Genomic DNA, 57,009 nt, shown 5'->3' on the forward strand with positions numbered 1-57,009 from the left:
TAGTCGTGGGTCATGGTCCCGGCGCGGCCCTTCTTCATCGGCAGACCCGGCTGGGTGCGATCCAACGCCTGGATCTGCGACTTCTCATCGACGCTGAGCACCACGGCGTGGGCCGGTGGATCGACATAGAGGCCGACGATGTCGCGGACCTTGGCGGCGAACTTCGGATCCTTGGACAGCTTGAAGGTGCGGATGCGGTGCGGGGCCAGGCCGTGGGCCTTCCAGATGCGCTGGACCGACGTCAGCCCCACGCCGGCCACCTTGGCCATCAGCCGGCCGGTCCAGTGTGTCGTCTCGCCGGGCGGCTCGCCCAGCGTCAGGGCCACGACCCAGTCGGCCACATCCTCGGGCAGTCGAGGCGTGCCGGGCGGCCGGGTTTTGTCGCGCAGCAGGCCTTCGACACCTTCGTCCATAAAGCGGGCCTGCCAGCGCCAGACCGCCGTCTTGCTGACGCCGGCAATGCGCATGATCGCCGCCGTGCCCAGCCCGTCGGCCGTCCCCAGCACAATCCGGGCGCGCCACACATGCTTTTGCAGACTGTTGCGGTCATCGACGGTCGCCTGCAGGCGCTTACGATCGGTCGGGCTCAGATGCACGGTGACGCCTGTACGCATCCCGCAGACTCGCACGACGCCACGCCCCGGGGAATCCCACCTCAGACTCTTATGTCCCGATCATTCCACTAGGCCTGGAAGGCGGGGTACAACAAGAACAATCCCAATCCGGATTCCCGCGTCTGGTATCCAGGCGAGACCCTGTCAGTCGCGATCGGCCAGGGCGACGTGAACGTCACCGCCCTGCAGCTTGCCGTGATGACCTCGCGCATCGCGAACGGGGTGAAGGCGCTTCAACCACGGTTGATCAAATCGGTCGGCGGCGTGGACCGGCCGTCGGGGGCGGAAGTGCCTGATCTGGCCTTTGCGCGTGAGCATCTGGAAGTCGTGCGCCAAGGCATGGTGGCGGTGGCTAACGATCGCTCCGGCGGGGCTTATCGCCAGAGTCAGCTGGGCCTCGGCGACATCCAGATGGCGGGCAAGACGGGCACGGCCCAGGTGCGCAGCTATGACAATGTCGGCTCGCGATCCAGCAGCAGCGTTGGCTGGGCTCTGAAGGACCACAACCTCTTCGTCGCCTTCGCGCCGGTCGATCAGCCTCGGTACGCCATCGCGGTGATCGTCGAACACGGCGGTATGGCCGGATCGACGGCGGCCGCGCCGCGAGCCCGCGAGATCATGCGCACCGTGCTGCTGAAGGACCCGGAGATGCGCGAGCGGATCACCCGCCCGCCGCCGCCTGAGGCCACTGGCCCGCAACTGGACGAAGGCGCCATCGGCGCCGCGCCCGAGCCGGTCGGCGTGCCTGTGTCGCCTGGCCCGACTGCGGGTCCGCGCCCCTATCTGTCGGAGCCTCGCTGACGCGTACTTCAACGGCGGGGTGAACGGTCTGGCGTGCGACCTGCTGCCACAATTTGTCAGCAGCGCCCGGCCTATTGTCGCGCCGCCCCCTTGAAGGCAACGAAACCGGAACAGATGTGTTAGGCCGACGCGGGCGACCAAGAGGGCCGGTCTCGCAATGCTGGAGCACGTCCGATGAAAGCATCTGTGAGAGTCGTCCCCCCCGGGGCGGATGATCTGCGTCGCTACGGCACCATCCGCGCCGCTATGCCCGCACTGGCCGCAGATCTGTCGGCCGAGGATCTCGCCGCGCAGTCCATGCCCGACGCCAGTCCGGGCAAATGGCATCTGGCGCACACCAGCTGGTTCTTCGAGGCGATGATTCTGGCGGCCGAGCCGGGGTACGAACCCGTCGATCCGCGTCTGCAGCAACTGTTCAACTCCTACTACGAGAGCCTCGGACGGCGGGTCGAACGCCACGAGCGCGGCTTGATGACCCGGCCGTCGCGGGACGAGGTCCTGGCCTATCGCGCCGAGATCGACCGGCGCATGGCCGACCGGATCGGGCGGGGCTTTGGCGACCCGCTGGAAGCGTATCTGTTCGTTCTGGGCCTGCATCACGATCAGCAGCATCAGGAGCTGTTCTTGATGGACCTGCTGAACCTGATGTCGCGTTCGCCGCTCGATCCGGCAGCCTACGACGTCGAACCACGGCCAGGCGGGCCGCTGCAGCCGGGGCGGGGCGGTCAGACCCGGTTCGAGGGCGGGCTCGTCGACGTCGGCCACGACGGCCCGGGCTTCGCCTTCGACAACGAAGGACCGCGTCATCGCGTCTGGCTGGAGCCCTTCCTGCTGGATCATGACCTGGTCAACAACGGCCAGTGGCTGGCCTTCATGGCCGATGGCGGCTACCGGCGGCCCGAACTGTGGCTGGCCGACGGCTGGGCGGTGGTGAAGACCGAGGGCTGGGACGCGCCGCTCTACTGGCGTCAGGACGACGGCGAATGGACCGTCCTGGGTCTCGCCGGGCGCGCGCCGGTCGATCCCGAGGTTCCGGTGCGGCACATCAGCGCCTATGAGGCCGACGCCTTCGCCCACTGGACGGGCAAACGTCTGCCGACCGAGGCGGAGTGGGAAAGCGCGGTGGCGACCGCGCCGGACGTCTTCTCCAACCTCTTCGGCGAGGTGTGGCAGCACACCTCCAGCGCCTATTCACCCTATCCCGGCTTCAGGCCCACCGAGGGGACGGCGTCGGAGTACAACGGCAAATTCATGGCCAACCAGCGGGTTCTGCGCGGCGGCGCGTTCGCCACGCCGCCGGGGCACACGCGGGCCACATACCGCAACTTTTTCTATCCGCATCAAAGGTGGGCCTTCATGGGTTTGAGACTGGCGTTCGACGCCCCGGCGGGCGAACGCGCGCGCATCGAGGACCTGGAGACCGCACGGTTCCGGGCCGAACTGGTCGCCGGCCTCTCGCGCCCGGAAAAGTCGGTGTCGCCCAAGTGGTTCTACGATGCCGCCGGGTCGGAGCTGTTCGAGGACATCACCCGGCTGCCGGAATACTATCCGACGCGTCAGGAGGCGGCCCTGCTGCGCGAGATGGCGCCCGGTCTGACGGGGCATTTCGGCGACAACGCCGTCCTCGTCGAGTTCGGCTCCGGGGCCAGCGAGAAGACCCGCATCCTGCTCGATTCCGCGCCGACGCTGCAGGCCTATGTCCCTATCGACATCAGCCCTGACGCCCTGACCGCCGCCGCCGCCAGTATCGCCGAGGCCTATCCGCACATGGAGGTGGCGCCGATGGTCGGCGATTTCCTCAACCTCGCGCCCCTGCCGGAACTGGGGCGCGGCCGTCGGGTCGGCTTCTTCCCCGGCTCGACGATCGGCAATCTGGAGGAGGACCAGGCTGTGGCCTTCCTGGCCAACGCGCGCGATCGCCTCGGCCCGTCATCGCTGTTTATCCTCGGCGTCGATCTGGTCAAGGATCCGGCTGTTCTGGTCGCTGCCTATGACGACGCCCAGGGCGTGACGGCGGCCTTCAACAGGAACCTGCTGGTCCGCGCCAACCGCGAATTGGGCGCCGACTTCGATCTGGAAGGGTTCGAGCACGTCGCGGTCTGGAACCTCGAACGGTCCCGGATGGAGATGCATCTGCGCGCTGCACGGGACATGGAGGTCCGTATCGGCGGGGCGATGATCCAGTTCGTCGCTGGCGAGACCATCCATACCGAGAGCTCGCGCAAGTTCACCGAGGCCTCCGTGACGGCGATGGCCAAGGCTGCGGGCTGGCGGGTGGTGTCCTTCCAGAAGAGCCCTGATCCGTCCGTGGCCCTTGTTCTGCTCGCGGCCTGATACGCCGCCAGGGGGCGGTGCGCTGACGATACCCCGGACGACGTCGAACAGATTTTTCTGTTCGACGTCGAAATTCCGATCTGGCCAGTCGTGGCGGGCCTGCACCAGCTGCGAGCGCGCCCTGGTCCGGCGCGGGTGTAATGTTGGGGATCGCGGTTCGCGGACCGGGTGAGCGCGGATTTCGTCCGGTTCGTCCGTTTGGTCAGGTGGTTTCTCGTCCGGACGGACGGACAAAACCCGGAAGCGCATCGGCCGTGATCGCCGCATGGGCCCGGCAAACAAAAAGGGCGGCCGGTTTGCACCGGCCGCCCTGTTTGTTTCACCTTCGGCCCGACCTACTCGGCCTGGCCTTGAGTCTCGTCGAGATCGCCGGGACGACGCGAGCCGTGGGAGGCCTCGCCCCCCTTGCGGCCGGCCTGTGCGGCCAGGCTGCGGTCCTGTGAGAAGCTGCGCTTCTCGCTGGGGACGCTGGCTCCGCCCTTGCGGGCGATCTCGCGCTGCCGCTCGGGGTCCATCGAGGCGAAGCCTCGTTTGGAGACACCGGAGGGACGGGTGGGCTGTCCTTGGGCCATGTGAGGCTCCCTTTCGACTGTCATGCTTGCGCTCGCAGATGACAACCCCGAAGCCCGGCGCGGGTTCCGAAGGCTCGATATTTCAACAGTCTGCGAATCAGTCTGCGCCTGGTCTTTCGACCTCCCCGTCGTTGTCGCCGGGCTGTGGCGGCACCTCGTAGGGCGTGCCCGCCGGATCGATTTCCGGTTGCGGCGACGGCGTCATCGGCGGGGTGATCTCGGGCTGGGGGGTGGGGTCGGTCATGGTGTGATCTCGCGGCCCGGATTGGGCTTCACAGCAAGGAACCGCCGACCGTCGCCCGGGTTCAATCGACCTGATCACAAACCCGGCAGGAGTTCGCCATGACCGACATCAATCCGACCAACCTCAACGCCGAAGACATCCTCGACGACGCCGATGATCAACGCGTCCGCCTGGATCGCGCAGGCGATCGCTGGATGGCCGATGCCGAGGCGCGCACCTTTGCCCGTGAGCAGGGCCTGCGCCAGGCAGTTCGCTCGGATATCGAGACCGGCCGCAACTGGGCCCGCGAACGGACCGTCGTCGCCCGCACGAAGATCGAGCAAAAGCCGTTGAAGGCGACGGTCTACGCGCTCGGCGTCGGCGTGCTGATCGGCCTGTTGCTGCGCCGCTGAGGCGTCAGGCCGGACCGGTCGCCGGGCGGACCAGCGGCTTCCGGGCGACCGCCGCATCGGACACGAACGGATTGGTCCGACGCTCTTCGCCGAAGGTCGAGATCTCGCCGTGCCCAGGCACAAAGGTGACGTCGTCGCCGAGCGGCCACAGCTTCGTCACCACCGACCGGATCATGGCGTCCGGGTCGCTGCGCGGGAAGTCGGTGCGGCCGACCGAGCCCTTGAACAGGACGTCGCCGACCTGAGCGAATCGGGCCGCCCGATTGAAGAAGATCACATGCCCCGGCGTGTGGCCCGGGCAGTGGGCGACCTCCCAGGTCGTCGCGCCCAGCGTCACAGTGTCGCCGTCGCCTAGCCAGCGGGTCGGGGTGAAGGTCCGCGCATCAGGAATGCCCCAGCGCCGGCCGTGCTCGGGCAGGTCGGCGATCCAGAACTGATCCTCGGGATGCGGCCCGATAATCGGGGCCCCGGACTTCTCGGCCATCTCCGCCGCCCCCGCCGCGTGGTCGAGGTGGCCGTGGGTGATCCAGATCTGCTCCAGCGCCAGGCCGCGTCGGGCCACCTCGGCCATCACCGTATCGACCGAGCCGCCTGGATCGATCACTGCGGCCTTCATGGTCGCCGTGCACCAGACGGTGGTGCAGTTCTGCTGCAGCGGCGTTACCGGGGTCACGAACACGCCGACGGGGGAGGGAGGTGGGGTCATTCCACCGACATAGCGAGCCTGGGTGTCTGGTGAAACCGCCTCCGCGTTGACCTTTTGGGTCCATCTCGACATAAGGGCGGGCTTCGAGGCGCCGCTCCGGATGGGGCGGCCCTTTCTGCTTTTCCCCATCTTTGCGCGCGCCGATGCCCGGCGCCGCTCCAGAGCGTCAGATTCGTCCCATGCAAGTCGTCCAGAACACCACCGAAGGCCTAAGCCGCATCATCACCGTTACGGTGCCGGTCGCCGAACTGAACGCCAAGCTGGACGCCAAACTGGCCGAGATGGCCCCGAAGATGAAGCTGAAGGGCTTCCGTCCCGGCAAGGTGCCTGCGTCACACGTCAAGAAGACCTTCGGTCGCGACATGATGGGCGAGATCGTCAATGACGCCATCAACGAGTCGAGCCAGGCCGCCCTTGAAGAGATCAAGGTGCGCCCGGCCGCTCCCGCCGACATGAAACTGACCTCGGACATGGACAAGGTCCTGGCCGGTTCCGACGACCTGGCCTTCGAAATGGCCCTGGAAGTCATGCCCGACTTCACTCCGATCGATCCCAAGACCCTGAAGCTGGACCGTCCCGTCTACGAGGCCTCCGACGAGGATCTGGACGAGGCGCTGAAGGAACTGGCCGGCCAGGCCAAGTCCTACGAGGACAAGAAGGGCAAGACCGTGAAGGCCGCCGACGGCGACCAGGTCACCATAGACTACCTCGGCAAGCTTGACGGCGTGGCTTTCGACGGCGGGACCGCCGAAGACGCCGACCTGGTGATCGGTTCGAACCGCTTCATCCCCGGCTTCGAAGAGCAACTGAAGGGCGCCAAGGTCGGCGACGAGAAAACGATCGAAGTCACCTTCCCGGCCGACTATCAGGCGGCCAATCTGGCCGGCAAACTCGCCACCTTCGACATCAAGGTGAAAGCCATCAAGGCTGAGGTCGAAGCCACGGTCGATGAAGAGTTCGCCAAGCGCATTGGGCTGGAGTCGCTGGACAAGCTGAAGGATCTGCTGCGCCAGAACCTGAACCAGCAATACGCCGGGGCCGCCCGCTACAAGCTCAAGCGCGCCCTGCTGGACCAGCTGGACACTGCCCACTCCTTCGAGCTGCCGCCCAAGATGGTCGAGGCCGAGTTTGACGGCATCTGGCAGCAGGTCGAGGCCGATAAGGCCGCCGGCAACCTGCCGGAAGAGGACGCCAAGAAGTCCGACAAGAAGCTCAGGGAAGAGTACCACAAGATCGCCGAACGCCGCGTGCGTCTGGGTCTGGTGCTCGCCGAGATCGGCCGGGCCAACAATGTCGGCGTCACCGATCAGGAACTGAACAACGCCATCATGGCCGAGGCCCGCAACTACCGTGGCCAAGAGCGCCAGGTCCTGGACTTCTATCGCCAGAACCCGAACGCTGCCGCCCAGATGCGCGCCCCGATCTATGAGGAAAAGGTCGTCGACCTGATCTTCGACCAGGCCAAGGTGACAGACACCCCGATCACCAAGGAAGAGCTGCTCAAAGACGAAGACGAAGGCTAACGCTTGCCACTCGCCTGACGGGCGGTTAGCCTTGGCGTTTCGCGTTGGGGTAGTGGGTCGCCATGCTGGTTTCGGTTCTTTCGATCGCGCTTATGCTCGCCGGGGCGCAGGCTGCTTCCCCGGCCGCAGGCGTCCAGGCCGCCCCTCAGGACGAATCGACCACTCTGTCGACCATTGAGGTCGAGGGCCAACGCCGTACCGCCTACGATGCGGCCCGCGCCTTCACCAACGTGATTCTGGTCACGCCGCCCCGGCGCGGCATCGCCCGCTGGCGCACGACGGACCCGATCTGCCCCGGCGTCGTGAACATGCAGCGGGATGTGGCGCAGGCCTTGGTCGACCGGATCGCCGACCGGGTGATCGAATTGGGGCTTCAAGCGGGGGAGCCGGGCTGCAAGGCCAATATGATCATCGTCGGGGCCGACGACGGCGCCGCGATGGCCAGCAGCCTCATCGAGGCCCGCCCGAGGGCCTACATTACCGGCATCGCCGGAACCTCGCTGACCTATCGCGCTCTGAACATCTTCCGCACCTCCGACGCCCCTGTTCGCTGGTGGATGCTGACCGTGCCGCTCGACGCGCGGACCGGAGAAGTCACCGTTCGAACGCCAGATTCGGAAGACGCGCCGATCCGCCGCATCGACGGCGCGGGTCGCCTGCGCAGTCAGGACATCAACGCCATCTTCCAGGTCATGGTCGTCGTCGATGTGAACCGCATCGGCACGGTCAATGTCGGACAGCTCGGCGACTACATCGCCATGGTCGCCCTGGCCCAGGTCGACGCCCAGGCCGATGTGGCCGGGTTCGAGACCGTGCTGAACCTGTTCCAGGACCCGGCCGGCGTCTCCGGTCTGACGGACTGGGACCTGACCTATCTGCGCCAGCTCTACGCCGCCGATCTCAGTGTCCTGAGCGCCTCCGCACAGGTCGGCAGGATCGCGGGCGCCATGGCGCGGGCCGAGGAAGCGGACGATGCGACCGGCGACTGACGGGGCGACGATGACCCGACCAGCCTGATCGTCGCATCCGGGTGACCGTTTCGGTTCCCCCCGGCTTGTATCGCTTGCACCGGACCGCAATATGAGGACGGAACCGCGACCGACGTGAGTCGCGGGCCCCAGCATTCAGCGAGACCTCATGCGCGACCCGATCGACTACATCTCCTCGAACCTCGTCCCCATGGTGGTGGAGCAGTCCAGTAGAGGAGAGCGCGCTTTCGACATCTTCTCCCGCCTGCTGCGCGAACGGATCATCTTCCTGACCGGCCCGTTCGAGGACAGCATGGCCAGCCTGATCTGCGCCCAGCTGCTGTTCCTGGAATCGGAGAACCCGAAGAAGGAAATCAGCATGTACATCAACAGCCCCGGTGGTCAGGTGACCTCGGCGCTCGCGATCTATGACACCATGCAATACATCAAGTCGCCGGTCTCGACGGTGGTCATGGGGATGGCGGCCTCGGCCGGCTCCCTGATCCTGACGGCCGGCGAGGCGGGCCAGCGTATCGCCCTGCCGAACGCCCGCGTCATGGTCCACCAGCCGTCGGGCGGCTTCCGCGGCACGGCCTCGGACATCGAGCGCCACGCCGAGGACATCATCGCCACCAAGCGTCGCCTGAACGAAATCTACGTCCACCACACCGGCCGGACCTACGAGGAAGTCGAGCGCACCCTGGACCGCGACCACTTCATGACCGCCGAGGAGTCGAAGGCCTGGGGCATCGTCGACCACGTCTACGACAAGCGCAGCGAGGCCGAGGCGGACGGCATCAAGACCGTCTGACCCATTCGGACGAATGAGCGGGGAAGGGCGCGCCGGGATCGGCGCGCCCTTTTCGTTTGTGCTATCAGCGCCCGATGCAGCACACGCGCGATCTCAAAGGCGTCGTCCAGGTCGACGGCGAAGACTACGAATGGGAGGTCCGGCGCCAGCCGCAGCGGACCACCGGCAACAACTGGGACGGCATCGGTATCGCCCTGAAGCTCGTTGACGCCCAGCGCGAGGCCATCGTCATGTTTCCGATGGTGATGCGCGCCAACGGGACCCCGAACTTTGAGCGCCAGCGCATCAATCTGGAGAGCGTCAAGAACGCCATCGCCTCGGCGATCGCCGCCGGCTGGGACCCCACCTCGCGCGGCAAGGTCGTCGTCTTCGACGTCGACGCAGACGGCAACTAACGCCGGGCCGGTCGTCCCGTAAACACGCGGAAGCCCGGCTGTTCTGCGATCGCCAGCATCTCGGTGTCGCCCGAGGTATCGCCATAGGCGGCCGTCAGCTTCAGATTCGGCCCGAACGCCTCCTGCAGACGACGCACCTTTTCCTCGCCGCGGCAGTTGGGGCTCGAGAAGGCGCCGGTGATCCGGTCCTGGTCGTCGAAGGTCAGGTGAGTGCCCAGCAGGCCCTCTGCCCCCAGTCGCCGGGCGAACGGAGCCACGGTGATCTCCGGCGAGGCGGTCACGATCACGCGATGGGCGCCCTGCCGACCCCAGTCTTCCCAGACCCTCAGCGCGTCCGGTCGCATGAATTGGTCCCAGGCGTGATCGGCGAAGCGGGCGGCATCTGCTTCCAGCTCGGCGCGGGTGACCCCCTTGAGAAAGATCTTCACGGAGGCGGCCTTGATGGCACCCCGGTCGCGATCCCGTGCATAGGCCGCCGTGGCCCGGGCCATCTTGACCAGTCCCAGGGCCCAGCCGCCCGACCCGGCCCGCCAGCGCAGGAACTGGGTGAAGCTGTCGCGAACCGTCAGCGTGCCGTCGAAATCGAACGCGACGATGGGTCGCGAGCGATCCTCGGACTGGCGAAAGCCGCCCGTGGCGCCCATGTCACCCATTCGCCGTGATCTCCATCCAGCCCGAACAGTCCACGTCAGTCGCGCTTCGCCGGTCTTCGGCGGGGTTGTGGCGAGCGTGCGGATGGTTGATTGTCATTTTTTGAATATCTTCGCGTCCATAGTGGTGGAATCAACGCGAGGAAAGCGCGTCCGTCTCCCAGAGCGGCGCGAGAGTGAGAAGGGTCTATGACCAAAGCAGCCGGCACCGACGCCAAAAGTACGCTCTACTGCTCGTTCTGCGGCAAGAGCCAGCACGAGGTGCGCAAGCTCATCGCCGGACCCACCGTGTTCATCTGCGATGAATGCGTCGAGCTGTGCATGGATATCATCCGTGAAGAGCACAAAATTGGTTTCGTCAAATCCAAGGATGGCGTGCCCACGCCCAAGGAAATCCGCGAAGTCCTTGACGACTATGTGATCGGCCAGAGCCACGCCAAGAAGGTCCTCTCTGTCGCTGTCCACAACCACTACAAGCGCCTGAACCACGCGACGAAGAACAACGACGTCGAGCTGGCCAAGTCGAACATCATGCTGATCGGGCCGACCGGCTCAGGCAAGACGCTGCTGGCCCAGACCCTGGCCCGCATCATCGACGTGCCCTTCACCATGGCCGACGCCACGACCCTGACCGAGGCCGGTTATGTGGGTGAGGACGTCGAAAACATCATCCTGAAGCTGCTGCAGGCGTCGGACTACAACGTCGAGCGGGCTCAGCGCGGCATCGTCTACATCGACGAAATCGACAAGATTTCGCGCAAGTCCGACAACCCCTCGATCACCCGCGACGTCTCGGGCGAGGGCGTGCAGCAGGCCCTGCTGAAGATCATGGAAGGCACCGTCGCCTCCGTGCCTCCGCAAGGCGGCCGGAAACATCCGCAGCAGGAGTTCCTGCAGGTCGACACCGCCAACATCCTGTTCATAGTCGGCGGCGCCTTCGCCGGCCTGGAAAAGGTGATCTCTGCCCGCGGGGCAGGGGCCTCGATCGGCTTCGGTGCCAAGGTGTCGAACGTCGATGAACGCCGCACGGGCGACATCCTCAAGGGTGTCGAGCCGGACGATCTGATGCGTTTCGGCCTGATCCCGGAGTTCATTGGCCGTCTGCCCGTTCTGGCGACGCTGGAGGACCTCGACGAGGAAGCCCTCGTCACCATCCTGACCGAGCCGAAGAACGCCCTGGTCAAACAGTACAAGCGCCTGTTCGAGATGGAAAACGTGTCCCTGACCTTCACCGACGACGCGCTGAATGCGATCGCCAAGAAGGCCATCACCCGCAAGACCGGCGCCCGTGGCCTGCGTTCCATCCTGGAAGGCATCCTGCTGGAGACGATGTTCGAACTTCCGACCTTCGAAGGCGTCGAGGAAGTCGTCGTCAATGCCGAGGTCATCGAGGGCAAGGCCCAGCCTCTGCTCATCTACGCCGAGAAGAAAAAGGCCGCCGACGGCGCCGCATAAGGCGGGTTGCAGGCAAGAGAACAGGGGCGGGGCCTTCGCGGCTCCGCCCCTTTTTCATGTCCGGTCGGTCAGTTCGTCCGCGGCTTGGGATGGAGATTCGTCTCTTCCGCCGCCGTCTGGGCCCTGGCGCGGGTCTCATCGGTGACCGGACCGACATCGGCTCCGGTCGGGCTGGCCATGCTGGAATCTGCGGGCGCCATTGTTTCCGATGCGGCGCTGATGCTGGTCGCCGTGCTGGATGAGCGGGCTGGCGCGCCTGTCGATGCGTCCGACCCCGCGCTGTCGGCGGACATCGCGTCGGCGCTCGCGGCCGCGTCATCGGCGGCCGGCACGGTCTCGGTGTCGCGGTTGCAAGCGGCCAGCGCCAGCAGGGATGCGGCCGCAGCCAGAGTGATGATCCTGTGCAAGAAGGTCTCCCAATCTCGGTTAATGTTGCGTCCGCAACAGCTCCGGTTGGGTTCGGTTGCTGATCGTGAATGAGGCTGCGGCGCACAGGCCACAGGGGTCTGTGTGGTCTCAATGCCGCCGAACGCGCCTGCGGAGGTGGTCCGACCCCGGACGGCTCCGTGTGCGCAAGGTTCGTGCAGCTTGACTGGAGTTGCACGCGACTGTGCATCGTCCCGTGGCGACGCTTGAACCCCGGGGCCAAGGGGCCACATACTCACATGAACGCCGTCGGAATCGACGGGCCTCTCCAGGGTGTCGCTGCATATCGCGGGGCGTCAGGGGCGGGCGGACCGGAGATGATCGAAGGTCCTGGAGCGCATTATGTCCGAGAGTAAAATTCTGCCCGTCCTGCCTCTGCGGGACATCGTCGTCTTCCCCCATATGGTCGTGCCGCTCTTCGTAGGGCGCGAGAAATCCGTGCGGGCGCTCGACGAGATCATGAAGGGTGAAAAGCAGATCCTGCTGGCCACTCAGAAGAACAGCATCGATGACGATCCGTCGCCGGACGCCATCTATCCGGTTGGCGTGCTCGCCACCGTGCTGCAACTGCTGAAGCTGCCGGACGGCACCGTGAAGGTCCTCGTCGAGGGCAAGGGCCGCGCCCGCCTGACCCGTTTCACCGACCGCGAGGAGTATTTCGAGGCCGAGGCCGTCGAGATCGAGGACGACCTGGGTGAACCCGCTCAGGCCGAGGCCCTGTTGCGCGCCGTGGTCGAACAGTTCGAATCCTATGTGAAGCTGAACAAGAAGGTGCCGCCTGAGGCCCTCAGCTCCATCCCCCAGATCACCGATGCGTCCAAGCTGGCCGACAGCGTCGCCGCGCACCTGTCGGTCAAGATCGCCGACAAGCAGAGCCTGCTGGAAACCATCGCCGTGCCCGCCCGTCTGGAGAAGGTCTATGGCCTGATGGAGGGCGAGATTTCCGTCCTCCAGGTCGAGAAGAAGATCCGCTCGCGCGTGAAGCGCCAGATGGAGAAGACCCAGCGCGAATATTATCTGAACGAGCAGATGAAGGCGATCCAGCGCGAGCTGGGTGAGACCGACGATGCGCGCGACGAGATCATCGAACTGGAGAAGCGCATCCGTAAGACGCGCCTGTCCAAGGAAGCCCGCACCAAGGCCGAGGCCGAGGTCAAGAAGCTGCGCAACATGAGCCCGATGTCGGCCGAGTCGACCGTGGTCCGGAACTACCTCGACTGGCTGCTCGCGATTCCGTGGGGCAAGACCAAGCAGAAGGCCATCGACCTGAACAAGGCCGAGGCCATCCTCGAGGAGGACCACTACGGCCTCGAGAAGGTCAAGGAACGGATCATCGAGTATCTGGCGGTGCAGGCGCGCACCAACAGCCTCAAGGGCCCGATCCTGTGTCTTGTCGGCCCTCCGGGCGTCGGCAAGACCTCGCTGGCCAAGTCGATCGCCAAGGCGACGGGTCGTGAATACGTCCGCATGTCCCTGGGCGGGATGCGTGACGAGGCCGAGATCCGTGGTCACCGCCGGACCTATATCGGTTCGATGCCGGGCAAGATCATCCAGTCGATGAAGAAGGTGAAGACGACCAACGCCTTCATCCTGCTGGACGAGATCGACAAGCTGGGCGCCGACTGGCGGGGGGATCCGTCCTCGGCCCTGCTGGAGGTGCTGGATCCGGCGCAGAACAATGCGTTCGGCGACCACTATCTGGAGGTCGACTACGACCTGTCGAACATCATGTTCGTGACCACGGCCAACAGCCTGAACATGCCCCAGCCCCTGATCGACCGGATGGAGATCATCCGTGTCAGCGGCTACACCGAGGATGAGAAGGTCGAGATCGCCAAGCGTCACGTCCTGCCCAAGGTCACGTCCGACAACGGCCTGACGCCGGCGGAGTTTGTGGTGCCCGACGAACAGATCCGCGACCTGATCCGCTACTACACCCGGGAAGCCGGCGTGCGGTCGCTGGAGCGGGCTCTGGGCGGGCTGGCCCGCAAGGCCGTGCGCGAGATGTCCAAGGAAGGCACGACCACGATCACGGTCGATGCCGAGAAGCTGGCCAAATACGCGGGTGTTCAGAAGTTCCGCTATGGCGAGACGGACGAGGAGGATCAGGTCGGCATCGTCACGGGCCTGGCCTGGACCGAGTTCGGCGGCGAAATCCTGACCATCGAGGCGATCAAGATGCCGGGCCGCGGTCGCATGACCGTCACCGGCAACCTGAAGGAGGTGATGAAGGAATCGATCTCCGCCGCCGCCTCCTACGTCCGGGCGCGCTCGCTCAGCTTCGGCGTCAAGCCGCCGGTGTTCGAGAAGACCGACATCCACGTCCACGTGCCGGACGGCGCCACGCCCAAGGACGGCCCGTCCGCCGGTGTCGCCATGACCGTGGCCATGGTCTCGGTCCTGACCGGCGTGCCGATCCGCAAGGATATCGCCATGACGGGCGAGATTACCCTGCGTGGTCGCGTCACTGCCATCGGAGGCCTGAAGGAGAAGCTGCTCGCGGCCCTGCGCTCCGGCGTCAAGACCGTGCTGATCCCGCAGGAGAATGAGAAGGACCTCGCCGACGTGCCCGACAACGTGAAGGGCGCACTGGAGATCATCCCGATCTCGACGGCCGACGAGGCGCTGAAATGGGCCCTGACCGGCTCCCTGACCGCCGTCGAGTGGGACGAGGTGGCCGAGCCGCTGAACCCCGGTCCGACCCCGCCCCCGGCGGTCGATGGATCGACCGTCGTCAGCCATTGACCTGAACAGCCTCCCCGCCAACCGGCGGGGAGGTTTTTTCTTTGCCTGAAGCGGGTTGAACCCGAAGCGTTCGCCGGGCACTTAGACGTCGTGGAGGGCGGCTAGCTCAGCTGGTCAGAGCATCTCGTTTACACCGAGAGGGTCGGCGGTTCGAACCCGTCGCCGCCTACCAATTCCTTCGTCAGTTGACCGATCGTCGTTTTCGCCCTCTTCTCGCCGCGCGCTGTCAGGCGCGAGAGGGAAGGGGACTGACATGATCCATCTGATTGCAGCCTTGGCGCTGGTCGGCGCCGACGAACCGGCCACGCCGCTGCTCGATCCGTCATGCATGGCTGCCGTGGCCTGGGTCGTCGACCCCGAGGCCAAACCGATCCAGATCTTCGGTTGTCGAGAGTCTTCAGAGATTCCGGCGCCCGACGCCAATGATTGGGTCCACCATAACATCGCGGGCGGCGGCTACGTCTGGGCGAAGATGGGATCCGTCAATGCGGACTCCGTCTGGACTTTCCACGTTCAGTACAACGGAGGCGGCTCGGGTACGTTCGAGTACGTCGTCCACGGCGAGCCCGACATGAAAGGCATCATCCAGTCGCCCAAGGTCGAGGCCCTGCCGGGCGACTGAGCCCGATCAGAACCGGAAGCTGGCCCGCAGCAGCAGGGTGTAGCGGACGTAGTCCTCGATCATTTCGGCATCGGCGCTGATGGAAATCTTGCCCAGGTCGTTGCCGACGCTGAGGTGGAAGCCGGCGATCGGGCCGCCGCCTTCGATCGAGTCGGGCGTCAGGGTGAAGGCCGAGCCGCCCGAAGCGAAGCGGGCGATGGTCTCGCCCGGATCGACCGAGAAGTTCTGGCGCCAGCCGAGGCGGACCTCGGGGCGGATCCAGCCGTCCTCGCCGAAGCCGTAGCCGATGTTCACGGCAGCGACACCGGTGAACATGTGGCCGTTGCGGTCTTCGATATTCAGGTTGAAGCCGGGTTCGGCGCCCGCTTCTGTATGGGCGTCTTCGTTGAGCGAGAAATACTCGGCATAGGCTTCAGGCCGGATGCTGAGACGGCCGAAATTCTTCTCGTAGGAAGCGCCGCCGCCCAGCGACAGCGTGAAGCCGTTCCAGCTGGAGGTGTTGATGAGGTTGATGTTCTCGGTGACCAGCTGGCGCGTGGAATCGAAGGTGGCGTAGCCGCCCGCCGCCCGCGCCCAGGTGCTCCAGGCCTGGCCCTGGGCACGCCAGTAGAGACCGAGCTCGACCAGGTTGGCGGACAGGATTTCCTCGGCCTCGGCCTCGGGATCCTCGATGTCCGACGAGGTGAAGGCCAACGACACGCCGATGGCGCCCAGGCCCGTACCGCGCTCGATACCGCCCGCGACGCCGAAGCCCTCGGAGCGGAAGCCGTAGGTGTCGGTCTTGTCCTTGTCGGCGTAGAAATTGATTTCCTGCAGCCAGGCGCTGGTGTCGCCAGGCTCGACCGTGGCATTGCGGCCGCTCAGGGCGCGGGTGACGGCGTCCACGCCGGATGCCAGCGAAAGCAGCGGGCCGCCAGAATGGTCAGGCAGCAGCTGCTCGTACAGGTTGATGAAGCCTTCGCGGCCGGTCTGGGAGATGAAGGCGTCGCGCAGCGCGGTGCTGGAGCTCAACGCCCCGTAGAAGGAGTCGAAGATCTGGGCCTCGACCGGGATCAGATTCGCTTCGGCGGCCGTGCGGCGACGGGCATCGATGTAGACGTCGCCCGCGGCCACATCGGCGCCCGCGCTGACCACGTAAAGATAAGGCGAGTTCGCTTGCACGGCCGTCTGGTCGATCGTGCCGAGGATCAGGGTGTTGGCGTCGATGACGGTGAACCGCTGGGGCCCTGTGAGCAGCGAGTTGAACCGCACGCCCAGGCCGGCGCCGGTCGCCAGATTGGCCGTGCCGTTGACGCGGAAGCCGGCGTTGGTTGAGGTCGCGGGATCGACCGTGACGATCAGATCGCCCGCCGCGCCGACGTTCAGGCTGGTGACACTGGTGCGGGTCAACTGGCGCGCATCCAGCGTGCCGTTGGTCACATTAATGTCCAGACGGCCGTCGGTGTCGGTGATCGCGCCGGTCAGGATGCCGCCGCCCGTGATGTTCAGCCGGTCCGCGCCGGCGCCGAACGAGACGTCGCCGGTCATGAAGCCGTTTTCGAGGTTCAGGGTGTCGGCGCCCGAGCCGAAGCGAACGGCGCCGATCAACACGGGCTCGTTCGAATCCGTCACTCCGTCGCCGTCAGTGTCGGGATCGGTTGTCGAGGGCGTACTGGTCTCGCCGTACTGGCGATAGGTGACGCCCGTGGTGTTGGCGGAGACGTCGATCGCCGTCACCGTGCCGGTGAGCGCGGCGCCGGCCGTATTGGGAGCCAGCGCCGCCGTGATGGAGCCGGCGTTCTGAATCGAGGTCAGGGTGCCCGACTGGTCGCGGATCGCGTTGACGTTGGAAATGCCGCCGCCCGCCGTGGCCAGGATCGCGCCATTGTTGAACAGGACGGGCAGGTTGGCGCCGGCCGCGATGTTGACGCCCGTCGTCGGTGAGTTGGCCAGTTCGCTGGACACGCCCGCCGTGATCGTTCCGATATTGTCGAAGCGCGGGGTGGTGACGCCGGCGCCGATCGACACCGCAGTCGCGCCGCCGCCGCGGCCCAGGGCTGTGATGGAGCCTTCGTTGCGAACACCGCCGGCGATGGCGACGGTTTGCCCGCCCGCGGCGCCCAGCTGCATGGCCAGGCCGGTGATGTTGTTATAGACGCCGTCGCCGGTGATCACGCCTCGATTGATCAGGCCGTAGTTGGTGGTCGCGGTCGTTCCGGCGGCGCCCAGGGTAATGCCCCGCGTGGCGGATCCGACCGTCAGGGCCGCGGCGCCGCCGTAGCTGCTGATGACCGAGCTGTTCTCCGACAGGTCGGCGACGCCGTCGCCGTCCTCGTCGGTCGTAGTCGTGGTGCCCGCCACGTCCGGGATGAGGTCGGCGGGGCGCACATCCAACACGACGCCGCGGGCGACGTTGCCGCCGATGACGACGGCCGAACCGCCCTGAAGCAGGTCGTCGGCGTCGAGCAGGGCCAGGGCCGTGTCGCCGGGGCGGGTGGTGTAGCGATAGCCGGTCGCGGCCATGTCGCCCTGGAGTGTCAGGCGCCCGCCGATGTCGCCCTGGATGTTGACCGCGTTGACGCCCAGGCCCTGAGCCGTGACAGGACCGCCAAGATTGACCGCCCCGGAGACGTTGCCCGTCTGGGAATAGGCGATGGCGTTATCGCCCACGGCGCGCAGCGAGCCATAGGTGGTGACCGTGCCGGTCAGGGCACGTTCGATCGAGATAGCGCGCGAAATGGCGCCTTCGGCCAGAATCGCGCCGCTGCTCTCGACCAGGATGTTGCCGGTCAGGGCCGTGGCGCCGACCAGACGCAAACCGTAGCGGTTGGAACCGGCCGCGATCGGGCCGTCCAGATCGCCGTCGCTGTCCGTGTCGGTATAGGTGTCGATGTTGTCGGTAACCGTGATGGTCCCGCCGATGGTGATGTTCGCTGCGGTCGCGCCGGGCCCGACCAGGATCGCGGTCGATCCGTCGGCCGAGTTGGCCATCGTGATATTGGTGCCGCTGTCCAGATCGATGTTGTTGTTCGAATCGACCGTGATCGCCGCCCCGGTGTTCACGGCGATGGAGCCGCCGGTGGCGAGGCGGATGTCGTCGCGCGCCGTACCGGTGGCCAGCGAGGTGACGATGGGCGTCGTGCGGGCGGTCGAAATCACGACCTCGGCATGCGCTCCTGCGGCCGTCACAAGAGGGGCAAGCGCCACCGCGGTCGCAAGCAGTCTACGCATTCGAGAAATCACCCCAAGTGGACACGCGCACGGGCGTCGGGCGCCTTCTAACAGGGGCGTCGCGACCTGTCTCAAGTTTCGCGAATTTGAGGCGAATGCAAGGCCGAAAGCGATGTGTCGGGTGACCGGAGGTCACTGAAAGCGTTGCGTTGCGGCCTGAAAAGTGATATCATTTCTATATCAAACGGAGGGCGCAATGACCGATCAACGTACAATCTCGCTGGAGCGGCCCGCACAGACCGCCAACGGCATACTGATGCTGCTGGTCGGGCTGGGCCTGATCATTCTCGGGCCGGTCGCCGTGGCGCAAGGGCCTGAGACCCCCGTCTACGTCGTCGGCGGCATCGTGCTGGCGGTCATCGGACTGTTCCTGCTGTGCGGCCTTTATGCGCTGCAGCCGAACGAGGGCGCTGCCATCATGCTGTTCGGATCCTATCGCGGCACGGATCGGACCACCGGTCTGCGGTGGATTCTACCCTGGTACACACGCAAGAAGATTTCGCTCCGCGCCCGGAACGTCACCTCGGACAAGCTGAAGGTGAACGACAAGCGCGGCAGCCCGGTCGAAATCGCGGCCAATGTCGTGTGGCGCGTCGAGGATTCGGCCCAGGCTCTGTTCGACGTCGACGACTATCAGGCGTTCGTGAACATCCAGATCGACACCGGCCTTCGCGATATCGCGTCCCACTACGCCTATGACCACGGCGAGGAGCAGGACGGCGTCGAACAGGAGATGACCCTGCGCGCCGATGCCGAGGATGTCGCCGGACGGCTGCGCGACGAACTGGCAAATCGGGTCAAGGTGGCCGGCGTCGCCATCGACGAAGCTCGCCTGGCCCACCTGGCCTATGCGCCGGAGATCGCCGGAGCCATGCTGCGTCGCCAGCAGGCCGAGGCCATCCTGTCGGCGCGTCGCCTGATCGTCCGCGGCGCCGTCGGCATGGTCGAAAGCGCGCTCAAGGACCTGGGCGAGCGCGAGGTCGCGCATCTGGACGAGGACCGCAAGGCCGCCATGGTCTCCAACCTGCTGGTCGTGCTGTGCGCCGACCGCGAGGCCCAGCCCGTGGTCAACACCGGCACCCTCTACGGCTAGGGCGTGGCGAGGGTCCGCAAACCCTTCCTGATGCGCGCCTCCGCGGGCGTGATGACGGCGGTCGAACGGCTGGCGGCGGCGGAGCTGCGCTCCGTCAACGCCCAGCTGGAGATTCTCCTGCGCGAGGCCCTGGCCCGCAGGGGGATCTCCACCCCGCCGCCGGGCGAACCCGACGATCAGGCTTGAGCTTGACCGTCGGCGGGTCTACGGCCGCTTCATGGCCCGGCCCAAATCGTCCGCTCGCATCCCAAAGTCCCGGACGCGCGTTCAGCGCCAGCAGTCCCTGGAGCAAGACCCCATGAGCCTTACGGATCTCGACGTTCACGAAGGTGAGCTGCGGCTCATTCCCGGCTGGGATGAAGAGGTCGCCGAAACGCTCAGGGTGCTGAAGGCTTCCACCCAGGATCCGCGACCGCGCATGGTCGACACGACCATGCTCTATGCGCCGCGCTCCGGCGGGGTGAAACGCTACCTGCTGTCCAAGAAGGCCTGGCTGGAGGCGAACCGTCCGGGCGTGGCCCACTCGCTGGTCGTGCCGGGCGCCCAGCATAAGGCCGGCCGCGACGGCATCATCCAGCTGCACGCGACCAAGCTGCCGTTCGGCGACGGCTATCGCTGGCCCAGCTCGGTCAAGCGCTGGGGCGCCTGGGTCGCCTCGATGAAACCGTCGCTGATCGAGGCCGGCGATCCCTACACTCCGGGGCAGGGCGCCCTGGAGGCCGGTCAGCGCGCCGGCTGTCCGGTCGTCGGCTTCTGCCACTCCGATCCCGCGGGCCTCGCCGCCCTCCACTTCGGCGAATGGGCCAAGAAGCCGGTCGAGAAACGCTGGGCCCGCCTGTTCGGCCAGTTCGACCGCGTCATCTCGCCCAGCCGCTTCATCGCCCGCCGCCTGGAAGAAGCCGGCATCCGGGACATCGTCATCCGCCCCTTGGGGGTGGAGATCGACACCTTCCGTCCCGACCGTCGCGACCGCGACTGGCTGCTGAAGCGGCTGGGCCTGCCCGCCAGCGCCCGCCTGCTGTGCTTCGCCGGCCGCCCGGCGCGCGAGAAGAACATCGATGTCCTGATCGAGGCGGTGCAGAAGCTGGGCGACCCCTATCGCCTCGTCCTGGTCGGGGCGGGGCAGGGGATGCCCGCCGAAGACCGCGTCATCGCCCTGCCTTACGAGCGCGACCCGAAGGCCGTGGCCCGGATCATCGCCAGCTGCGACGCCTTCGTCCACGCCAACGACAAGGAGCCGTTCGGCCTGATCGTGCTGGAGGCCATGGCCTGCGGCCGCCCGGTCGTCGGCGTCAACGCCGGCGGCGTGGCCGAGACGGTCACCAATGACGTGGGCCAGCTGGCCCGCAGCGCCGATCCCGACGACTACGCCCAGGCCATCGAGGCCCTGTTCGCCCGCGACGTCGAGGCCATCGGCGCGGCGGCGCGGGTGCACACGGTCGAGACCTTCGCCTGGAACCGCGTCTTCGAAGGTCTGTGCATGACCTACGCCGAGGTCAGCGGACGGCCGGAGTTCGTGCAGCCGGGCGAGGAACTAGCGGTTCACTAGACGTCTCGCCGCACAACCGGGGCTTGACTTGGTCTCCAACTGCCCGCGTCGTGTGGGCTGAACAGTTGGGGGCTTTCATGGGTTTCGGAATCGCGGCGCTCGTCGTCGCCGCTGCATTGAGCGGCTCGACCGTCACTGATCAGGCCAGCGAGCCGCTCGCCGGCAGCCAGGACGGGTCCCGGCTCGACGACATCGTCGTCCTGGGCCGCCCGCTGCCGGAGGCGACGGTGGCCTTCATCGATGAGGTGGCACCGCCCGTCGAGGGCAGCGGCGCCGCAGCCTGGCGGCAGACCCTCTGTATCGGCGTCGGCAATTTTCAGCGCGACGCCGCCGAGCATGTCATTGAGCGCATTTCGGCGACCGCCGAAGGTCTCGGCGTTCGTCTTGGGCGACCCGGTTGCGAACCGCGTGTCTTCATCACCTTCACGGTCGACGCCAACGAAACGACCAGGGCGATGGTCGCCTCGCGGCGTCGCGAGTTCAGGTTGAACATGTCTGGCGCCAACCGGGGCTCGCGCGCTTTGGCGCGGTTCCAGAACACGGACGCGGCGGTGCGCTGGTGGCATGTCAGCATTCCGGTGGATATCGACACCGGCATAGCCGCCAACCGGGGGCCCGGAGACGCGCCGTTTGAGGCGTCGGGGGACCTCACGAGCCCAAACGACTTCGGCGACAACCGGCGCATCGTGACGGGCTCGCTTCTACGTAACGATCTCCGGGACGACCTCGCCCAGGTGATCATCGTCGTCGACGTGGACAAGATCGGGGCGGTCACGACCGACCAACTGGCCGCCTATCTGACGATGATCGCCGTGGTTCGGATCGACCCCGAAGCACAACCTCGCGGCTATGACACGATCCTCAACCTGTTCGATCAGCCGGAACGAGCGGCCGCCAGCCTCACTTCCTGGGATCTGGCCTTCCTGAGCGGCGTCTATGGTGCGGAACAGAGCCAGATCTCTGATGAGGGGAGGCTGGGCGCGGTCGCTGCCGCCATGGCCCACTCCGTGCGCGTCCAGCAGGCGACGCCCCGCGACTGATTGCGGTTTCGGCCGACCTGCCGGAGGGATTGGCGGTATCGGCGATGCGATCTGACCAAGGGCTAAAGCCGCATCGCCTAGTCGCCTGGAGAGCAGACTTCGGGAGCGGATGGAAACGATCTACTTGAGGGTGTGTTATGCTCGCATGTCTGGTAGACGGAGATAGTGCATGACCGATGTTCGGGACCTCAAATGATGGCCCAAACACGCCTGACCGTTACATGCTAACTGTGCATAATCGCACCAACATCGCTGCAGCCGCGAACGGTGCTGTCAGTCCAACGCTAAAACGTCTCCACTTATGACTGCCTAAACCGCTGTTGAAGATGATGTTTCGTGAAGCCGATTTCGTTCAAGCGCCACCGGTTTCCGGCAGATGTGATCCGCCATGCTGTCTGGCTGTACTTTCGTTTCAGCTTGAGTTTGCGGGACGTCGAGGAGCTCATGGCTCAGCGTGGGATCGACGTCAGCTACGAGACGATCCGCTGCTGGACGATCAAGTTCGGACCGTTGATCGCCCGACGTTTGAAAAAGCGGCGGTGGTCCCCGACGCTGCGCTGGCACCTGGACGAGATGGTCTGCCGGATCGGTGGAGAGCGGATGTATCTCTGGCGCGCGGTCGACGATGAAGGCGAGGTCCTCGACGTCCTGGTCCAGCGCAGGCGGGATAAAGACGCGGCGATGAAGCTGCTCAAGCGGCTATTGCACAATCAGCCGGTCGAACCCCAGACGATCACGACCGACGGCTTGGCCTCATACGGCGCAGCTCTGGATCAGCTGGACCTGAGGCATCTGCATCGACCGGGCCGGCTTCGGGAGAATAATCGGGCGGAGAATTCCCACCTCCCGATCCGACGACGGGAGCGGCAGCAGCAGCGGTTCAAATCCCAAGGCTCAGCCCAGAGATTCCTCACCACCCACGCGGCGATTTACAACACCTTCAACGTCCAACGCCATTTGATCAGCAGACCCACACTTCGCCGCTTCCGCGCCGACGCTGAATCAGGCAACGGCGGCCGCGGGCCACGGGGTAGGGGGCTTTCGACTTGGCAAAGTTAACCTGTCAACGCCCGCCAACGACCGCCTAGGGTCGGACCACGACATTGGCATCAGACTCGAAATCAGACATCCGGCCGCCATGCCCGAAATCGAACGCTTCGAACCGCCGCTTGGGGTGGTTAGCGGACATGAGCCTGGAACCGAACCGGGGGCGGCTCAGCGCCAGACCCGGTCATCCCGTAATCCCCTCTTTGCACCTAGGCACCATTCCACGAAACGGCGCCGCGAGTGCGAATGCGGCGCAGTCCCTCACCGAACGCCCAGGGCCAGCGCGTCCGGCCTGCGCGTGTCGGCGGCACCGAGGAACCGGTCGCCTTCGATCATGATCGACTGGGTGCTGCCCATCGTCATCGAGGGTCGAATCTCATGCCCGCGCGCCTCCAGCAGAGGCTCGATGTCCGGCGAGAATCCGCCCTCCAGTTCCAGTGGGCTGTCGCCCCCGCCCTGGTTCAGCCGCGGACGCATGGCTGCTTCGGCGATATTCAGCTGATGATCTATGACGTTGACGACCAGTTGCACCATCGTCGCGATGATGTAGCTGCCACCCGGCGTCCCTGTGACCAGCCAAGGCTTTTCGTCGTCGAAGACGATCATGGGCGTGATGGTAGATCCCAGCCGCTTGCCCGGAGCAGGTCTGTTGGCGACGGTGTTCTCGTCCGCGCTGCCCCAGGCGAAATTGTCCAGCGAGTTGTTCAGCAGGATGCCCGTCCCTGGCGCGGCGACATGCGCGCCGTAAGAGTTCGACAGAGTGAAGGTGTTGCTGACCGCGTTGCCGTGCGCATCGGCGATCGAATAGTGGGTCGTGTCCTGGCTTTCGTAGGCATAGGGATTGCCCTCCGGGATGGCGTCGGCAGAGAGCGAACTGCCCATCGAGATGAGCTTCACCCGTTCTGCCGCGAACGCCTTGCTGGCCAGGCCTTGCGAGGGAGTGGTCCATTGCGGCTCGCCGCCGATCAGTCGCCGGTCGGACGAGCTGATCTTCATCGCCTCGGAAATCAGATGCAGGCTGTCCACACTGCCCCAGCGAAGCTCGCGCATCGGGAAATGCTCAAGCAGGTTCAGCGTTTCGGCCACACTGACCCCCGACGCCGTCGGCGGCATGAAGGCGATCCGGTGATCCCGATAGGTCGACCAGATCGGCTCCGACACCACCACGCGGAAATCTGCCAGATCCTGCTCCGTCATGATGCCGCCGCCCGCGCGAACACCCTCAATGATGCGATGAGCGAGTTCCCCCCGGTAGAAGCCGTCTGGTCCGTTTGCCTGAACCTGGCGAAGGCTCCAGGCCAGTTGCGGCTGACGGAACAACTCTCCAGCCTGGTAGGGCGTGCCATCGGCCTTCAGGTAGGCTTCGCGGGCACCGGGATCCCGCGCCAGAACCGAGGCCCGTCCCGCCGTTGCGGCGGCCTCCCCATCGGACAGGACAACTCCCTCCTCCGCCATCTCGACCGACGGTGCCAGAACTTCGGCCCAGGACAGTATGCCGAACCGCCTATGCGCTTCCCACATCCCCATAACCGTGCCGGGAACGGAAACATTGCGGAACCCTGACGGCGCGCTGCGATCAAACCTGCCGTTGTCGTCCAGCAGCAGATCCGGCGTCGTCGCCTGCGGCGCCACGCCATAGTAGTTGATCGCAAGGTCTGCTGCGGGACGTTCGTCCGTCGCCGCCATATGGATAAGCATATAGCCGCCGCCGCCGATGTTTCCCGCACGCGGCAGGGCAACAGCTTCCGCGAACCCCACGGCCACGGCCGCATCCACCGCATTGCCGCCGCGCCTCAGGATTTCGACGCCGACCTGGGTGGCCAGAACACTCTGGCTGACCACCATGCCGCCGCGACCGATCGTGGGGCTGTGGATCTGGCCGTAGCTGACGACATCGCCGCCGCTACCCGCTCCGGGACGAACCGGTGCCGCAACCTCCTGAGCGAGGACGTGTCCGGAGAACAACATGGCCGCAGCGGCCAGGATCAGCAGCCTCGATCGTCCGCTCGACATAATGATTCCTGCCACAATTGTTCAAAAAACGGGGCGAGGATTAATCAGCTGAATTTTGAAAGCCACCCTATTTTCGCGCAGTGATACCAGATCCCGGCAAAAAATGCTGTTCGCGGAGTATAGCGCGCCTGAGACAGCGAGATCTTTTTAAAAGCCGACAATTTTCAACCTCCACCATTGACGTGCTGAATGTGGCGGCTTCTAGTCCTCGTCCAGGAGACGCGACGTCCCTCGGTGGTCGTCGTTCCAGAACGGGCGATCGCCCGGATTTTATGATGGCCGCCCGGAGGGAAATCGGGGCGGTCATTTCAAGCCTCAGGATTTAAGTTCATGCGCCTGTCCTTGTCTCGTCGCTCGACCCGGTCGTTCATGCTGGCGACGACCGCCATCATAATGGCGGGCTCGGCGACGCCGGCACTCGCCCAGGAGGCTCCGGAACAGGCAACGGAGGTCGAGGAGGTGATTGTCGTGGGATCGCAGATTCGCGGCGCCAGGGTTACGGCGGCTCTTCCGGTCACGGTCGTGTCCGAAGAACAGATCCTGGCCACGGCCGCGACCTCGGGCGACGACCTGCTCCGATCAATTCCCCAGATGGGCGATGTCACCTTCAATTCATCATTCTTGCCCGCCAGCTCGAACTCGGCGCGCGGTGACACAGGCTCGGTCAATCTTCGCAACCTCGGAATCGGGAATACGCTCGTCCTGCTGAACGGCCGGCGCGTGGTCGGTCACCCGACCTCCCAGGCCAATGAGCAGCTCGTTCCGGTCCTGACCTACAACACCAACGCCATACCAGTCAGCGGCCTCAGGCGCCTGGAGGTCCTCCGTGACGGCGCTGCCGCCATTTATGGCGCGGACGCGGTGGCCGGGGTGATCAACACCGTGCTGCGGGACGACATGAACGGCCTGACCGTCTCCGCCCAGTATGGCGCAGCCGAGGGCACCGGTCTGTCTGAAACCAATCTGAGCCTTTACGGCGGCCGCGACATTGCCGACGGACAGGGCAACATCTCGCTCTTCCTGAACTACGATGACCGGTCTGAACTCAAGACCACCGACCAGGACTACACCGCCTCCCTGGACAGGCGCGCGCTGTTCGCCGGCACCGGTTTCGAGAACGCCGCCACGCTGAACGGCCGCTCGTCGTTGACCGCCTGGGGCCTGTTCCGGCCGACCGGCGCAACGGTCCGTCTGGCCGGCGCCACTTCCAACCTGACCGCCTTCTCCAGGCAACCCGCCAGCTTCACGGGGTGTTCCGCCCCGGCCGCCGACGGCATCTGCGTGAGGTCCGGCACGGTTATCGATCCGCGGCTCTTCAGCGACGCCGCCGCCCAAGGCATTACCGTGGTGCCCGAAGTCAAGCGTCTGAACGCCTTCCTCACCGGCAGGTACAACGTCAGCGACAACGTCGAGGCGTTCGGCGAATTTGGCTACTACCATGCCGAAACCACGGCCTTCCAGGCACCTATCAGCACCTTGTCGTCGGTCGTGGTCACGATCCCCAGGACCAACTTCTACAATCCCTTCGGCGCCACGCTGATCAACGGGGTCGTGAACCCGAACCGGCTGACCGGAATCACGGCGCCTGCGGCGGGCGTCGATCTTCTGCTCAGCGGCTATCGCTTCGAGGACCTCGGTCCGATCGAGGTCAACGTCACCAACGACCAGTACCGACTGCTCGGCGGGCTGCGCGGCGACTGGAACGGATGGAACTGGGAAAGCGCCCTCGTCTATTCGGAAGCGAGCGCCGAAGACATCAGTGACAACGTCTCCAACACAGCCCTCCAGAGGCAGCTCGCCCTTTCAACGGCCGACGCCTACAATCCGTTCAATGGCGGCGACCTGAACAACTTCAGCTTCGGCGACGGAACCCCCAGCAGCACCGCGGCCCTCAACGCCATCCGCGTCAAGATGCGTCGATATTCCGAGACCACCCTGGCCCTCGGGGACTTCAAGGTGTCGCGCCCGGACCTGTTCCGCCTGCCCGGTGGCGATCTTGGCTTTGCCGCCGGCGTCGAGGCCCGTCGTGAAACCCAACTGGACGACCGCGACCAGCGTATCGACGGCACGATCACATACACGGACCCGTCTGGCTCGGTTTACAGCGACCTCGTGAACTCTTCGCTGAGCCCGGACACCACGGGCGAACGCGATGTGTATTCGGCCTATGCCGAGTTCGCCGTGCCAATCGTCTCGCCCGAAATGAACGTTCCCCTGGTGTATCGCCTGGAAGCCCAGATCGCCGGTCGCTTCGAGCACTATTCGGACTTCGGCGACGTCGCCAAGCCCAAGGTCGCCGTGGCCTGGGATATGGTCGACGGCATCCGCTTCCGGGGCTCCTGGGCCCAGGGATTCCGGGCACCCAACCTTGAGCAGATCAACGCCACGATCGTAACGCGTTCCAACTCCAGCACCGACTGGGTCTATTGCGAAGCCTTGATCCGTCGCGGGGCCATGGCCTCGTTTGCGGGATGCGGCGCGTCGCCCACCCTGGTTCCAGGCTTTGCCGACACAGCCTCGATCAACACCGTCCGGGTGCGCCGCCTGGTGGCGGAACAGCGCGCGGGCAACCCGAACCTGAAGCCGGAGGAATCCGAAACCCTGTCTTTCGGCACGGTGATCCAGCCCGATTTTTCACCGGCAGGCATCGGAGACTTCACCTTCACGGCGGACTGGTGGCGGGTCGAACAGACCGGGCTGGTCGGCGTCTTCCGCGGCCAGAATGCGCTGACGTTGGATTATCTGTTGCGCAAGCAGAACCTGACCAACCCCAATGTCGTTCGTGCCGCCCCGACAGCCGATGACATCAGGATCTTCGCCGGAACGGGCCTGACGCCGGCGGGCGAGATCCTTTACGTCAAGGACCTGTACGACAACCTGCAACCCCAGACGGCCGAGGGCTTCGACTTCGGCGCCATGTGGAACCTTCACGGCACGCGCTTGGGGGACTTCAACGTCAATCTGAATGTCTCGCACCTGCTCACCTTCTATCTGGAGCCATCGCCGGGCATCCAGGGGCTTATCGACGCCAAGGCCGAGGGAAAGCTCGATCCGCTGATTTCATTCGCTGGCAGCGCTGGCGACCTGATCCGCAACAACAGCCGCCCGGCATGGAAGTGGTCTCTGTCGGCGACATGGAGCTACGAAAACATCACCGTCGGGGCCTTCACCTCCTATACCGGCAGCGTCGAACAGGACTTCCTGCTCGACCCCTCGAACCAGATCTGGGTCATCGACTCCCTGATCACCGGCAATCTTTACGGCCAGTACGAGTTCGACGAGGGCGGTGCGCTGGACGGCACTGCGGTTCGCGTCGGCGTGCGCAACCTGACCGACGAGCAGCCCCCGCTGGCGTCGGACGGCTATCTGGGCACCGTCTACACCCCCTACAGCCGCTACTGGTATGTGAACCTGCGGAAGTCCTTCTAGGGCGCAGCGAAAGGTGCTGTCAGGCGAACGCTAAAAGGCCTCCGATAATTCTCCTATAAGCCGTTGGCGGAGAAAATATTTCGGGAAGCCGATTTCGTTCAAGCGGCACCGGTTTCCGGCGGACGTGATCCGCCATGCCGTCTGCCTGCACTTCCGCTTTAGCTTCAGCCTCAGCTTTCGCGACGTCGAGGAGCTCATGGCTCAGCGTGGGATCGCCGTCAGCTACGAGACGATCCGGTGCTGGACGATCAAAGTCGGACCGCTGATCGCGAGTCGGTTGAAGCGCCATCGGCCGGTTCCGTCGCCGCGCGGGCACCTGGATGAGATGGTCTGTTCGTTCGGCGGAAAGCGGATGGATCTGTGGCGAGCGGTCGACGATGAAGGCGAGGTCCTCGACGTCCTGGTCCAGCGCAGGCGGGATACGGACGCGGCGATGAAACTGCTCAAGCGGCTATTGCACAACCAGCCGGTCGAACCCCAGACGATCACGACCGACGGCCTGGCCTCATACGGCGCAGCTCTGGAACAGCTCGAGCTGAGGCCCTGCACCGTCCGGGTCGGCTTAGTGAGAACAATCGGGCAGAGAACTCACACCTGCCGGTCCGACGACAAGAACGGCAGCAGCAGCGATTCAAATCCCAAGCCTCAGCCCAGAGATTCCTCACCACCCACGCGGCGATCTACAACACCTTCAACATTCAACGGCATCTGATCAGCAGACCCACACTTTGTCGCTTCCGTGCCGATGCTGATGCCGCATGGGCGGCTGCGGTTGCCTGAAGGGCGGCGGGGCAGGGGGCTTTCGGCTTGGCCAAGTTAACCTGTCAACGCCGCCGCAGCAGACGATGGAGTCGCGGGGCAATAATGATTCAAGAACGCGTCATGGGTCGGCAGGTTCTGCACCAGATAGGCTATTGAGCGCTCGATCTCGCCGATCTCTTTAACAACGCCCGGTCCGGCAAAGGATTCGGCCAACGGATTGCACTTTTCGGCATCATACCTTGGCCGGTGCTGTCAGTCTAACGCTAACTTGTCTCCACTTAGGGCGGCCTAAACCGCTGACGGGGATGCTGTTTCGTGAAGTCGATTTCGTTCAAGCGCCACCGATTTCCGGCCGACATCATCCGCCATGCCGTCTGGCTGTACTTTCGTTTCAGCCTCAGTTTTCGTGACGTCGAGGAGCTCCTGGCGCAACGCGGGATCGACGTCAGCTATGAGACGATCCGCTGCTGGACGATCAAGTTCGGCCCTTTGATCGCGAGGCGGCTGAAGCGCCGTCGGCCAGTTCCATCGCCTCGCTGGCACCTTGATGAGATGGTCTGTTCGATCGGCGGAAAGCGGATGTATCTGTGGCGGGCTGTCGATGACGAAGGCGAGGTTCTCGACCTCTTGGTCCAGCGCCGGCGGGATACGGAGGCGGCGCTGAGGCTTCTCCGACGCCTGTTACACAACCAGCCGGTCGAGCCGAAGACGATCACGACGGACGGCCTGGCCTCATACGGCGCGGCTCTGGATCAGCTGGATCTGAGGCATCTGCACCGGCCGGGTCGGCTTCGGGAGAACAATCGGGCGGAGAACTCCCACCTCCCGATCCGACGACGAGAACGGCAGCAGCAGCGGTTCAAATCCCAGGCCTCAGCCCAGAAATTCCTCACCACCCACGCGGCGATCTACAACACCTTCAACATCCAGCGTCATCTGATCAGCAGACCAACCCTTCGGCGATTCCGCGCCGAGGCGGCGACCGCTTGGGCGGCGGCGGTTGACTGAATCGAGGCGGGGAGGGCGCTTTTCGACTTGGAGCAGTTAACCTGTCAGCCCCTGAAAGCGGGAAAGGACGGCCGTCCGGGTAGCTATGATGGATCACATCATGAAGCGGGCGTCCGGTCGTCTCGGCAAAGGCATGGCCCGTGAGCTTTTCGGCTGCCTTGTTCATGAACGTGCACTGTTGACTCTCATCCATGACGAAGACGGACATTGTGGTGTTGTCCAGGATCGCATCAAGCCGACGAGCAAGCGCGCGGGTTTCTTGCTCCAGGCGACGGTGCGTGGTGATGTCCTGAATCGCTGCATAAAAGACGCAATCGCCCTCCTCTTCGAAGAGTTGAAGCTGGACGGCCACATTGTAGTCGGTGCCGTCCTTGCGGCGATGAATCGTCTCAAAGTCCAGACGTTCGATCTCTCCCGAAAAAAGCGGTCGGACCATGGACAGGAAATCGTCCCTGTCTATCTCTGGTTTCAAGTCCCAAGGCGTCAACGCGGAGAGTTCAGCGCTGGTGTAGCCAAGATTTTCCCGCGCGCCTCTGTTGACAAGCAGAAACGTGAAATCGCTGGCCGAGAAAATATAGACTTCGCTTGTCGCCTCTTCGACGATCCGTCCCAGACGCTCGCTGGTGACGCCGATGTTATAAGTCATATTCTGACGTTCCGCAGGCTAGGCTATGCACACTTTCCAATACGTAGATAACCGATGGCCCGGCGGCAATATGGTCATGGCTCCGGCTTAAATGGGCCGATCACGGCTGGCCCCGGCACTTTTTCACAGTCTTCGTCGCAAGCGGACACCGCATCATGGCGACGGCTGCAGGGCAGAGAGCGATTTCCCGCTCGCGAAGCCACACCCTTTTTGACATGCCGGGCGCAGCGCTGCGAGTCCCGGACCGTAGGCGATCAGTCAGCCGTGTGCGCGAAAGTTTGGCTGCTGTGCGCCGCCTCGTTCCCGCTCTCCGGCGCGAGAGGGCTTTCGTCCGGAATGACAAAAGGAGGCCAGGCGTCGGTTCGTTGGAAGCCTATCCAAACTCGACCAGTACATCGTCCGCCGCGACCGGGTCGCCGGCCTTGGCCCCGACGGCCTTCACCACCCCGTCGCGTTCGGCCTTGAGGATGTTCTGCATCTTCATCGCCTCGATGACGGCGACGGTTTCGCCGGCCTTGACCTCCTGGCCGACCGTCACGGCGATGGAGACGACGAGGCCGGGCATGGGGGACTGGATCAGCTTGGAGGTGTCGGCGGCCTGTTTCTCGGGCAGGCGGGCGAAGAGCTCGGCCATGCGCGGGGTGAGAACGCGGACGCGGGCCCTGGCGGCGCCGGTGCGGATCTGGAAGCCGTCGGCGATGCGGGCGACCTCGGCGGTATAGGGCGCGTCGTCGAGAACGGCGCGGAACTGGGCCAGGCCGGGACGCCAGTCGATGTCGGACAGGTGCAGGGCGCGGTCTTCTCCCGCGAGGTCGAGCGTCAGGGCCTCTTCCTCGTCATAGCCGAGGGTGACGCCGTGCGCGTCGCGGTCGATGAGGATGATCCAGTCTGTGCGGTCGGATGGGTCGCCGGACTGTTCGCTGATGATCTCGTTCATCGCGGCGGCCGTGGCGATCAGGATGTCGACCCGGCGGCGGTCGGGAGCGGCGCCCTTGAAGCCGTCGGGGAACTCGTCCTTGATGTAGGAGGTCGAGAGCTGGCCCGACTTGAAGCGGTCCTGGTCCATGACGGCGGCCAGGAACGGCACATTGTGGCCGACGCCCTGCAGGTGGGTGTCCTCCAGGGCCCGGGCCATGCCCTCGACGGCGCCCAGGCGGGTTGGGGCCCAGGTGTTCAGCTTGGCGATCATGGGATCGTAGAAGATGGAGATCTCGTCGCCCTCGCGGACGCCGGAATCGTTGCGGACCGTATAGGTCCCGATGGGGCTGTCGTGCTCGCCTTCCTCGGGCTGGTCGTAGCGGACCAGGCGGCCGATGGAGGGGAGGAAGCCGCGATAGGGGTCCTCGGCGTAGATGCGGCTCTCGATGGCCCAGCCGTTGATCTTCAGGTCGTCCTGACCGAAGGCCATGGTCTCTCCGGCGGCGGAGCGGATCATCTGTTCGACCAGGTCGACGCCGGTGATCAGTTCGGTGACCGGGTGCTCGACCTGGAGCCGGGTGTTCATCTCCAGGAAGAAGAAGCTGCGGTCCTGACCGGCGACGAACTCGACCGTGCCGGCCGAGTCGTAGTTCACGGCGCGGGCCAGGGCGATCGCCTGCTCGGACATGGCCTTGCGGGTCGCGTCGTCGAGCAGGGGGGAGGGGGCCTCCTCGATGACCTTCTGGTTGCGACGCTGGATCGAGCACTCGCGGTCGAACAGGGAGACGATGTTGCCGTGCTTGTCGCCCAGGACCTGGATCTCGATGTGGCGCGGGTCGATGATGAACTTTTCCAGGAAAACGCGGTCGTCGCCGAAGGCGGTCAGGGCCTCGGCCTTCACGGCGGAGAAGCCCTCGGCCATGTCTGCGTCGGAGTGGGCGACGCGGATGCCCTTGCCGCCGCCGCCGGCCGAGGCCTTGATCATGACCGGATAGCCGATCTCGTTGGCGATCTGGACGGCATGGTCGTCGGACTCGATCAGCCCCATGTAGCCGGGGACGGTCGAGACGCCGGCGGCGTGCGCGAATTTTTTCGACGTGATCTTGTCGCCCATGGCCTCGATGGCGTGGGGGTTGGGACCGATGAAGGTGATGCCCTCGGCCTCCAGCCGACGGGCGAAGACGGGGTTCTCGCTGAGGAAGCCGAAGCCAGGGTGGACGGCCTCGGCGCCCGAGCGGCGCACGGCCTCGACGATCTTGTCCTGGACCAGATAGGACTCGGCGGCGGGCGAGGGGCCGATGTGGATGGCCTCGTCGGCCATCTCGACGGCCATGGAGCCGGCGTCGGCGTCGGAGTGGACCACGACGGTCCGGATGCCCATACGGCGAGCGGTCTTGATGATCCGGACGGCGATCTCGCCCCGGTTCGCGATCAGGATCTTGGAAAACATGAAGCGGTTCGTAGGCGGGCGCTGCGGGCGTGTAAACGGCGGTATACCGGCTCGCCCGTCTGGCGAACCGCCACAAGGCTGCCGTTCTGGGTTGGCAAGGTCGGGGTGGATCGGCTTTAACTCGCGGCCGAACCATTCGCATCCCCGGCCTGGAGTTCGTTCATGACCCGCTTTCTGACCGCCGTTTCGGCGGCCGCCTTCCTGCTTGTCGCGGGGACCGCCACCGCGCAGGATTTCCGCGCCCTGGCCCGGACCGACCTGCAGGCCGCGCATGACGCGCTGCGCGACAACCACCCCGCCGCCGTCGTTCCCGGCGCGCCGGGCGACACCTTCCGCAGCTGGCTGGACGCCGGCCTGACGGACGCCAACGGCCGGATCGGCCAGGTCAACTCGGGCGACGCCCACGCCTATCTGCTGCGCTACTACGCCGCCGGCTTCCGTGATTCGAACATCGCCATCACCCCGTCGTTCGAAGGCATGGGCCCCTATTTCGGCATCAACTGGCCCGGGATCGCGACCGGCTGGCGCAATGGCCAGTATGTGGTGACCTATGTGAAGCCGGGCACGCGCAACGCGCCGCGCCTCGGCGAGATCGTCGTCAGCTGCAATCTGACCCCCATCGAAGAATACGCCCGCGGCAAGCTCGACAAGTGGGAAGGCAACCTCGACACCGAGGCGGGCCGTGTCACCTCGGCGCCCTATCTGCTGTGGAACCGCAACAACCCGTTCGCCGCCGGCACGCCCTCGACCTGCGAGTTCAAGCGCGACGCCCGCGCACGGCCCCGCGCCGTCGAACTGCGCCCCGTGCCGCTGGTCGCCGGCGACCTCGAGGCCGCCTATCGCGCCACCGTCTATATGCCGGGCGCGACCCCGCTGAACGTCGAGACGGTCAACAGCCGTCCGTGGGTGCATGTCCATTCGTTCGCCGACAGCGCGGGCTGGGACGCCTTCAACGCGCTGGTCGAGGGCCAGGCGGGGGCCCTGCGGGCTCCGGCCGGCTTCGTGCTGGACCTGCGCGCCGCCTCGGGCGCCTCGGCCTACACCTCGACCGCGCGCGGCTACGGCCTGGCCAACCGGATCTGGACGCCGGAGTTCACCGTCAGCCGCCAGCCGGCCGCCGGCGCCATCACCTATCGCGCCACCCCGGGCAACCGCACCTGGTACGCCGACACCCTGGGTCGGATGCAGGCCGACCCGCGCTTCGTTCAGGAAGCCGGTCCAGTGATCGTCCAGACGCAGGAAATCGTCGCGGCCTTCGACGCGGCCATCGCGGCCGGTCAGCAGACCTTCACCCTGCCGGGACGCGCCGCCGTCGCCGACACGGGAGCCGCCAACCCCGTTCAGGGTCCGGTGGTCGTCCTGGTCGACGCGGGCTGCTCGGGCGGCTGCCTCGATACGCTGGACCTGCTGTCCAAGCTTCCGAACGTACGCATCGCCGGTTCGACCACGGCGACCGACACCATCTTCATCGAGCCGACCCAGGCCCGCCTGCCGTCGAACTATTCGGACCTGAGCTACGGCCACAAGGCCTGGACCAGCCGCGAACGCCCGAACGGCGCGCCCTTCACCCCGGCGCAGGGTCTGGTCTACGTCGGCAACCCGGCGGACGAGAACGCCGTGCGGACCTGGGTGGGGACGCTGTTCGGGGGTTGAGGCATTTTGGTGCGCTAACGCGGGCGACGCGGTCGCCCGCTGCTTGAGCGCAGTCTGAGTGAGATGGGGCCGGGCGGGGGACACCTCGTCCGGCCTCTTTCGTTTGGGGCGGGCGCTCATGCAGCATGGCCTGCGACGGTGAGCGGTCGTCGTAGATGTGAACCTTTAGCGAATGCGGCGCGCTTTACGTCTGCTTAGGGTCGGGAGCGGCCAAAGGCATCGGACCCAAACGAGACGTTGGGATTATCGCCACAAGCCAGACGCGCTGAAGAGCTGTTCGGGGTGCGAAGCGGACCTTGGCTTAAGCGGGTCGTGTGGCTTGGCCGAAGGCGATGAGATTGCCGTCGGGAGCAACAACGAGCAGTTCGCGCTGACCGTAAGGCTTGTCCATCGGCCCGTGCACGTCCTCGAGAGGCAAGACGTCCAGCTTCGATTTCAGATCGGCGTAAAGTGCATCCACGTCCCGGCAGTCGAAATAGCAGGCGAAGCGGCGGGTCCCCGGCTGGAACGGGTTGCCAGGACCGGCCTCCATCATCCTCAAGCCAGCACGGTCACGACTGACATAGGCGTAATCGCCCGTGCGGAAGTCTAATCCGACGCCGAGCACATCCACCATGAAGTCGAGTGCCGTCGCCAGATCGGGCACCAGCATGAAGGGCGTGACCTGAGTGATGTTCGCCATGGCTAGATCTCGCTGGATGAGCCGGAACAGTCCTGCAAACTGTGAACGGCTGCAACGGGTCGGAAGCGGTCTTCAGGACGGCTGTATGAGCGGTCCTTTGCCGCAGTGAAAGAGACCGGGCGGACGGCGCGTTCGCGTGGGGCGGCGGTCGATCAGCCGGGATCAACACCAGGAGCTTGTCCCGGTCGCATCGAAGTCCGGCGACCAGGTCGATGGCGGTTGAGCCACGGACGAAAACGGCGGCCCCCTCTCGGGAGCCGCCGCAGCAGAAAGCGTGAGTGGGAGAAGAGGAACCTTGTTCCTCGCCGCCGTCCTTCAAGCTTTAGTCTTCGTCTTCGACTTCGAAGCCGTCACCTTCGCAGAGGTCGACGCCCATGACTTCTTCGGTGTCGCCATCTTCGTAGGTGGCCTGGACGTCCTGGACGCAGTCGTCGCCGACGTCGAACGTCACTTCGACGCCTTCGCCCGGGGCGATTTCTTCGTCGAGCAGGTTGTCGCCGAAATCATCGGAAGACTCGCCCGAGATGGCCAGGCCGACGATGGCCACTTCGCCGTCGTTGGTTACGGTCATCGTGGCCTGCGCCATGGCGCTGGTGCCGAACATGAGAACAACGGCCGAAGCCGCCAAGAAAAGGTTGGTCTTCATAAGTGCAGTCCCCCAAGGCCGACGGGATGCCGGCGCAGTTAGAAAAAGCGACGTCGAACAAATTCGTCACGTCGGACCATAGCGGCTTGCAGCCATGCCAGTAAATGACGAGTCCTGACGTGCCCCGTCTCAGTGACCACGATCCAAAAATCGGTCGAAGCCAAGCTACTTGTTCCGCAATCCGACGTTTTCCAGGTGGGCCGGAGCAGGTCTGACGGATGTGGGTTCGGGGGCGGAAGCGGACAGCAACACTGTCCTGATAGCGGCCTCTCAGATCCTTGATGCGAGGTGGACATCACGGCTCTTGGAACCGTGCCTCCGCACCACCACTTCCCGTCCATGACCGAAACCACCGAAGCCCGCCCGAACCTGTCCGCTGCCGGATACGACCTGACGCCGCCCTCGGAGGGCCAGCGCGTGGCGCTGGAGGCGGATCTGAACGCGGAGGAGAAGCGGGTTCTGCTGTCGCACGGCACCGAGGCGCCGTTCTGCGGCGTGCTGCTGGGCGAGAAGCGGGCCGGCGTGTTCGTCTGTCGCGAGTGCGGCCTGCCGCTGTTCAGGGCGACGACCAAGTTCGAGAGCGGAACCGGATGGCCCAGCTTTACCCAGCCGGTCAGCGACGACCACGTGACGGCCATCGAGGACCGGGCCTATGGCATGGTGCGCGTCGAGACGACCTGCGCCCGCTGCGGCAGCCACCAGGGCCATGTGTTCCCCGACGGCCCGCCGCCGACCGGCCTGCGCTACTGCATCAACTCCGTGGCCCTGTCGTTCGTGGAGGAGGGCCGGCCTCTGCCCGACCCGCTGGGGCGCGGCGACGGGGTGGCGTGATCGCCTCAATCAAGACGGGGCTGAAACTTCCCCATCACGATCCGGCCTCAATCCGGGTTAGGATGATGCCCAGTCCGGAGTCCCGCCCATGCTGATCGCCCTCGCCCTGGCCGCCATTCTCGCTCCCGAGGATCCTGACGGCGTGGTGACCACGGCTCCGCGCGGAGCGGGCGCGGTGATGGTGGGGGCCGAGGCGCCGACCACCGACGCCCGGCCCGAGGCGGCCCAGGTGGTCGCCGTGGCCCCTCACAATCTGACCACGCGCGACCAGATCGACCGCTGGGTCGCCGCCCGTGCGCCCGAATCGGAGCCGTTCGCTGTGGCCTCGGGCCCGCAGGACGATCGCAAGATGCACGGCTTCGTCAGCGGCTCGATCGGGACGAACGACTATTCCTCCGTGTCGGTCGGCGTATCCCTGCCGATCGGCGAGAACGGCCGGCTGGACCTTGCCTACAGCCAGACGAAGAACGGCTATGGCTATCCGGGTTACGGCTACGGCGCCTACGGCTATCCGGGCGAGTACGGCTATGGCTATGGCTCGCGGAGCCGGCCCTATGGCGTCTATGATTCGCTCTACGACGCGCAGGGCCGGTCGCGGTCGATGTCGATCGGCTTCAGCTGGGATGAGGACAAGGGGCGGCGCGATCGGGCGCCCGCTCTGACCGCCGAGGACTGAGAGCCCTCCGCCGCGCGCACGGCGCGGACTGAAAACCAAAAAGGCCCGGTCTCGCGACCGGGCCTTATCGTTTCGGAATGGTGCCGCCGGGGGGAATCGAACCCACGACCTCAGCCTTACCAAGGATGCGCTCTACCACTGAGCTACGGCGGCCTGTTCCGAGGAAGCGGCCGTATAGCCACTCCACTGCCGGGGGGGAAGCCCATTTTCCCTTGCCCCGAAACTTTTCCCGAGGCTGAGTGAAGTCATGACCAAGCCGCCCCAGTCCTCGACGCCGACGTCCGCCGATGCGACGCCGCCCGCGCTCCGGACGCCGGCAGAGATCGAACGGGCCGAACGCACGGTGCGGCTCGCCAGGGCGCTGCGGGACAATCTGAGGCGTCGCAAGCCAGTTGAGCCGAAGCGTGACAGGCCGGAGAACTAGGGTGGTTTCCCTCTCACGGCGGGAGAGGGATTGAGCGCCTGGGAGCCGAAGGCGATCAGACTTGCGCGAAAGGGTGAGGGGTTGGCACCAACCGGTGAGGGCAAACCCTCACCCTTTCGGCTTTGCGCCTCGCTGCGCTCTGCGAGCCTCAAGCCCTCTCCCGCCGGGAGAGGGGGCGCGTTCCCCGGAGAAGGGTCACGGTTGGTGACAGGCCCTTTCGCGACACGGGGCGACCGCGCTAGATAGCCGGCTCGCCGGGCCCTCCTTTTCCCTGCGGACGTTCAGGGACGACATGGACAGCATCACGGTTCACGGCAACGGCCCGCTTCACGGCTCGATTCCGGTCAGCGGCGCCAAGAACTCGGCCATCAAACTGATGGCGGCGTCGATCCTGACCGATCAGACGCTGCTGCTGACAAACATGCCGCGGCTGGCGGACACGAAATTCCTCGGCCGGCTGTTGCAGCAGTTCGGCATTGCGGTGACCGAGAACGGCCACGGCGCGGATCAGGAGACCCTGTTCGACGCCGGGGAAATCACGTCGAGCTTCGCGCCCTACGATCTGGTTCGCCAGATGCGGGCGTCGTTCAACGTCCTGGGCCCGCTGCTGGCGCGCACGGGGCATGCCAAGGTGTCCCTGCCGGGCGGCTGCACCATAGGGGCGCGGCCGGTCGACCTGCATATCGACGCCCTGACCCGTCTGGGGGCGCTGATCGAGCTGGAGGAGGGCTATGTCTCCGCCACGGCGCCTCGGGGGCTGATCGGGGCCGAGATCGAGTTTCCGTTCGTCTCGGTGGGCGCGACCGAACACACATTGATGGCCGCGACCCTGGCGCGGGGCACGACGGTGCTGAAGCGGGCCGCGCGGGAGCCGGAGATCGGCGACCTGGCCCGCTGTCTGGTGATGATGGGCGCGAAGATCGAGGGGATCGACACCGATACCCTGACGATCGAGGGCGTGACCTCTCTCAACGGCGGCGAATGGTCGGTGATTCCCGACCGGATCGAGATGGGCTCCTACGCCTGCGCCGCCGCCATGGCGGGGGGCGAGGTGCGGCTGACGCGCAGTCGGCCGGAGTTGATCACGGCCCTGACCGACCGGATGGTCGAGGCGGGCGTCGAGATCATCCCGACCGAGGACGGGGTCATCGTGAAGCGCGATCCGTCGCAACGCCTGAAGGCCGTCAATGTGGCGACCGAGGTCTATCCGGGCTTCGCCACCGACCTGCAGGCCCAGTTCATGGCCCTGATGACCACGGCCGACGGGGTCAGCGTCATCCACGAGAACATCTTCGAGAACCGTTTCATGCACGCGCCGGAGCTGATGCGTCTGGGCGCTGAAATTTCGGTCCACGCGGGCGAGGCGCATGTCACGGGCGTCGAGAAACTGAAGGGCGCGCCGGTCATGGCGACGGACCTGAGAGCCTCTGTCAGTCTGGTCATCGCGGGTCTGGTCGCGGAAGGTGAAACCAATATCGGCCGGGTCTATCATCTGGATCGCGGGTTCGAGCGTTTGGAAGAGAAGCTCGGCGCATGCGGGGCGGACATCCGGCGGGTCAAGGGCCCGCCCGTGGAAGGACCGGGCGATGATCACTGAGGCCCTCGAACGGGACGCGCAGGAGGCGATCCGCACCCCGAGCGGCGGCGCCAATGAGCCCCTGCGGCTGCTGGCCGAGGACGGCGAGGACCTTGCGATCATTTCGGCGGCGTTGCAGGACGCGATCCTCAGGCCGGCCGACATCGTCTGGGAAAAGGGCGCACGGCGGCTGACGATCGAGCTGAGCCGGTTCTGCTGGGAGTGCGGCGGGACGCGGGTGCGCGCCGCCATGCAGTTCGGCGACGTGCTGGCGGTCAAAAGCCGGGGCCTGCCGAGGCTGCCCGACGCGCCGCTGGAACTGTTGGCGATCCACTTCTTCGAGGGTGAGGCGCCAAGCGGTCGGGCCATATTGATGTTCGCCGGCGGCGGGGACCTGAGGGTCGACGTCGAATGCCTGGACGCGGTGGTGACCGACCTGTCGGAACGCTGGCCCGCCAGGATGGCGCCGACCCACCTGGACGCGCCCTCGGACGGGATGGAGTCGTGAACGATCACCGGCTGGCCTCCGTCGATCTGGACGAGGCGACCCTGCCGTCGGCCACGGCGGAGATCGAGCACGAGCGCCGCGTCGCCATCTTCGACCTGATCGAAAAGAACTCGTTCGAGCCCGAAGGGGCGGAAGGCGGACCCTATGGCCTGAAGCTGTCGCTGCAGGACAACCGGCTGGTCTTCGACATCACCGGGGTGGATTACACGCGGACCTATGCCCTGAGCCTGACGCCGCTGAAGAGCGTGCTGAAGGACTATCTGATGATCTGCGACAGCTATTACGAGGCGCTGCGCGGGTCATCGGCCAGCCAGATCGAGGCCGTCGACATGGGCCGGCGGGGGTTGCACAACGAAGGCGCCGAACTGCTGAAAGCCCGGCTGGACGGCAAGGTCCAGATCGACCACGAGACGGCGCGACGGCTGTTTACGCTGGTGTGCGCGTTGTATCGGCGGGGTTGAACTCGACTAGCCGCCGGTTTTGGTGCATTAGCGCCGACTTCTTACGGCTCGCGCTTTCGTCCGGCGCGGGCCTTGATTCGTATTCAAGGGCGCGAGAGGCCGCATGGCTAAGGAAGAACTGCTCGAGTTTCCCGGTACGGTCAGCGAACTGCTGCCGAACGCCACGTTCCGCGTGACGCTCGAGAACGATCACGAAATCATCGCCCATACCGCCGGCAAGATGCGCAAGAACCGCATCCGCGTGCTGGCCGGGGACAAGGTCCTGGTCGAGATGACGCCCTATGACCTGACCAAGGGCCGTATCACCTACCGCTTCAAGTAAGGGCAGGGGTGAGCCCCAGGCCTGAGTTGGTGCTGGCCTCGGCCAGCCCGCGCCGCATCGAACTGCTGGCGCTGATCGGGATCACCCCCGATCGCATCGATCCCGCCGACATCGACGAGACGCCGCTGAAGGACGAAACGCCTTCGCGGTTGGCCGTACGTCTGGCCCGGACGAAGGCGCAGGCCGTCGCCGCGCGGTCGCCGGACGCCGTGGTGCTGGCCGCCGACACGGTGGTGGCCGTGGGGCGCCGGCTGCTGGAGAAGCCGGCCGATGCGGCGGAGGCCGAAAAATTCCTGCGCCTGCTGTCGGGACGGAATCATCGCGTGTTCACCGGCGTGGCGGTCTCGGTCGGGGAGCGGGTGACCCATCGGGTCGTGGATACCCGCGTCGCCATCAAGCGGCTGTCGGACGCCGAGATCGCGGACTACGTCGCCGGGGGCGACTGGAAGGGCAAGGCCGGGGGCTATGGCATCCAGGGGCCGGCGGCCGCCTTCGTGCTGAAGATCATCGGCAGCCATCCCGCGGTGATGGGCCTGCCCCTGCCGGAGACGGTCAACCTGCTGGCGGGCGCCGGCTGGCGCAGATGAGCGAGGTCGAGACCTTTCTGGACGACACGCCGGGCGAGGTCCGGGGCGTCGTGGCGCGGGACGGCCGGTTCGAACGCCTGATCATCCAGCGGGAAGACGATCCGCCTCAGCATCGGCTGGGCGCGCGCAGCGTCGGGCGGGTAATCGAGGCCGATGCCGCCTTCCGCGCCGCCTTCATCGACCTGGGCTGCGAAGGCCCGTCCGGGTTCCTGCCGCTCGGCAAGGGCGAGAGCTTGCGAGCGGGCGAGATCGTCGAGGTCGAGGTCACGGCGGAACGGCGCGAGGCCAAGGGGCCGGCGCTGAAGCGGCTCGGCGCGGGGGAGGGGAAACCCCGGCTGGTCGCGCCCGGACCAGATGTCATCGAGCGGCTGCGCTACGCTGCCACCGGGGTCGAACCGATTCGGGGCGTGGCGGCGATCCAGGCTAGTTGGGACGCCGAGGAAGAGGCCCTGGGGTCGGGGGATGTCTTCGCCGAATGGGCGCTGGACCTGGCGGTGCAGCGGACGCGGGCGCTGATCGCCGTGGACATAGACTATGCGCGTCTGCCGGGACGGGATGCGCGCAAGGGTCTGGCGCAGGCCAATCGGCAGGGTCTGAACCAGGCGGCGCGGATGATCCGGCTGAGCGGCTGGGGCGGGCTGGTCGCCGTCGATCTGGTGGGAACGACGCTGGATCCCGCGCAGGTCACGGAGATGGCGAAGACGGCCTTCGCCGGCGACGACGCGACCGTGGGGCCCCTGAGCCGGTTCGGCCTGCTGCAACTGACCCTGCCGTGGCGGACGCGGCCGGTGGAAGAGATATTGAACGAGCCAGCCGGACGACGGTCGCTGGCGACGCGGGCCATCGACGTCGTCCGGCGCCTGAGGCACGGCATGCTTTGCGACACCGCGACGCCGCGCTTCACCGCCCGATGTGCGCCGGACGAGGCGGCGGCCGCTGCGCCACTCGTCGCGCGCCTTGGGCCTCGGGCGACTCTGAGGGCGGACCCCTCGGTCCCGCCCGGGCGTTTCGTGGTCGAGGAGGACTGACCCAATGGCGACCTGTCCGATCTGCCGCAAGAATCCGGCCGCCGAGGCCTACCGGCCCTTCTGTTCGAAGCGCTGCGCCGACGTGGACCTGCAGCGCTGGCTGGTGGGGTCCTATGTCCTGCCTGACACGGACGAGGGCGTCCCCGACGCCGATCCTGAAAACGAAGACTGATCTCCGCTCGATCCTGCTCTGGACACCCCGTTTCGGCTCGCCTATAGACCCGCCTCTCGCGTTTTGACGCGTGGCCTGGATAGCTCAGCTGGTAGAGCAATGGATTGAAAATCCATGTGTCGGTGGTTCGAACCCGCCTCCAGGCACCATCCTTCCCAAGCGGAAGAGCCGACCATTCCCAAAGGTAAGGCTTCGATGCCGTTTCGGCACGGCGGGGTCGATTAACCTAACGCCGAAATGCAGCAGTGGTAAGACATTGCGGGGATTCGGCCCGGGGGCTCGCCCGCGGGGCGAAAAGCACCTCTGAAGCCTTGACGCTCTGTTATCGGTTCGCCAAAGGAGCTTGACCGCTTTCTTTGCGTGAGCGGCCGAACGCCCGCCGGGCCTCGTGCTCCAAGGCTTCGACCAACCCGTCGATGGTGCTCTCGAGCAACCGGATGCGACAGAAGGCGTTCCGCAGTTGGCCATCCGGCCGATCGGCGGGACACAACCGATTTCATAGAGGGCGGAGCGCCCCTGACGCGCTCCGATCCTGGGTTCCACGAGTCAGACCAAAAAAGCAGGAACTGGCGACACATGATTAAGACCAACACCCTTCTCGCCCTGGCCGGCGCCGCCGTCCTGATGGCGGGCTCGCCGGCTCTGGCGCAAGCCCCGGCAGCCCCTGACGCGACTGCGGCTCCTGCCGCCGCTGCTGCCGCTCCGGCCGCCGCCACCCCGGCTCCGGCCGCTCCCGTCGCTGAAGCCGATCCGGAATCGGTCGGCGACGCCGTCTCGGGCGGACACGGCGGCGACATCACGCCGATCTCCATGTTCATGGAAGCCGGCATCGTCGTTAAGATCGTCATGATCGGCCTGCTGCTGGCCTCGATCTTCTCCTGGACCCTGCTGCTCATCAAGCTGATCGAGTTCGGCGGTCTGAATCGCAAGACCGACCAGTTCCTGGAAGCCTTCCGCGGCGCCCGCACCATCGCTGACATGCGTCGGGTCGCCACCGCCGACGAGTTCGACGGCAACCCGCTGGCCGACATGGCCGCCGCGGCCACCGAAGAAATCGAACTGTCCCGTCAGGCGGGTCTGAATGTCCACGGCGACCACAGCGATTCGGCTCTGCTGCGCGCTCAACAAGCCGTCGCCGCCGTTCAGGCCGGCCTCGCCGCCCGCCTCTCGGGCGGTCAGCAGTTCCTCGCCTCGACCGGCTCGACCGGCCCGTTCGTGGGTCTGTTCGGCACCGTCTACGGCATCATGAACTCGTTCATCGGCATCGCCCAGTCGAACACGACCAACCTGGCCGTCGTCGCCCCGGGTATCGCCGAGGCCCTGCTCGCCACCGGTATCGGCCTGTTCGCCGCTATCCCGGCCGTTATCTTCTATAACTACTTCAACACCCGCATCTCGGCGTACGGCACTCGCTCGGACGGCTTCAACGCCGAACTGGTCAACGCCATCTCGCGTCAACTCGACAAGGGAGCGTAAGACGGATGGCCGCCAAACTTTCAGGCGGCGGCGGCGGCAAGTATAACGTCGAGCAGCAGAGCGACATCAACGTCACGCCATTCGTTGATATCATGCTGGTTCTCCTCATCATCTTCATGGTGGCGGCGCCTCTCGCCACCGTGTCGGTCGAGGTGAAGCTGCCGACGGCCGTGGCCCCGCCGCAGGAGAATCCTCCCAAGCCGGTGTTCATCTCCATCCAGAACGATGGCGACGTCTTCATCGGCGACGGACGCAGCAGCCCCGAACAGCTTGGGGATGATCTGCGGCGCCTGATCCGCACGCGTAACCCGGAAGAAGAACGTATCTTCATCCGTGGCGACCAGCAGACCCGATACGGCGACTTCATGCAGGTCATGAACGCCCTGCAGGACAACGGCTTCTACAGCGTCGCCCTGGTCGGCGAAGACAACTCGACGCCGCCGGGAGGTTGACGATGACAGACACACCCGTTGAGTATCATCGCAGTCGCTATGACGCCCCTCGCAAGAAGGGTTTCATGGGGGTCTCCCCCGGGGTTTGGCTGATCGCCTTGTCGACCGTTACGGTCCTCTTCGCGATCATGATCTTCTACTTGCAGAAGACCAAGTTCGAGCTGCGCATCCAGGAGTATTCGGACGACGCCGTGGACGTCGAGATCGTCGAACCGATCCCGCCGCCCCCGCCGCCCCCGCCGCCTCCGCCTCCGCCGGACACCCCGCCGCCGCCCAAGCTGCAGGTCCGTCCGCCGGTGATCAACACCCTGGCGCCTCCGCCGCCGATCACGCTTCCGATCGAGCCGACGAAGAAGGAAGACCGGGTCGAGTATCGGGGTCCGCCCGTGATCGTTCCCGGCCCTCCGCCGCCGCCGGCCCCGCCGGCTCCGGTTCGGCCGCCGGTGATCACCAACCCGAGCTGGGCCTCGCAGCCCCGCCCGACCTATCCGGATCGTGCTCTCGAGCGCGGTCTGTCGGGCAGCGCCGATCTGAGCTGCACCGTCAACCCGAACGGCAGCGTCTCCGGATGCTCGATCGTCTCGGAAACGCCGTCGGGCGCCGGCTTCGGTCGCGCTGCCCTGGCTGCGGCCCGCAGTGCCCGTCTGTCGCCCCGTTCGGTCGATGGCGTGGCCACCGGGGGTACGGTTCGCTTCACCGTCAGGTTCAACCTGCCGGACTAGAACATGGCCCGGAAACGGACCAGGGAATACGCCCCGAGGGAAACCTCGGGGCGTTTTTCGTTGCCGGATAGGCTGGAGGCGCCGAAGCGGTCTTGATCGTCGTCTCCCGCGACGCTAGACACGCGCCTCGCGTCGCCCCTCCCACGGTCCGATCTTCGATCGGCCGACATTTGGGGGGGGCGCTGCGCCGCCTTAGCTCAGTTGGTTAGAGCGCCGGTTTGTGGAACCGGAGGTCCTCAGTTCAAGCCTGAGAGGCGGTACCATCCTTCGCCGGGGTGCACGGGGAAGAGTGAGGCTGAACCTTTCCTGGAAGATCAGGCCACGGCCGGTTCCGGCTCGCCCTGGCCCAAGGGCGAGGCCGTCACGTCGGCGCGCTGGCGCAGGGTCTCGATCGGCCCTTCCAGCTTCGCCAAGGCCTTGACCGCAGCCGCATGGCCGGCCGCGACCACGGGGTCGTAAACCTTCCAGTCGCGGATGTCGGAGCCGTCGGGTTCAGGCAGGATCAACAGGTCCGTGTCGGCCCGCGAACTCTCCATGTCGGCGTCCGTGGTGATGGTCGCCGAGCGCATGAGCACCGAGACGATCGGCGGGCCCTTCTTCCAGGCTCCGGAGACGATCCAGCGCCACCAGGACGGCGGATTGGCCAGGGTCGCGGGATCGACGCCGCGCGTCTGGGACATGTCGACGCCGATGATCGGGCCCGCATTCATCTGGCGCATGACGTCGGTGGGGAAGTTCTTGATCACGGCGCCGTCGACCAGCACCTGGCCGTCGATGACGACCGGCGGCATGACGCCGGGAATGGAGATGGAGGCGCGCATGGCCCGGCGCAGCAGGCCCCGACGGTGCACCTCGATCCGGCCGCTCGTCAGGTTCGACGAGACGGCGAAGAAGGGCAGGGGCATGTCGGCGATGTCGATCTCGCCATAGGCGTCCTGAAGCAGGCGGGCGACCTTGCCGGCGCGGGTCATGGCGATGATCGGGAAGGCGAGGTCCGACAGGGGATCGGAGCGGACAAAGGCGGTCCGGATGCGGGCGTCCAGCTCCTCGTCAGTCCAGCCCAGGGCGGGGCCGGCGGCGATGACGGCGCCCATGGACGAACCGCCCAGGAAGTCGAACCGCACCCCTGCTTCATGCAGGGCGCGCACGGCGCCGATATGGGCATAGGCGCGGGCGCCGCCGCCGGACAGGACGAGACCCACGGCCCGGCCGGTGACGATCCGGGCGATACGGGCGGCGTCCGCCGCGTCGCCCTCGATCGCGTGGAACCAGCGGCCGGGATTGATGGCGTCCAGCCAGACGGCTGTGTTGGCCGGGCGGCGCATGCGCGGGTCGCGCAGCAGGATCAGGTCGGTGAACTGCTGCAGGCCGTGGGCGGTGCGGATCGGGATGTTGGCCGGCGGTGCGGTCAGGGCGTCTCCGATGAGGAACAGCCGGTCGACCTGGCGCGCGCAGAGATTGGCCCAGGACGGCTCATCCAGTTCGGCGACGTAGAGAACGAAGTCGTGGCTGTCCTCCATGCGCGAGAACCATTCGGAGACCGAGGACAGGGCCGAGTGGTCGATGACCTGGCAGGTGTGGCCCTGGGCCTCGACGGCGGCGGCGACGCGGTCGACGAAGGGGCGGATGGGGCGGCCACGCACCGAGATGAATCCGAAGACACTGGGTTCGGTGACGCCCGGCGCGCGCTCGCGGGCCCGGTGCAGCATCAGCCGCGACAGCTCGATCATGACGTCGGGCTGGGTGCGGACGGCCTCGAAGAAGACCTCGCGCGGGAGGGCCAGGATCTCGGAATCGCGCAGGGCGACGACGCTGGCCGAATGCGGCGTGCCGGCGATCAGGGCCATTTCACCGACCGGCTCCCCGGGCTTGATGACGCCGAGAAACTGGGGCGGCTGATCCTCGTTTTTGCGGAAGACGCCGAGGCGGCCGGAGCGAACCAGATAGAGGCTGTCTGGCTCGTCTCCGGCCGAGAACAGCAGTTCTCCGCCGGTCAGGGCGAACCAGCTGGCCCTGGTGTTCTGGTCCTCGAAAACCCGCGCCAGCGCCGCTTCGAGATTGTCGTTGCGGGAAGGGCTCATGCGGGTGTCGTCGCCGTGGCTGGCGGCCGGTCAACGCCCGGCCGGCTGACCTGGATTAACGGCGGATTGGGGGGAGGGGCAAGGGGCGACCTGTCTCCTCGCACCTGGGGGAGGGTCGTCGCGTAGCGACGGGGTGGGGGCGGCATGGCGATGCGGACACGCAGCTGTGGGTTTTGCCTTGCCGCCCCCACCCGGTCCCCGCTGCGCTTCGACCTCCCTCCCCTGAGGGGGACGGAGGATCAGATCCGTCGGACTACCGCCGCCTTGCCGTGAACAGATCGCCCAGCCGGTCGGGGGCGCCTTCGATCCGCTCCAGGTGCGGGTATTTCAGGCCGTCGTGATAGTCGAAGGCCACGGTGCGGTAGCGGGTTCCGTCGCGGACGATGAGTTCTATCTTCTGGTCCGTGCCCTTGGCGGCGGTGACGGCGGCGCGAAGGGTGGCGGCGGAGGCGGCCTCGCCGTTGACGGCGATGATCTGCATGCCGATCGCCAGCCCCTGTCCGAAGGCAGGGCTGTTCCACTGGACGCTCGAGAGGGTGTTGTCGGCGCCGGTCATGAAGCCGAGCGAATAGATGAAGTCGTTGCGGCCGTACTCGGCCCAGAGCGTCCTCTGATAGTCGCTCATCGTGTCGGTATAGACGAGACGGTAGCCGCCGCGCGTCAGGCCATCCAGCGGCGCGCCGGGACCGTGCCCGTCCAGACGGGTGCGCAGGAAGGTCGCCCAGTCGTGTTCCATGACGCCGTTGAGCGTCTCGACGACCGTTTCGAAGGTGTAGGGGTTCGCGTCGTAATCACCCTCCTGGACGCCGAAGAAGGCGCGGGCGAAGTCGTCGAGCGACTTGCGGCCGTTGGTCTGCTCGCGGATCAGGGTGTCGGCGTCGAGCCAGATCAACTGGCCCTCGACATAGTAGTCCTCGCTGCGCTGCCAGGACCGCCAGCCGATCGGGCGGCGCTGGGAGATAATCGGGTCGTTGACCGTGTCCTGCATCGCCCGCCATTCGCGACCGACGGTGTTGTCATAGGTGGCGGCGTCCATGGCGAGGGCGTCCAGCGCCTGCTGGCGGCTATGCAGGCCCGAGCGGGCGGCCAGAACCTTTCCCCAGAACTGGGTCTGGCCCTCGTAGACCCACAGAAGCTCGTTCTGCATGGGCAGGTTGAAGTTGGCGACATCCTGGCCCGCCGGGCGGCGGTACTTGCCGTCCCAGGAGTGGGTGTATTCGTGGGCCAGCAGGTCGCGGTCGCCGAGCTTGCTGTCCCAGTCGGTGAAGAAGCCCGGATCGACGCTGTTCTCCGACGACCGGTGATGCTCCAGCCCGATGCCGCCCATCCGATCGGTCGTGGCGACGAGGAAATCATAGTGGTCGTATTGGCGTGTACCGAACAGGCGGTCGGCCTGGACGACCAGGGTGCGCAGGATGCCGATCTGTTCGTCCGTCGGGGCGATATTTTCGTCGGCGTCGGCGACGATGTTGAGGAGGACGGGCGAGCGGCCGCCCGGGTCGAGGTCGATCTGGCGATAGTGGTCGCCGGCGAACATCGGGCTGTCGACGAGAACGTCGAGCGGGACGGTCTGGAAGGTGGTGGTGGCGCCGGTTGAGCTGTCGGGGCGGAGAGCCGTGCCGTATTCCCAGCCTTCGGGCAGGGTGACGCCGGCCTGGATGGTGATGTTCCGGTGGAAGCGGCCGGCGGGGTAGAGCAGCATCTTCTCCCACTGGATGTTGAGCATCTCGGCCGTCATGGTGATGCGGCCCTGGGCCCCGGTTGTCGGCGACAGGTGCTGGAACTCGGCCACCAGTTCGGCGGCGCCGGCCGGAACGACGATGTGGAAGGCGTAGGGACTGACCGCATCCCGCACCCATTCGATGCGCTGGCCGCCGGCGGTGAAGGTCAGGCCGGCGAGCTGGGTCACCGGGCCGACCGGGCCGTGGTTGCCGGGAAGCCATTCCGGGAAGAACAGGGTCATCGGGCCGGCGGCCTCGACCGGAATGGTCTCGCGCACGCGATAGATGCGGCGGTTCAGGTCCGTGGCGTCGACGTCGAGGCGGACGACGCCGGGCCAGGCGCGATCGACGACGGCGGGGATAGGCTGGGGCGTCGGAGGCGTCTGGGCGAATGTGGGGGCGGCGGAGGCGAGCAGGAGGGCCGCGAAACAGGCGGAGACGGCGAGACGCTTCATGATGCTGGGAATCCGGAGATGAACAGGTCACCTATCAGCGCCGCGTGCGACAGTCCGTCAAGCGTGAGTGCTGATCCTTCTCCCCTTGCGGGAGAAGGTGGCAGCCGAAGGCTGACGGATGAGGGATCACGCCGGCGGTCGGAATGAGTCGGGCGAACGCAAATCCGTGGCGGTCAGCGTGACCCCTCATCCGACCTCGCTTTGCTCGGCCACCTTCTCCCGCAAGGGGAGAAGGGCTCCTACTTCACTTCCAGCAGTTCGACCTTGAACAGCAGGGTCGAGTTGGGCGGGAGTTCGTCGCCGCCGACCCAGCGGGCGCCGTAGCCGAGATCGGCGGGGATGGCGAAATGGAAGGTCTCGCCGACGTGCATCAGGGCGACCCCCTCGGTCCAGCCGGCGATGACGCGGTTCAACGGGAACTCGGCCGACTCGCCCCGGTCGTAGGAGGAGTCGAACTTGCGGCCGTCAATGAAGGTCCCCTCGTAGTGGACCCGGACGGTCGAGGTCTCGGTTGGTTGAGCACCCTCGGGATGGGCGGCGCCTTCACGGAGGTACTGGAGGCCGGACGCCGTGGTGGTCCAGCCGCGGCGGGCGCCGTTCCAGGCCAGGTAGGCGGCCTGGCCGGCCTCGTACTCGGCGGGCGTCGAGTGGACGGTTGGGTCGACGACGGCGACAGGTTCCGGCGCGGTGGCGCAGGCGGCGAGGGCGGCAGCAGCGACGAAGATGGGGATGATTTTCATGCAGCGACGCTAGCAGTCGAAAAAGCTCTTGCGAAGATGCCGGAAATCGGAGTGCGGGCCTTTATTTCGCCTGAGAAGCGCGTATATGTCCGCGTTCCGCAACACTCCCCATGAGTCTGCGCGAAAGCGCCGAGGCCCGGTCCGTCGCCCTCCGACCGAGCGAAGGCGTGGCTCCTTACCCAGGGAGCTCACCAGATTTCAGGCCTCCTGACCGCGAAAGCGCGTCGAGGGTGGAGGCCGAAACCGATTGTCACGGCGTGGGCCCTTTCCGGCAAGGATGGGCGCACCGCCGTGGCTGCTGCATTTTGCGCGTGGTCTCCCCCGGATCCGCGAATGGGAAAACAGAATGACTGACGTCCTGAACGGTCTCACCATCAATGGTCAGATCGCATCGGCCACGACCTTCACCGGCAAGAAGCGCATCCGCAAGTCTTTCGGGCGTATCCCGGAAGCGGTGGCCATGCCGAACCTGATCGAGGTTCAGCGCGCCTCCTATGAGCAGTTCCTGCAGCGCGAAGTGCGCCCGGGCGTCCGCAAGGAACAGGGCATCGAGGCGGTCTTCAAGTCGGTCTTCCCTATCAAGGACTTCAACGAACGCGCAGTGCTGGAATACGTGTCCTACGAGTTCGAGGACCCCAAGTACGACGTCGAGGAATGCATCCAGCGCGACATGACCTATGCCGCGCCGCTGAAGGTCAAGCTGCGCCTGATCGTCTTTGAGGCGGACGAGGAAACCGGCGCGCGCTCGGTCAAGGACATCAAGGAACAGGACGTCTACATGGGGGACATCCCCCTGATGACGGACAAGGGGACCTTCATCGTCAACGGCACCGAGCGGGTGATCGTTTCGCAGATGCACCGCTCGCCGGGCGTCTTCTTCGACCACGACAAGGGCAAGACCCACTCGTCGGGCAAGCTGCTGTTCGCCGCCCGCGTGATCCCGTACCGCGGTTCGTGGCTGGACTTCGAGTTCGACGCCAAGGACGTGGTGTTCGTGCGTATCGACCGTCGCCGCAAACTGCCGGCGACCACCTTCCTCTATGCCCTGGGCATGGACGGCGAGGAGATCCTGCGCACCTTCTACGAGACCGTTCCCTACGAGAAGCGCGGCGAAGGCTGGGTCACTCCCTACAAGGCGGATCGCTGGAAGGGCGTGAAGCCCGAGTTCGACCTGGTCGACGCCGACACCGGCGAGATCGTCGCCTCGGCCGGCCAGAAGATCTCGGCCCGTGCGGCCAAGAAGCTGGGCGACACGACCAAGTCGCTATCGCTGGCGGCTGACGCCCTGGTGACCCGCTACCTGGCCGCCGACGCCGTCAACTACGAGACTGGCGAAATCTACGCCGAGGCCGGTGACGAGCTGGACGCGCCGATCATCGAGCTGCTCGAAGAGCGTGGCTTCACCACCATCGACGTGCTGGACATCGACCACGTGACGGTCGGCGCCTACATGCGCAACACCCTGCGCGTGGACAAGAACACCGGCCGCGACGACGCTCTGTTCGACGTCTATCGCGTGATGCGTCCGGGCGAGCCGCCGACCACGGAAGCCGCCGAAGCCATGTTCAACTCGCTGTTCTTCGACAGCGAACGTTACGACCTGTCGGCCGTCGGCCGGGTCAAGATGAACATGCGTCTGGAAACGCCGGAGGTGTCCGACGAGACCCGCGTCCTGCAGAAGGACGACGTGCTGAAGGTCCTGCAGATCCTCGTCGGCCTGAAGGACGGCCGCGGCGAGATCGACGACATCGACAACCTCGGTAACCGCCGGGTCCGTTCGGTCGGCGAACTGCTGGAAAACCAGTACCGCGTCGGCCTGCTGCGCATGGAACGCGCCATCAAGGAGCGCATGTCGTCGGTCGATATCGACACGGTGATGCCGCACGACCTGATCAACGCCAAGCCGGCCGCGGCCTCGGTACGTGAATTCTTCGGCTCCTCGCAGCTGTCGCAGTTCATGGACCAGACGAACCCGCTGTCGGAAATCACCCACAAGCGTCGCCTTTCGGCGCTTGGCCCTGGCGGTCTGACGCGCGAGCGCGCGGGCTTTGAAGTCCGCGACGTGCACCCGACCCACTACGGCCGCATCTGCCCGATCGAAACGCCGGAAGGCCCGAACATCGGCCTGATCAACTCGCTGGCCACCCACGCCCGGGTGAACAAGTACGGCTTCATCGAGAGCCCGTACCGTCGCGTGAAGGACGGAAAGGCCCTGGACGAGGTGGTCTACATCTCGGCCATGGAGGAGTCGAAATACACGATCGCCCAGGCCAACATCCAGCTGAAGGACGGCATGATCGTCGAGGAGCTGGTCCCGGGCCGGATCAATGGCGACTCCCAGTTGCTGATCCGGGCTGACGTGGACATGATGGACGTGTCGCCGAAACAGGTCGTTTCGGTCGCCGCCGCCCTGATCCCGTTCCTGGAAAACGATGACGCCAACCGGGCCCTGATGGGCGCGAACATGCAGCGTCAGGCCGTGCCTCTGGTGCAGTCGGACGCGCCTCTGGTCGGCACCGGCATGGAAGCCGTCGTGGCCCGTGACTCGGGCGCCGTGGTCGTGGCTCGCCGCGACGGTGTTGTCGAACAGATCGACGGCACCCGGATCGTGGTCCGTGCGACCAACGAACAGGACGCCAGCCGTTCGGGCGTCGACATCTATCGCCTGTCGAAGTTCCAGCGCTCCAATCAGTCGACCTGCATCAACCAGCGCCCGATCGTGCGTGTGGGCGATGAGGTCAAGGTCGGCGACGTGATCGCCGATGGTCCCTCGACGGACCTGGGCGAACTGGCCCTGGGCCGCAACGCCCTCGTCGCCTTCATGCCCTGGAACGGCTACAACTTCGAGGACTCGATCCTGATCTCGGAGCGCATCGTGCGCGACGACGTCTTCACCTCGATCCACCTCGAGGAGTTCGAGGTGATGGCGCGTGATACGAAGCTCGGGCCGGAAGAAATCACCCGCGATATCCCGAACGTCGGCGAGGAAGCCCTGCGCAACCTCGACGAGGCCGGCATCGTGGCCATCGGCGCCGAGGTCCAGCCCGGCGACATCCTGGTCGGCAAGGTGACGCCGAAGGGCGAAAGCCCGATGACCCCGGAAGAGAAGCTGCTGCGCGCCATCTTCGGCGAGAAGGCTTCGGACGTCCGCGACACCTCGCTGCGTCTGCCGCCCGGCGTCGCCGGCACCATCGTCGACGTGCGCGTGTTCAACCGTCACGGCGTCGACAAGGACGAACGCGCCATGTCGATCGAGCGCGACGAGATCGAGCGCCTGGGCAAGGATCGCGACGACGAACTCGCGATCCTGGAACGCAACGTCTACGGTCGCCTGCGTCCGCTGGTCCTGAACAAGAACGCCGTCTCTGGTCCGAAGGGCCTGGGCCGCGGTGAAGTCACCGAAGCCAAGCTGGGCGAGCTGTCGCGCGGCCTGTGGTGGCAGATCGCCCTCGACGACGAGAAGGCGATGGGCGAGCTGGAGCAGATGAAGAAGTCGTTCGAGGACGCCCGCAAGGCGCTCGACCGTCGCTTCGAGGACAAGGTCGAGAAGCTTCAGCGCGGCGACGAACTGCCCCCCGGCGTGATGAAGATGGTCAAGGTCTTCGTGGCCGTGAAGCGCAAGCTTCAGCCCGGGGACAAGATGGCCGGCCGTCACGGTAACAAGGGCGTCATCTCCAAGATCCTGCCGATCGAGGACATGCCGCACCTGGAAGACGGGACTTCGGTCGACGTCGTTCTGAACCCGCTGGGCGTGCCCTCGCGCATGAACATCGGCCAGATCTTCGAAACCCACCTGGGTTGGGCGGCTGCGGGCCTTGGCAAGCAGATCGCCGGCCTGCTGGAAGCCTGGCAGGGCGGCGGCCAGAAGCAGGCGCTGATCGAGTATCTGACCGGCATCTACGGCGAGGACACCCCCCTGCCGGAGGAAGAGCACGAGCTGATCGAGCTGGCGCAGAACCTGTCGAAGGGGGTTCCGTTCGCGACCCCCGTATTCGACGGCGCGCACATCTCGGACATCGAGGACCTGCTCGAGAAGGCGGGTCTGGAGCGTTCGGGTCAGTCGATCGTCTATGACGGTACGACCGGCGAGCAGTTCAAGCGTCCGGTCACGGTCGGCTACATCTACATGCTGAAGCTGCACCACCTGGTCGACGACAAGATCCACGCCCGCTCCATCGGTCCGTACTCCCTGGTCACCCAGCAACCGCTGGGCGGCAAGGCGCAGTTCGGCGGTCAGCGCTTCGGGGAGATGGAGGTCTGGGCTCTGGAAGCCTACGGCGCCGCCTATACCCTGCAGGAAATGCTGACGGTGAAGTCCGACGACGTGGCCGGACGGACCAAGGTCTACGAGGCCATCGTGCGCGGCGACGACAGCTTCGAGGCGGGCATTCCCGAGAGCTTCAACGTTCTCATCAAGGAAATGCGCTCGCTGGGTCTGAACGTGGAGCTGGAGAACTCATAAGCGACGGGGAGAAATCCTCCCCCGTTGGGGGAGGGGGATCGCGGAGCGGTGGAGGGGGCAGCCCCAGACACCGAACTCGCGGCGGGCCCCCTCCGTCACGGCGCGAAGAAGCGCCGCGCCACCTCGCCCAAGGGGGGAGGATTGGTGGGTCTCCATTCTGAATTTTTCGCGGTTAGTCCGCAGAAGGAAAACAAGATGAACCAGGAAGTCCTGAACATCTTTAACGCGGTCCCGGTCACCCCGACCTTCGACCAGATCAAGATCGCCCTGGCCTCGCCGGAAAAGATCCGCTCGTGGTCGTTCGGCGAGATCAAGAAGCCCGAGACGATAAACTATCGCACGTTCAAGCCCGAGCGTGACGGCCTGTTCTGCGCCCGTATCTTTGGTCCGACCAAGGACTACGAATGCCTGTGCGGCAAGTACAAGCGCATGAAATACAAAGGCATTATCTGCGAGAAGTGCGGCGTGGAGGTCACCCTGGCCCGCGTCCGGCGCGAGCGGATGGGCCATATTGAACTGGCTTCGCCGGTCGCCCACATCTGGTTCCTGAAGTCGCTGCCGTCGCGCATCTCGCTGATGCTGGACATGGCGCTGAAGGACGTGGAGCGCGTGCTCTACTTCGAGAACTACATCGTCACCGAGCCGGGCCTGACCCCGCTGAAGCAGAACCAGCTTCTGACGGAAGACGAATTCTACCGTTACCAGGACGAGTTCGGCGATGACGGCTTCACTGCCGAGATCGGCGCCGAAGCCGTGCGCAACCTGCTGATGGGCATCGACCTGCATTCGGAGGCCGAGCGCCACCGCGGCGAGCTGGCCGACAGCCCGTCGGAAGTGAAGGCCAAGAAGGCCTCCAAGCGCCTGAAGCTGATCGAGGCCTTCCTCGAATCCGGCAACAAGCCCGAGTGGATGATCCTGACGGTCGTGCCGGTCATCCCGCCGGAACTGCGTCCTCTGGTGCCGCTGGACGGCGGCCGCTTTGCCACGTCCGACCTGAACGACCTCTATCGCCGGGTCATCAACCGCAACAACCGCCTGAAGCGGCTGATCGAACTGCGCGCACCCGACATCATCATCCGCAACGAAAAGCGGATGCTGCAGGAGTCGGTCGACGCCCTGTTCGATAACGGCCGTCGCGGCCGCGTCATCACCGGGGCCAACAAGCGTCCGCTGAAGTCGCTGGCCGACATGCTGAAGGGCAAGCAGGGTCGCTTCCGTCAGAACCTGCTGGGCAAGCGCGTAGACTATTCGGGCCGTTCGGTCATCGTCGTGGGGCCCGATCTGAAGCTGCACGAGTGCGGCCTGCCCAAGAAGATGGCGCTCGAGCTGTTCAAGCCGTTCATCTATGCGCGTCTGGACGCCAAGGGCCTGTCGGGCACCGTCAAACAGTCCAAACGCATGGTCGAGCGCGAACAGCCGCAGGTGTGGGACATCCTCGAAGAGGTGATCCGCGAACACCCGGTGATGCTGAACCGCGCGCCGACGCTTCACCGTCTGGGCATCCAGGCGTTCGAGCCCAAGCTCATCGAGGGCAAGGCCATCCAGCTGCACCCGCTGGTCTGCGCCGCCTTCAACGCCGACTTCGACGGCGACCAGATGGCCGTGCACGTCCCGCTGAGCCTTGAGGCCCAGCTGGAAGCCCGCGTGCTGATGATGTCGACCAACAACATCCTGTCGCCGGCCAACGGCAAGCCGATCATCGTGCCGTCGCAGGACATCGTCCTGGGTCTGTACTATCTGTCGCTGGTCAAGGACGGTGAGCCGGGCGAAGGCAAGCTGTTCGCCAACATCGGTGAGATCGACGCGGCGCTGGACGCCGCCGTGGTGACCCTGCACACCCGCATCAAGGCGCGCTGGAGCGAACAGGACGCCGAAGGCAACGAGATCACCAAGGTGATCGACACGACGCCA

The 57,009-nt window shown here is 65.8% G+C and carries 48 protein-coding genes, 4 tRNA genes and 2 pseudogenes (1 of these 54 only partly in view); 38 read left to right on the plus strand and 16 right to left on the minus strand.

The window, feature by feature from the left end; all coding sequences use genetic code 11:
- The coding region (locus ACP7A5_RS03470) for an IS630 family transposase (RefSeq protein ID WP_426040607.1) at positions 1–614 on the minus strand (614 nt) is incomplete at its 3' end.
- A 75-nt stretch (positions 615–689) separates the two neighbouring features.
- On the opposite strand from ACP7A5_RS03470, the pseudogene ACP7A5_RS03475 reads away from it, so the two are divergent.
- Positions 690–1,415, plus strand: a pseudogene (locus tag ACP7A5_RS03475) (penicillin-binding transpeptidase domain-containing protein); the annotation flags it as partial.
- A 174-nt stretch (positions 1,416–1,589) separates the two neighbouring features.
- On the plus strand, positions 1,590–3,749 hold the full coding sequence (gene egtB, locus ACP7A5_RS03480) for an ergothioneine biosynthesis protein EgtB (RefSeq protein WP_426040608.1): 2,160 nt from the start codon (positions 1,590–1,592) through the stop codon (positions 3,747–3,749).
- A 335-nt stretch (positions 3,750–4,084) separates the two neighbouring features.
- Here the strand turns inward: egtB and ACP7A5_RS03485 are convergent, their stop codons facing one another.
- Together ACP7A5_RS03485 and ACP7A5_RS03490 are read right to left on the minus strand one after the other, a co-directional pair.
- Positions 4,085–4,321 carry a general stress protein gene (locus tag ACP7A5_RS03485; RefSeq protein ID WP_426040609.1) on the minus strand — a complete coding sequence of 79 codons (237 nt, stop codon included), beginning with the start codon at positions 4,319–4,321 and terminating at the stop codon, positions 4,085–4,087.
- Positions 4,322–4,418: 97 nt separating this feature from the next.
- Entirely contained in the window at positions 4,419–4,565 is a 147-nt protein-coding gene (locus ACP7A5_RS03490; protein ID WP_426040610.1) for a hypothetical protein, read from the minus strand.
- A gap of 98 nt (positions 4,566–4,663) precedes the next feature.
- On the opposite strand from ACP7A5_RS03490, the gene ACP7A5_RS03495 reads away from it, so the two are divergent.
- Complete coding sequence (locus tag ACP7A5_RS03495) at positions 4,664–4,957, plus strand: hypothetical protein (protein ID WP_426040611.1); 294 nt, start codon at positions 4,664–4,666, stop codon at positions 4,955–4,957.
- Positions 4,958–4,961: 4 nt separating this feature from the next.
- Here ACP7A5_RS03495 and ACP7A5_RS03500 read toward each other — a convergent pair whose 3' ends face one another.
- Positions 4,962–5,663 carry an MBL fold metallo-hydrolase gene (locus ACP7A5_RS03500; RefSeq protein ID WP_426040612.1) on the minus strand — a complete coding sequence of 234 codons (702 nt, stop codon included), beginning with the start codon at positions 5,661–5,663 and terminating at the stop codon, positions 4,962–4,964.
- Positions 5,664–5,842: 179 nt separating this feature from the next.
- Here ACP7A5_RS03500 and tig point away from each other — a divergent pair, with 179 nt between their 5' ends.
- From tig to ACP7A5_RS03520, 4 genes are all read left to right on the plus strand, one after another.
- A complete protein-coding gene (tig, locus tag ACP7A5_RS03505) occupies positions 5,843–7,186 on the plus strand; it encodes a trigger factor (protein ID WP_426040613.1) in 1,344 nt (447 codons plus the stop codon).
- Between the two features lie 62 nt (positions 7,187–7,248).
- Complete coding sequence (locus ACP7A5_RS03510) at positions 7,249–8,175, plus strand: hypothetical protein (RefSeq protein WP_426040614.1); 927 nt, start codon at positions 7,249–7,251, stop codon at positions 8,173–8,175.
- Positions 8,176–8,323: 148 nt separating this feature from the next.
- A complete protein-coding gene (locus tag ACP7A5_RS03515) occupies positions 8,324–8,965 on the plus strand; it encodes an ATP-dependent Clp protease proteolytic subunit (RefSeq protein WP_303694957.1) in 642 nt (213 codons plus the stop codon).
- A gap of 74 nt (positions 8,966–9,039) precedes the next feature.
- Positions 9,040–9,360 (plus strand): hypothetical protein, encoded by a 321-nt coding sequence (locus tag ACP7A5_RS03520; RefSeq protein WP_426040615.1) that lies wholly within the window; start codon positions 9,040–9,042, stop codon positions 9,358–9,360.
- Here ACP7A5_RS03520 and ACP7A5_RS03525 read toward each other — a convergent pair.
- On the minus strand, positions 9,357–10,013 hold the full coding sequence (locus ACP7A5_RS03525) for an HAD-IB family hydrolase (protein ID WP_426040616.1): 657 nt from the start codon (positions 10,011–10,013) through the stop codon (positions 9,357–9,359). The two genes, ACP7A5_RS03520 and ACP7A5_RS03525, sit on opposite strands and share 4 nt — an antisense overlap.
- Before the next feature lie 186 nt (positions 10,014–10,199).
- On the opposite strand from ACP7A5_RS03525, the gene clpX reads away from it, so the two are divergent.
- The 5 genes from clpX (at position 10,200) to ACP7A5_RS03550 (ending at position 15,258) form a co-directional block, all read left to right on the plus strand.
- Positions 10,200–11,465 carry an ATP-dependent Clp protease ATP-binding subunit ClpX gene (clpX, locus tag ACP7A5_RS03530; RefSeq protein WP_426040617.1) on the plus strand — a complete coding sequence of 422 codons (1,266 nt, stop codon included), beginning with the start codon at positions 10,200–10,202 and terminating at the stop codon, positions 11,463–11,465.
- Positions 11,466–11,606: 141 nt separating this feature from the next.
- The gene (locus ACP7A5_RS03535; protein WP_426040618.1) at positions 11,607–11,945 is read left to right on the plus strand and encodes a hypothetical protein; all 339 of its coding nucleotides are present in this window, start codon (positions 11,607–11,609) and stop codon (positions 11,943–11,945) included.
- Positions 11,946–12,233: 288 nt separating this feature from the next.
- Complete coding sequence (gene lon / locus ACP7A5_RS03540; RefSeq protein WP_426040619.1) at positions 12,234–14,636, plus strand: endopeptidase La; 2,403 nt, start codon at positions 12,234–12,236, stop codon at positions 14,634–14,636.
- Between the two features lie 95 nt (positions 14,637–14,731).
- Positions 14,732–14,808, plus strand: a tRNA-Val gene (locus ACP7A5_RS03545).
- 81 nt (positions 14,809–14,889) lie between these two features.
- The gene (locus ACP7A5_RS03550; protein WP_426040620.1) at positions 14,890–15,258 is read left to right on the plus strand and encodes a hypothetical protein; all 369 of its coding nucleotides are present in this window, start codon (positions 14,890–14,892) and stop codon (positions 15,256–15,258) included.
- A gap of 6 nt (positions 15,259–15,264) precedes the next feature.
- On the opposite strand, the gene ACP7A5_RS03555 is transcribed toward ACP7A5_RS03550, so the two are convergent.
- A complete protein-coding gene (locus ACP7A5_RS03555; RefSeq protein WP_426040621.1) occupies positions 15,265–18,468 on the minus strand; it encodes an autotransporter outer membrane beta-barrel domain-containing protein in 3,204 nt (1,067 codons plus the stop codon).
- Between the two features lie 196 nt (positions 18,469–18,664).
- Between ACP7A5_RS03555 and ACP7A5_RS03560 the strand changes: the two genes are divergently transcribed.
- From ACP7A5_RS03560 to ACP7A5_RS03580, 5 genes are all read left to right on the plus strand, one after another.
- Entirely contained in the window at positions 18,665–19,561 is an 897-nt protein-coding gene (locus ACP7A5_RS03560; RefSeq protein ID WP_426040622.1) for an SPFH domain-containing protein, read from the plus strand.
- Positions 19,562–19,591: 30 nt separating this feature from the next.
- Positions 19,592–19,747 carry a hypothetical protein gene (locus ACP7A5_RS03565; protein WP_426040623.1) on the plus strand — a complete coding sequence of 52 codons (156 nt, stop codon included), beginning with the start codon at positions 19,592–19,594 and terminating at the stop codon, positions 19,745–19,747.
- 112 nt (positions 19,748–19,859) lie between these two features.
- A complete protein-coding gene (locus tag ACP7A5_RS03570; protein ID WP_426040624.1) occupies positions 19,860–21,110 on the plus strand; it encodes a glycosyltransferase in 1,251 nt (416 codons plus the stop codon).
- Between the two features lie 77 nt (positions 21,111–21,187).
- Complete coding sequence (locus ACP7A5_RS03575; RefSeq protein WP_426040625.1) at positions 21,188–22,150, plus strand: hypothetical protein; 963 nt, start codon at positions 21,188–21,190, stop codon at positions 22,148–22,150.
- Positions 22,151–22,486: 336 nt separating this feature from the next.
- Complete coding sequence (locus ACP7A5_RS03580; RefSeq protein WP_426040626.1) at positions 22,487–23,209, plus strand: IS6 family transposase; 723 nt, start codon at positions 22,487–22,489, stop codon at positions 23,207–23,209.
- A gap of 249 nt (positions 23,210–23,458) precedes the next feature.
- Here ACP7A5_RS03580 and ggt read toward each other — a convergent pair whose 3' ends face one another.
- A complete protein-coding gene (gene ggt / locus ACP7A5_RS03585; protein ID WP_426040627.1) occupies positions 23,459–25,210 on the minus strand; it encodes a gamma-glutamyltransferase in 1,752 nt (583 codons plus the stop codon).
- A gap of 330 nt (positions 25,211–25,540) precedes the next feature.
- Between ggt and ACP7A5_RS03590 the strand changes: the two genes are divergently transcribed.
- Both ACP7A5_RS03590 and ACP7A5_RS03595 read left to right on the plus strand, forming a co-directional pair.
- Entirely contained in the window at positions 25,541–28,639 is a 3,099-nt protein-coding gene (locus ACP7A5_RS03590; protein WP_426040628.1) for a TonB-dependent receptor plug domain-containing protein, read from the plus strand.
- A 145-nt stretch (positions 28,640–28,784) separates the two neighbouring features.
- Positions 28,785–29,419: pseudogene (locus ACP7A5_RS03595) on the plus strand (IS6 family transposase).
- 36 nt (positions 29,420–29,455) lie between these two features.
- Here the strand turns inward: ACP7A5_RS03595 and ACP7A5_RS03600 are convergent.
- Positions 29,456–29,614 (minus strand): hypothetical protein, encoded by a 159-nt coding sequence (locus tag ACP7A5_RS03600; protein ID WP_426040629.1) that lies wholly within the window; start codon positions 29,612–29,614, stop codon positions 29,456–29,458.
- Between the two features lie 102 nt (positions 29,615–29,716).
- Here ACP7A5_RS03600 and ACP7A5_RS03605 point away from each other — a divergent pair, with 102 nt between their 5' ends.
- Positions 29,717–30,409, plus strand: coding sequence for an IS6 family transposase (locus ACP7A5_RS03605; RefSeq protein ID WP_426040630.1), 693 nt, complete (start codon positions 29,717–29,719; stop codon positions 30,407–30,409).
- Here ACP7A5_RS03605 and ACP7A5_RS03610 read toward each other — a convergent pair.
- Together ACP7A5_RS03610 and ACP7A5_RS03615 are read right to left on the minus strand one after the other, a co-directional pair.
- Positions 30,342–31,055: a PAS domain-containing protein gene (locus tag ACP7A5_RS03610; protein ID WP_426040631.1), complete on the minus strand. Its 714-nt coding sequence runs from the start codon at positions 31,053–31,055 to the stop codon at positions 30,342–30,344. The genes ACP7A5_RS03605 and ACP7A5_RS03610 overlap by 68 nt on opposite strands.
- Positions 31,056–31,428: 373 nt before the next feature.
- Positions 31,429–33,423 carry a biotin carboxylase N-terminal domain-containing protein gene (locus tag ACP7A5_RS03615; protein WP_426040632.1) on the minus strand — a complete coding sequence of 665 codons (1,995 nt, stop codon included), beginning with the start codon at positions 33,421–33,423 and terminating at the stop codon, positions 31,429–31,431.
- A gap of 162 nt (positions 33,424–33,585) precedes the next feature.
- Between ACP7A5_RS03615 and ACP7A5_RS03620 the strand changes: the two genes are divergently transcribed.
- Positions 33,586–35,076, plus strand: a complete 1,491-nt coding sequence (locus ACP7A5_RS03620; protein WP_426040633.1) for a hypothetical protein — start codon at positions 33,586–33,588, stop codon at positions 35,074–35,076.
- 301 nt (positions 35,077–35,377) lie between these two features.
- Here the strand turns inward: ACP7A5_RS03620 and ACP7A5_RS03625 are convergent, their stop codons facing one another.
- Positions 35,378–35,758 (minus strand): bleomycin resistance protein, encoded by a 381-nt coding sequence (locus tag ACP7A5_RS03625; RefSeq protein ID WP_426040634.1) that lies wholly within the window; start codon positions 35,756–35,758, stop codon positions 35,378–35,380.
- Positions 35,759–36,080: 322 nt separating this feature from the next.
- Complete coding sequence (locus tag ACP7A5_RS03630) at positions 36,081–36,404, minus strand: hypothetical protein (protein ID WP_426040635.1); 324 nt, start codon at positions 36,402–36,404, stop codon at positions 36,081–36,083.
- Positions 36,405–36,743: 339 nt separating this feature from the next.
- Between ACP7A5_RS03630 and msrB the strand changes: the two genes are divergently transcribed.
- Both msrB and ACP7A5_RS03640 read left to right on the plus strand, forming a co-directional pair.
- Positions 36,744–37,235, plus strand: a complete 492-nt coding sequence (msrB, locus tag ACP7A5_RS03635; RefSeq protein WP_426040636.1) for a peptide-methionine (R)-S-oxide reductase MsrB — start codon at positions 36,744–36,746, stop codon at positions 37,233–37,235.
- An 88-nt stretch (positions 37,236–37,323) separates the two neighbouring features.
- Complete coding sequence (locus ACP7A5_RS03640; RefSeq protein WP_426040637.1) at positions 37,324–37,911, plus strand: hypothetical protein; 588 nt, start codon at positions 37,324–37,326, stop codon at positions 37,909–37,911.
- Between the two features lie 78 nt (positions 37,912–37,989).
- On the opposite strand, the gene ACP7A5_RS03645 is transcribed toward ACP7A5_RS03640, so the two are convergent.
- Positions 37,990–38,064 (minus strand) — tRNA-Thr (locus ACP7A5_RS03645).
- A 94-nt stretch (positions 38,065–38,158) separates the two neighbouring features.
- Here ACP7A5_RS03645 and ACP7A5_RS03650 point away from each other — a divergent pair.
- The 13 genes from ACP7A5_RS03650 to ACP7A5_RS03710 all read left to right on the plus strand — a co-directional run bounded on the left by ACP7A5_RS03650 (position 38,159) and on the right by ACP7A5_RS03710 (position 45,902).
- The gene (locus ACP7A5_RS03650) at positions 38,159–38,335 is read left to right on the plus strand and encodes a hypothetical protein (protein WP_426040638.1); all 177 of its coding nucleotides are present in this window, start codon (positions 38,159–38,161) and stop codon (positions 38,333–38,335) included.
- A gap of 292 nt (positions 38,336–38,627) precedes the next feature.
- A complete protein-coding gene (gene murA / locus ACP7A5_RS03655) occupies positions 38,628–39,932 on the plus strand; it encodes a UDP-N-acetylglucosamine 1-carboxyvinyltransferase (protein WP_426040639.1) in 1,305 nt (434 codons plus the stop codon).
- Positions 39,922–40,419 carry a DUF2948 family protein gene (locus ACP7A5_RS03660; protein WP_426040640.1) on the plus strand — a complete coding sequence of 166 codons (498 nt, stop codon included), beginning with the start codon at positions 39,922–39,924 and terminating at the stop codon, positions 40,417–40,419. Before murA ends, ACP7A5_RS03660 begins: the two co-directional genes overlap by 11 nt.
- Entirely contained in the window at positions 40,416–40,880 is a 465-nt protein-coding gene (locus tag ACP7A5_RS03665; protein WP_426040641.1) for a UPF0262 family protein, read from the plus strand. Before ACP7A5_RS03660 ends, ACP7A5_RS03665 begins: the two co-directional genes overlap by 4 nt.
- Before the next feature lie 103 nt (positions 40,881–40,983).
- The gene (gene infA / locus ACP7A5_RS03670) at positions 40,984–41,202 is read left to right on the plus strand and encodes a translation initiation factor IF-1 (protein ID WP_008261544.1); all 219 of its coding nucleotides are present in this window, start codon (positions 40,984–40,986) and stop codon (positions 41,200–41,202) included.
- Between the two features lie 8 nt (positions 41,203–41,210).
- Complete coding sequence (locus ACP7A5_RS03675; RefSeq protein ID WP_426040642.1) at positions 41,211–41,789, plus strand: Maf family protein; 579 nt, start codon at positions 41,211–41,213, stop codon at positions 41,787–41,789.
- Positions 41,786–42,817 carry a ribonuclease E/G gene (locus ACP7A5_RS03680; RefSeq protein ID WP_426040643.1) on the plus strand — a complete coding sequence of 344 codons (1,032 nt, stop codon included), beginning with the start codon at positions 41,786–41,788 and terminating at the stop codon, positions 42,815–42,817. The genes ACP7A5_RS03675 and ACP7A5_RS03680 overlap by 4 nt, the downstream gene beginning before the upstream one ends.
- A gap of 4 nt (positions 42,818–42,821) precedes the next feature.
- A complete protein-coding gene (locus ACP7A5_RS03685; RefSeq protein WP_426040644.1) occupies positions 42,822–42,989 on the plus strand; it encodes a DNA gyrase inhibitor YacG in 168 nt (55 codons plus the stop codon).
- A 73-nt stretch (positions 42,990–43,062) separates the two neighbouring features.
- A tRNA-Phe gene (locus ACP7A5_RS03690) sits at positions 43,063–43,138 on the plus strand.
- Between the two features lie 427 nt (positions 43,139–43,565).
- Positions 43,566–44,465, plus strand: coding sequence for a tonB-system energizer ExbB (gene exbB, locus ACP7A5_RS03695; protein ID WP_426034939.1), 900 nt, complete (start codon positions 43,566–43,568; stop codon positions 44,463–44,465).
- 5 nt (positions 44,466–44,470) lie between these two features.
- Complete coding sequence (locus ACP7A5_RS03700) at positions 44,471–44,917, plus strand: biopolymer transporter ExbD (RefSeq protein WP_426034941.1); 447 nt, start codon at positions 44,471–44,473, stop codon at positions 44,915–44,917.
- A 2-nt stretch (positions 44,918–44,919) separates the two neighbouring features.
- Positions 44,920–45,639: a TonB family protein gene (locus tag ACP7A5_RS03705; protein ID WP_426040645.1), complete on the plus strand. Its 720-nt coding sequence runs from the start codon at positions 44,920–44,922 to the stop codon at positions 45,637–45,639.
- A gap of 186 nt (positions 45,640–45,825) precedes the next feature.
- Positions 45,826–45,902, plus strand: a tRNA-His gene (locus ACP7A5_RS03710).
- A 51-nt stretch (positions 45,903–45,953) separates the two neighbouring features.
- Here ACP7A5_RS03710 and ACP7A5_RS03715 read toward each other — a convergent pair.
- The 3 genes from ACP7A5_RS03715 to ACP7A5_RS03725 all read right to left on the minus strand — a co-directional run bounded on the left by ACP7A5_RS03715 (position 45,954) and on the right by ACP7A5_RS03725 (position 50,636).
- Positions 45,954–47,720: a patatin-like phospholipase family protein gene (locus ACP7A5_RS03715; RefSeq protein ID WP_426040646.1), complete on the minus strand. Its 1,767-nt coding sequence runs from the start codon at positions 47,718–47,720 to the stop codon at positions 45,954–45,956.
- Between the two features lie 253 nt (positions 47,721–47,973).
- Complete coding sequence (locus tag ACP7A5_RS03720; RefSeq protein WP_426040647.1) at positions 47,974–49,896, minus strand: M61 family metallopeptidase; 1,923 nt, start codon at positions 49,894–49,896, stop codon at positions 47,974–47,976.
- 239 nt (positions 49,897–50,135) lie between these two features.
- Positions 50,136–50,636 carry an FKBP-type peptidyl-prolyl cis-trans isomerase gene (locus tag ACP7A5_RS03725; protein WP_426040648.1) on the minus strand — a complete coding sequence of 167 codons (501 nt, stop codon included), beginning with the start codon at positions 50,634–50,636 and terminating at the stop codon, positions 50,136–50,138.
- 346 nt (positions 50,637–50,982) lie between these two features.
- On the opposite strand from ACP7A5_RS03725, the gene rpoB reads away from it, so the two are divergent.
- Positions 50,983–55,098, plus strand: coding sequence for a DNA-directed RNA polymerase subunit beta (gene rpoB, locus ACP7A5_RS03730; RefSeq protein WP_426040649.1), 4,116 nt, complete (start codon positions 50,983–50,985; stop codon positions 55,096–55,098).
- Between the two features lie 195 nt (positions 55,099–55,293).
- Positions 55,294–57,009: the 5' portion of a DNA-directed RNA polymerase subunit beta' gene (gene rpoC / locus ACP7A5_RS03735; RefSeq protein WP_426040650.1), read on the plus strand. Its footprint extends 2,478 nt past the window's final position; only the first 1,716 of its 4,194 coding nucleotides appear in the window; its start codon is at positions 55,294–55,296; the stop codon falls past the right edge of the window.

This window comes from Brevundimonas sp. TWP2-3-4b1 (assembly GCF_049897665.1).
GTDB lineage: Bacteria > Pseudomonadota > Alphaproteobacteria > Caulobacterales > Caulobacteraceae > Brevundimonas > Brevundimonas subvibrioides_B.

Bases quoted from the DNA above. Each gene is read 5' to 3' on its own strand.
- ACP7A5_RS03660 (WP_426040640.1), top strand. From the start codon at position 39,922: ATGATCACTGAGGCCCTCGAACGGGACGCGCAGGAGGCGATCCGCACC.
- ACP7A5_RS03630 (WP_426040635.1), bottom strand. From the start codon at position 36,404: ATGAAGACCAACCTTTTCTTGGCGGCTTCGGCCGTTGTTCTCATGTTC.
- ACP7A5_RS03500 (WP_426040612.1), bottom strand. From the start codon at position 5,663: ATGACCCCACCTCCCTCCCCCGTCGGCGTGTTCGTGACCCCGGTAACG.
- ACP7A5_RS03570 (WP_426040624.1), top strand. From the start codon at position 19,860: ATGAGCCTTACGGATCTCGACGTTCACGAAGGTGAGCTGCGGCTCATT.
- ACP7A5_RS03520 (WP_426040615.1), top strand. From the start codon at position 9,040: ATGCAGCACACGCGCGATCTCAAAGGCGTCGTCCAGGTCGACGGCGAA.
- lon (WP_426040619.1), top strand. From the start codon at position 12,234: ATGTCCGAGAGTAAAATTCTGCCCGTCCTGCCTCTGCGGGACATCGTC.
- ACP7A5_RS03485 (WP_426040609.1), bottom strand. From the start codon at position 4,321: ATGGCCCAAGGACAGCCCACCCGTCCCTCCGGTGTCTCCAAACGAGGC.
- ACP7A5_RS03705 (WP_426040645.1), top strand. From the start codon at position 44,920: ATGACAGACACACCCGTTGAGTATCATCGCAGTCGCTATGACGCCCCT.
- rpoB (WP_426040649.1), top strand. From the start codon at position 50,983: ATGACTGACGTCCTGAACGGTCTCACCATCAATGGTCAGATCGCATCG.
- infA (WP_008261544.1), top strand. From the start codon at position 40,984: ATGGCTAAGGAAGAACTGCTCGAGTTTCCCGGTACGGTCAGCGAACTG.
- ACP7A5_RS03495 (WP_426040611.1), top strand. From the start codon at position 4,664: ATGACCGACATCAATCCGACCAACCTCAACGCCGAAGACATCCTCGAC.
- egtB (WP_426040608.1), top strand. From the start codon at position 1,590: ATGAAAGCATCTGTGAGAGTCGTCCCCCCCGGGGCGGATGATCTGCGT.
- ACP7A5_RS03490 (WP_426040610.1), bottom strand. From the start codon at position 4,565: ATGACCGACCCCACCCCCCAGCCCGAGATCACCCCGCCGATGACGCCG.
- ACP7A5_RS03625 (WP_426040634.1), bottom strand. From the start codon at position 35,758: ATGGCGAACATCACTCAGGTCACGCCCTTCATGCTGGTGCCCGATCTG.
- ACP7A5_RS03510 (WP_426040614.1), top strand. From the start codon at position 7,249: ATGCTGGTTTCGGTTCTTTCGATCGCGCTTATGCTCGCCGGGGCGCAG.
- tig (WP_426040613.1), top strand. From the start codon at position 5,843: ATGCAAGTCGTCCAGAACACCACCGAAGGCCTAAGCCGCATCATCACC.
- ACP7A5_RS03550 (WP_426040620.1), top strand. From the start codon at position 14,890: ATGATCCATCTGATTGCAGCCTTGGCGCTGGTCGGCGCCGACGAACCG.
- ACP7A5_RS03650 (WP_426040638.1), top strand. From the start codon at position 38,159: ATGACCAAGCCGCCCCAGTCCTCGACGCCGACGTCCGCCGATGCGACG.
- ACP7A5_RS03700 (WP_426034941.1), top strand. From the start codon at position 44,471: ATGGCCGCCAAACTTTCAGGCGGCGGCGGCGGCAAGTATAACGTCGAG.
- ACP7A5_RS03575 (WP_426040625.1), top strand. From the start codon at position 21,188: ATGGGTTTCGGAATCGCGGCGCTCGTCGTCGCCGCTGCATTGAGCGGC.
- ACP7A5_RS03590 (WP_426040628.1), top strand. From the start codon at position 25,541: ATGCGCCTGTCCTTGTCTCGTCGCTCGACCCGGTCGTTCATGCTGGCG.
- ACP7A5_RS03715 (WP_426040646.1), bottom strand. From the start codon at position 47,720: ATGAGCCCTTCCCGCAACGACAATCTCGAAGCGGCGCTGGCGCGGGTT.
- ACP7A5_RS03515 (WP_303694957.1), top strand. From the start codon at position 8,324: ATGCGCGACCCGATCGACTACATCTCCTCGAACCTCGTCCCCATGGTG.
- ACP7A5_RS03525 (WP_426040616.1), bottom strand. From the start codon at position 10,013: ATGGGTGACATGGGCGCCACGGGCGGCTTTCGCCAGTCCGAGGATCGC.
- msrB (WP_426040636.1), top strand. From the start codon at position 36,744: ATGACCGAAACCACCGAAGCCCGCCCGAACCTGTCCGCTGCCGGATAC.
- murA (WP_426040639.1), top strand. From the start codon at position 38,628: ATGGACAGCATCACGGTTCACGGCAACGGCCCGCTTCACGGCTCGATT.
- ACP7A5_RS03725 (WP_426040648.1), bottom strand. From the start codon at position 50,636: ATGAAAATCATCCCCATCTTCGTCGCTGCTGCCGCCCTCGCCGCCTGC.
- ACP7A5_RS03720 (WP_426040647.1), bottom strand. From the start codon at position 49,896: ATGAAGCGTCTCGCCGTCTCCGCCTGTTTCGCGGCCCTCCTGCTCGCC.
- exbB (WP_426034939.1), top strand. From the start codon at position 43,566: ATGATTAAGACCAACACCCTTCTCGCCCTGGCCGGCGCCGCCGTCCTG.
- ACP7A5_RS03640 (WP_426040637.1), top strand. From the start codon at position 37,324: ATGCTGATCGCCCTCGCCCTGGCCGCCATTCTCGCTCCCGAGGATCCT.
- ACP7A5_RS03680 (WP_426040643.1), top strand. From the start codon at position 41,786: ATGAGCGAGGTCGAGACCTTTCTGGACGACACGCCGGGCGAGGTCCGG.
- clpX (WP_426040617.1), top strand. From the start codon at position 10,200: ATGACCAAAGCAGCCGGCACCGACGCCAAAAGTACGCTCTACTGCTCG.
- ACP7A5_RS03565 (WP_426040623.1), top strand. From the start codon at position 19,592: ATGCGCGCCTCCGCGGGCGTGATGACGGCGGTCGAACGGCTGGCGGCG.
- ACP7A5_RS03685 (WP_426040644.1), top strand. From the start codon at position 42,822: ATGGCGACCTGTCCGATCTGCCGCAAGAATCCGGCCGCCGAGGCCTAC.
- ACP7A5_RS03620 (WP_426040633.1), top strand. From the start codon at position 33,586: ATGACCCGCTTTCTGACCGCCGTTTCGGCGGCCGCCTTCCTGCTTGTC.
- ACP7A5_RS03555 (WP_426040621.1), bottom strand. From the start codon at position 18,468: ATGCGTAGACTGCTTGCGACCGCGGTGGCGCTTGCCCCTCTTGTGACG.
- ACP7A5_RS03615 (WP_426040632.1), bottom strand. From the start codon at position 33,423: ATGTTTTCCAAGATCCTGATCGCGAACCGGGGCGAGATCGCCGTCCGG.
- ACP7A5_RS03560 (WP_426040622.1), top strand. From the start codon at position 18,665: ATGACCGATCAACGTACAATCTCGCTGGAGCGGCCCGCACAGACCGCC.
- ACP7A5_RS03610 (WP_426040631.1), bottom strand. From the start codon at position 31,055: ATGACTTATAACATCGGCGTCACCAGCGAGCGTCTGGGACGGATCGTC.
- ggt (WP_426040627.1), bottom strand. From the start codon at position 25,210: ATGTCGAGCGGACGATCGAGGCTGCTGATCCTGGCCGCTGCGGCCATG.